The sequence below is a fragment of the Achromobacter sp. 2789STDY5608615 genome (assembly GCF_001298995.1).
Taxonomy (GTDB): domain Bacteria; phylum Pseudomonadota; class Gammaproteobacteria; order Burkholderiales; family Burkholderiaceae_B; genus Achromobacter; species Achromobacter insuavis.
In genome coordinates this window covers 46320-102753 of sequence record NZ_CYTY01000005.1, presented here as the reverse complement: position 1 = coordinate 102753, position 56434 = coordinate 46320, and the positions used below count along the sequence as shown (strand labels likewise).

At 69.1% G+C, this 56434-nt stretch carries 48 protein-coding genes; 16 read left to right on the top strand and 32 right to left on the bottom strand.

Features of this window, described 5'->3' with window-relative positions:
• Positions 1–70: 70 nt before the first annotated feature.
• From AOZ49_RS05995 to glyQ, 5 genes are read right to left on the bottom strand one after another with little or no spacing between them, the layout of a single operon-like run.
• The gene (locus AOZ49_RS05995; RefSeq protein ID WP_156333493.1) at positions 71–1054 is read right to left on the bottom strand and encodes a M48 family metallopeptidase; all 984 of its coding nucleotides are present in this window, start codon (positions 1052–1054) and stop codon (positions 71–73) included.
• The gene (locus AOZ49_RS05990; RefSeq protein WP_054474610.1) at positions 1041–1769 is read right to left on the bottom strand and encodes a lysophospholipid acyltransferase family protein; all 729 of its coding nucleotides are present in this window, start codon (positions 1767–1769) and stop codon (positions 1041–1043) included. The genes AOZ49_RS05995 and AOZ49_RS05990 overlap by 14 nt, the downstream gene beginning before the upstream one ends.
• Entirely contained in the window at positions 1769–2308 is a 540-nt protein-coding gene (gmhB, locus tag AOZ49_RS05985) for a D-glycero-beta-D-manno-heptose 1,7-bisphosphate 7-phosphatase (protein ID WP_054474609.1), read from the bottom strand. The genes AOZ49_RS05990 and gmhB overlap by 1 nt, the downstream gene beginning before the upstream one ends.
• Positions 2305–4443 carry a glycine--tRNA ligase subunit beta gene (glyS, locus tag AOZ49_RS05980; protein ID WP_054474608.1) on the bottom strand — a complete coding sequence of 713 codons (2139 nt, stop codon included), beginning with the start codon at positions 4441–4443 and terminating at the stop codon, positions 2305–2307. Before glyS ends, gmhB begins: the two co-directional genes overlap by 4 nt.
• A complete protein-coding gene (glyQ, locus tag AOZ49_RS05975; protein WP_006388861.1) occupies positions 4444–5355 on the bottom strand; it encodes a glycine--tRNA ligase subunit alpha in 912 nt (303 codons plus the stop codon).
• A gap of 257 nt (positions 5356–5612) precedes the next feature.
• On the opposite strand from glyQ, the gene AOZ49_RS05970 reads away from it, so the two are divergent.
• Both AOZ49_RS05970 and AOZ49_RS05965 read left to right on the top strand, forming a co-directional pair.
• Complete coding sequence (locus tag AOZ49_RS05970) at positions 5613–6380, top strand: crotonase/enoyl-CoA hydratase family protein (RefSeq protein ID WP_006393032.1); 768 nt, start codon at positions 5613–5615, stop codon at positions 6378–6380.
• A gap of 240 nt (positions 6381–6620) precedes the next feature.
• Positions 6621–8144, top strand: coding sequence for a fumarate hydratase (locus AOZ49_RS05965; RefSeq protein WP_054433568.1), 1524 nt, complete (start codon positions 6621–6623; stop codon positions 8142–8144).
• A gap of 115 nt (positions 8145–8259) precedes the next feature.
• On the opposite strand, the gene AOZ49_RS33940 is transcribed toward AOZ49_RS05965, so the two are convergent.
• The 6 genes from AOZ49_RS33940 to AOZ49_RS05935 all read right to left on the bottom strand — a co-directional run bounded on the left by AOZ49_RS33940 (position 8260) and on the right by AOZ49_RS05935 (position 15830).
• Positions 8260–9711, bottom strand: coding sequence for a methyl-accepting chemotaxis protein (locus tag AOZ49_RS33940; protein ID WP_054474607.1), 1452 nt, complete (start codon positions 9709–9711; stop codon positions 8260–8262).
• A 265-nt stretch (positions 9712–9976) separates the two neighbouring features.
• Positions 9977–11206 carry an autotransporter outer membrane beta-barrel domain-containing protein gene (locus tag AOZ49_RS05955; protein WP_197286704.1) on the bottom strand — a complete coding sequence of 410 codons (1230 nt, stop codon included), beginning with the start codon at positions 11204–11206 and terminating at the stop codon, positions 9977–9979.
• Positions 11199–12629, bottom strand: coding sequence for a hypothetical protein (locus AOZ49_RS32905; protein ID WP_197286703.1), 1431 nt, complete (start codon positions 12627–12629; stop codon positions 11199–11201). The genes AOZ49_RS05955 and AOZ49_RS32905 overlap by 8 nt, the downstream gene beginning before the upstream one ends.
• Positions 12630–12821: 192 nt before the next feature.
• Complete coding sequence (locus AOZ49_RS05945) at positions 12822–14051, bottom strand: CaiB/BaiF CoA transferase family protein (RefSeq protein WP_054474604.1); 1230 nt, start codon at positions 14049–14051, stop codon at positions 12822–12824.
• Entirely contained in the window at positions 14048–14908 is an 861-nt protein-coding gene (locus AOZ49_RS05940; protein ID WP_054433571.1) for a MaoC/PaaZ C-terminal domain-containing protein, read from the bottom strand. The genes AOZ49_RS05945 and AOZ49_RS05940 overlap by 4 nt, the downstream gene beginning before the upstream one ends.
• 7 nt (positions 14909–14915) lie before the next feature.
• Positions 14916–15830 (bottom strand): SDR family NAD(P)-dependent oxidoreductase, encoded by a 915-nt coding sequence (locus tag AOZ49_RS05935; protein ID WP_054433572.1) that lies wholly within the window; start codon positions 15828–15830, stop codon positions 14916–14918.
• A gap of 149 nt (positions 15831–15979) precedes the next feature.
• Here AOZ49_RS05935 and AOZ49_RS05930 point away from each other — a divergent pair, with 149 nt between their 5' ends.
• Together AOZ49_RS05930 and AOZ49_RS05925 are read left to right on the top strand one after the other, a co-directional pair.
• The gene (locus AOZ49_RS05930) at positions 15980–16879 is read left to right on the top strand and encodes a LysR family transcriptional regulator (protein WP_054433573.1); all 900 of its coding nucleotides are present in this window, start codon (positions 15980–15982) and stop codon (positions 16877–16879) included.
• Between the two features lie 302 nt (positions 16880–17181).
• Complete coding sequence (locus AOZ49_RS05925; protein ID WP_054474603.1) at positions 17182–18165, top strand: Bug family tripartite tricarboxylate transporter substrate binding protein; 984 nt, start codon at positions 17182–17184, stop codon at positions 18163–18165.
• A gap of 356 nt (positions 18166–18521) precedes the next feature.
• On the opposite strand, the gene AOZ49_RS05920 is transcribed toward AOZ49_RS05925, so the two are convergent.
• The 5 genes from AOZ49_RS05920 to AOZ49_RS05900 are packed head-to-tail and all read right to left on the bottom strand — an operon-like array spanning position 18522 to position 23627.
• Entirely contained in the window at positions 18522–19475 is a 954-nt protein-coding gene (locus AOZ49_RS05920; RefSeq protein ID WP_054474602.1) for an NAD(P)H-dependent flavin oxidoreductase, read from the bottom strand.
• A gap of 19 nt (positions 19476–19494) precedes the next feature.
• Positions 19495–20472, bottom strand: a complete 978-nt coding sequence (locus AOZ49_RS05915) for a Bug family tripartite tricarboxylate transporter substrate binding protein (protein ID WP_054474685.1) — start codon at positions 20470–20472, stop codon at positions 19495–19497.
• Between the two features lie 55 nt (positions 20473–20527).
• Positions 20528–22042 carry a class I adenylate-forming enzyme family protein gene (locus AOZ49_RS05910; protein WP_054474601.1) on the bottom strand — a complete coding sequence of 505 codons (1515 nt, stop codon included), beginning with the start codon at positions 22040–22042 and terminating at the stop codon, positions 20528–20530.
• A gap of 17 nt (positions 22043–22059) precedes the next feature.
• Complete coding sequence (locus tag AOZ49_RS05905; protein WP_054434632.1) at positions 22060–23232, bottom strand: thiolase; 1173 nt, start codon at positions 23230–23232, stop codon at positions 22060–22062.
• Positions 23229–23627: a Zn-ribbon domain-containing OB-fold protein gene (locus AOZ49_RS05900; protein WP_054474600.1), complete on the bottom strand. Its 399-nt coding sequence runs from the start codon at positions 23625–23627 to the stop codon at positions 23229–23231. The genes AOZ49_RS05905 and AOZ49_RS05900 overlap by 4 nt, the downstream gene beginning before the upstream one ends.
• 195 nt (positions 23628–23822) lie before the next feature.
• On the opposite strand from AOZ49_RS05900, the gene AOZ49_RS05895 reads away from it, so the two are divergent.
• The 3 genes from AOZ49_RS05895 to paaG are packed head-to-tail and all read left to right on the top strand — an operon-like array spanning position 23823 to position 26954.
• The gene (locus AOZ49_RS05895) at positions 23823–25013 is read left to right on the top strand and encodes an acyl-CoA dehydrogenase family protein (RefSeq protein WP_054474599.1); all 1191 of its coding nucleotides are present in this window, start codon (positions 23823–23825) and stop codon (positions 25011–25013) included.
• Between the two features lie 31 nt (positions 25014–25044).
• Positions 25045–26157: an acyl-CoA dehydrogenase family protein gene (locus AOZ49_RS05890; protein WP_054474598.1), complete on the top strand. Its 1113-nt coding sequence runs from the start codon at positions 25045–25047 to the stop codon at positions 26155–26157.
• Positions 26154–26954: a 2-(1,2-epoxy-1,2-dihydrophenyl)acetyl-CoA isomerase PaaG gene (gene paaG / locus AOZ49_RS05885; RefSeq protein WP_054474597.1), complete on the top strand. Its 801-nt coding sequence runs from the start codon at positions 26154–26156 to the stop codon at positions 26952–26954. The genes AOZ49_RS05890 and paaG overlap by 4 nt, the downstream gene beginning before the upstream one ends.
• Positions 26955–27035: 81 nt before the next feature.
• On the opposite strand, the gene AOZ49_RS05880 is transcribed toward paaG, so the two are convergent.
• Complete coding sequence (locus tag AOZ49_RS05880; protein ID WP_054474596.1) at positions 27036–27929, bottom strand: LysR substrate-binding domain-containing protein; 894 nt, start codon at positions 27927–27929, stop codon at positions 27036–27038.
• Between the two features lie 136 nt (positions 27930–28065).
• On the opposite strand from AOZ49_RS05880, the gene AOZ49_RS05875 reads away from it, so the two are divergent.
• The 4 genes from AOZ49_RS05875 to AOZ49_RS05860 are packed head-to-tail and all read left to right on the top strand — an operon-like array spanning position 28066 to position 31864.
• Complete coding sequence (locus tag AOZ49_RS05875; RefSeq protein WP_054474595.1) at positions 28066–28896, top strand: HTD2 family dehydratase; 831 nt, start codon at positions 28066–28068, stop codon at positions 28894–28896.
• On the top strand, positions 28893–30086 hold the full coding sequence (locus tag AOZ49_RS05870) for a CaiB/BaiF CoA transferase family protein (protein ID WP_054474594.1): 1194 nt from the start codon (positions 28893–28895) through the stop codon (positions 30084–30086). The genes AOZ49_RS05875 and AOZ49_RS05870 overlap by 4 nt, the downstream gene beginning before the upstream one ends.
• Positions 30083–30916, top strand: a complete 834-nt coding sequence (locus AOZ49_RS05865; RefSeq protein WP_054434619.1) for an HpcH/HpaI aldolase/citrate lyase family protein — start codon at positions 30083–30085, stop codon at positions 30914–30916. Before AOZ49_RS05870 ends, AOZ49_RS05865 begins: the two co-directional genes overlap by 4 nt.
• Before the next feature lie 51 nt (positions 30917–30967).
• Entirely contained in the window at positions 30968–31864 is an 897-nt protein-coding gene (locus AOZ49_RS05860; RefSeq protein ID WP_054474593.1) for a sugar kinase, read from the top strand.
• 64 nt (positions 31865–31928) lie between these two features.
• On the opposite strand, the gene AOZ49_RS05855 is transcribed toward AOZ49_RS05860, so the two are convergent.
• From AOZ49_RS05855 to hda, 4 genes are read right to left on the bottom strand one after another with little or no spacing between them, the layout of a single operon-like run.
• Positions 31929–32411 (bottom strand): 2-amino-4-hydroxy-6-hydroxymethyldihydropteridine diphosphokinase, encoded by a 483-nt coding sequence (locus tag AOZ49_RS05855; RefSeq protein WP_054474592.1) that lies wholly within the window; start codon positions 32409–32411, stop codon positions 31929–31931.
• A 4-nt stretch (positions 32412–32415) separates the two neighbouring features.
• Positions 32416–33795, bottom strand: a complete 1380-nt coding sequence (pcnB, locus tag AOZ49_RS05850) for a polynucleotide adenylyltransferase PcnB (protein WP_054434613.1) — start codon at positions 33793–33795, stop codon at positions 32416–32418.
• Positions 33796–34494, bottom strand: a complete 699-nt coding sequence (locus AOZ49_RS05845; RefSeq protein ID WP_054434610.1) for an HAD family hydrolase — start codon at positions 34492–34494, stop codon at positions 33796–33798.
• Positions 34491–35192: a DnaA regulatory inactivator Hda gene (gene hda, locus AOZ49_RS05840; protein ID WP_054434608.1), complete on the bottom strand. Its 702-nt coding sequence runs from the start codon at positions 35190–35192 to the stop codon at positions 34491–34493. The genes AOZ49_RS05845 and hda overlap by 4 nt, the downstream gene beginning before the upstream one ends.
• A gap of 310 nt (positions 35193–35502) precedes the next feature.
• Between hda and purM the strand changes: the two genes are divergently transcribed.
• Positions 35503–36552 carry a phosphoribosylformylglycinamidine cyclo-ligase gene (gene purM, locus AOZ49_RS05835; protein WP_006393058.1) on the top strand — a complete coding sequence of 350 codons (1050 nt, stop codon included), beginning with the start codon at positions 35503–35505 and terminating at the stop codon, positions 36550–36552.
• 63 nt (positions 36553–36615) lie between these two features.
• On the opposite strand, the gene AOZ49_RS05830 is transcribed toward purM, so the two are convergent.
• From AOZ49_RS05830 to mutL, 3 genes are all read right to left on the bottom strand, one after another.
• Positions 36616–37110, bottom strand: coding sequence for a hypothetical protein (locus AOZ49_RS05830; RefSeq protein WP_054474591.1), 495 nt, complete (start codon positions 37108–37110; stop codon positions 36616–36618).
• Positions 37111–37193: 83 nt separating this feature from the next.
• Complete coding sequence (miaA, locus tag AOZ49_RS05825; RefSeq protein ID WP_054474590.1) at positions 37194–38150, bottom strand: tRNA (adenosine(37)-N6)-dimethylallyltransferase MiaA; 957 nt, start codon at positions 38148–38150, stop codon at positions 37194–37196.
• Positions 38151–38153: 3 nt separating this feature from the next.
• On the bottom strand, positions 38154–40100 hold the full coding sequence (mutL, locus tag AOZ49_RS05820) for a DNA mismatch repair endonuclease MutL (RefSeq protein ID WP_054474589.1): 1947 nt from the start codon (positions 40098–40100) through the stop codon (positions 38154–38156).
• Positions 40101–40198: 98 nt separating this feature from the next.
• On the opposite strand from mutL, the gene AOZ49_RS05815 reads away from it, so the two are divergent.
• Entirely contained in the window at positions 40199–40837 is a 639-nt protein-coding gene (locus AOZ49_RS05815) for a VTT domain-containing protein (RefSeq protein WP_085943738.1), read from the top strand.
• Positions 40838–40878: 41 nt separating this feature from the next.
• Here AOZ49_RS05815 and AOZ49_RS05810 read toward each other — a convergent pair whose 3' ends face one another.
• The 3 genes from AOZ49_RS05810 to tsaE all read right to left on the bottom strand — a co-directional run bounded on the left by AOZ49_RS05810 (position 40879) and on the right by tsaE (position 45507).
• A complete protein-coding gene (locus AOZ49_RS05810) occupies positions 40879–43317 on the bottom strand; it encodes a TonB-dependent receptor domain-containing protein (RefSeq protein WP_231690257.1) in 2439 nt (812 codons plus the stop codon).
• A 343-nt stretch (positions 43318–43660) separates the two neighbouring features.
• Positions 43661–45040 (bottom strand): N-acetylmuramoyl-L-alanine amidase, encoded by a 1380-nt coding sequence (locus AOZ49_RS05805; protein ID WP_054434597.1) that lies wholly within the window; start codon positions 45038–45040, stop codon positions 43661–43663.
• Complete coding sequence (gene tsaE, locus AOZ49_RS31645; protein WP_054461055.1) at positions 44968–45507, bottom strand: tRNA (adenosine(37)-N6)-threonylcarbamoyltransferase complex ATPase subunit type 1 TsaE; 540 nt, start codon at positions 45505–45507, stop codon at positions 44968–44970. The genes AOZ49_RS05805 and tsaE overlap by 73 nt, the downstream gene beginning before the upstream one ends.
• Positions 45508–45678: 171 nt before the next feature.
• Between tsaE and fumC the strand changes: the two genes are divergently transcribed.
• Positions 45679–47070 carry a class II fumarate hydratase gene (gene fumC / locus AOZ49_RS05800; protein ID WP_054474587.1) on the top strand — a complete coding sequence of 464 codons (1392 nt, stop codon included), beginning with the start codon at positions 45679–45681 and terminating at the stop codon, positions 47068–47070.
• A 553-nt stretch (positions 47071–47623) separates the two neighbouring features.
• On the opposite strand, the gene AOZ49_RS05795 is transcribed toward fumC, so the two are convergent.
• Positions 47624–48523 carry an AEC family transporter gene (locus AOZ49_RS05795; RefSeq protein ID WP_156355600.1) on the bottom strand — a complete coding sequence of 300 codons (900 nt, stop codon included), beginning with the start codon at positions 48521–48523 and terminating at the stop codon, positions 47624–47626.
• Positions 48524–48768: 245 nt separating this feature from the next.
• On the opposite strand from AOZ49_RS05795, the gene AOZ49_RS05790 reads away from it, so the two are divergent.
• Positions 48769–49752 carry a tripartite tricarboxylate transporter substrate binding protein BugE gene (locus AOZ49_RS05790; protein WP_054434589.1) on the top strand — a complete coding sequence of 328 codons (984 nt, stop codon included), beginning with the start codon at positions 48769–48771 and terminating at the stop codon, positions 49750–49752.
• A gap of 112 nt (positions 49753–49864) precedes the next feature.
• Here AOZ49_RS05790 and AOZ49_RS05785 read toward each other — a convergent pair whose 3' ends face one another.
• The gene (locus AOZ49_RS05785) at positions 49865–50755 is read right to left on the bottom strand and encodes a LysR family transcriptional regulator (protein ID WP_054434587.1); all 891 of its coding nucleotides are present in this window, start codon (positions 50753–50755) and stop codon (positions 49865–49867) included.
• 127 nt (positions 50756–50882) lie between these two features.
• Here AOZ49_RS05785 and ggt point away from each other — a divergent pair, with 127 nt between their 5' ends.
• Positions 50883–52640, top strand: coding sequence for a gamma-glutamyltransferase (gene ggt, locus AOZ49_RS05780; protein WP_054474585.1), 1758 nt, complete (start codon positions 50883–50885; stop codon positions 52638–52640).
• A gap of 94 nt (positions 52641–52734) precedes the next feature.
• On the opposite strand, the gene AOZ49_RS05775 is transcribed toward ggt, so the two are convergent.
• The 3 genes from AOZ49_RS05775 to AOZ49_RS05765 form a co-directional block, all read right to left on the bottom strand.
• Positions 52735–54138, bottom strand: a complete 1404-nt coding sequence (locus AOZ49_RS05775) for an APC family permease (RefSeq protein ID WP_006393071.1) — start codon at positions 54136–54138, stop codon at positions 52735–52737.
• Positions 54139–54430: 292 nt separating this feature from the next.
• Entirely contained in the window at positions 54431–55552 is a 1122-nt protein-coding gene (locus tag AOZ49_RS05770) for a CaiB/BaiF CoA transferase family protein (RefSeq protein ID WP_054434581.1), read from the bottom strand.
• 13 nt (positions 55553–55565) lie between these two features.
• Positions 55566–56434 (bottom strand): Bug family tripartite tricarboxylate transporter substrate binding protein (locus tag AOZ49_RS05765; protein ID WP_054474584.1); only part of this gene is annotated, 869 nt, incomplete at its 5' end.

The window sequence follows — 56434 nt, the reverse complement described above, 5'->3', positions numbered from 1 at the left end:
GGTACTCATGCGAGGCTTCTTTTCGTGTGAACAGGCCCTGGGCTGGTTGCGGGGGCGTCGCGCACCGACCCTAGAATTGGGGCAGCGAGGCCGGGTCGTGGCGCCGCAGCACGTTCTTCGCTTCCTCGAAATCGGGCAGGATCTGGCCGACTTCGCGCCAGAAGTCCTGGCTGTGGTTCATTTCGCGCAGGTGCGCCAGTTCGTGCGCGATGACGTAGTCGATGATGGCGGGCGCGAAATGGATCAGGCGCCAGTTCAGCATGATGTTGCCGTCGCTGGTGCACGAGCCCCAGCGCGTGGCCGCCGACGACAGACGCCAGCGGCGGATCTTCAGGCCGCTGATCTGCAGGAAGTGCGCCAGCCGGGCGCCGAACCAGGCGCCGGCGCGCTGCTGCAGCCAGGCCTGGGCGGCGTCGCGGATGCGGCCCTGGTCGGCATCGGCCGGCAGGGCCAGCCACAGCGTGTCGCCATCGGCCGGCGCTTCGGCATCGCCCGACAGGCGGGTCTGGCGGCTGTCGCCGCCCACGCCCAGCACGATGCGCTTGCCCAGGTAGGGCAGTTCGCCGCCGGCCTGCCAGCGCGTGTGCGCCATGGCCAGCTGCTGCTTGCGGGTGTGCCATTCGCGCAGCTTGGCGACGATCCAGCGGGATTTCTCGCGCACCGCGTCGTCGATCTGCGCCAGCGTGACCCAGTTGGGCGCCGTGACGCGCAGGCCGTCGTCGGTGATGACGAAGCCGATGCTGCGGCGGCGCGAGCGCAGCAGCACGAAGCCGATGGGTTGCGGGTCGGTGTCCACCTCGCGCCAGCGCGCGCCGGGCGGCAGCGGATCGGGGCAGGGGGTGGGCACGCGCGCGGCGGCGTTGGGCGACAGCGTCAGCAGCGGTTCGCCGGCCGGCTTGGGCGCGGAGGAGGCAGGGGGAGGGAACAGCGGCGCGGGCGGCGTGGCCGCCGGCGCCTTGCGTGGCGCGGGAGACGCGCTCAAGGGCGACGCGTCGGCAGACGCGTCGGAGTCTTGCACGTCGAACAGGAGTTCGAGCTGGTCAGTGCTGGGCATACCTTTCTGGATTGAGACGCCGCATTTCCCCTTCGATCCAGTCCTGGACTTTCTGGTTCAGTTCCTCGGGGGAGATTCCCTTCGATTCTATCGCGGGACCGATGGACAGCGTAACCATGCCCGGATATTTGACGAAGGCGTTGCGGCGCCAGCATTCGCCGGCATTGTGCGCCACCGGGATGACCACCGCGCCGGTGCGCGAGGCCAGCAGCGCGCCGCCCATCTTGAAGCGCGCGGTCTTGCCCGGCGGCACGCGCGTGCCTTCCGGGAACAGCAGCGGCCAGCGGCCTTCGTCCAGCCGGACCTGTCCCTGCTTGACCACCTGGTCGAAGGCGTCGCGGCCCTTGGCGCGGTCGATGGCGATCATGCGCAGCAGCGCCAGGCCCCAGCCGAAGAACGGCACCATGTGCAGTTCCTTCTTGTAGACGAAGCACACCTCGCGCGGCATGTAGGCCGGGAAGAACAGGGTCTCCCAGGCCGACTGGTGCTTGGACAGCAGCACCGCCGGGCCGTCGGGCAGGTTTTCCCAGCCCTTGACCTGCCAGCGGATGCCGCAGAACACCTTGGCGCCCCAGATGGCCAGGCGCGGCCAGCCCACCGTGAGCTTGTAGCGCAGGTGCAGCGGCAGCGGCGCCCACAGCACGCAGGCGAACGCGTACGGGATGACCGTGATGGCCAGGAACAGGAAATACAGGAACGAGCGCAGCCGGGCCATCAGTTGTCCTGCAGCAGGGCGTCGGCCACGGCCGACAGGTCGTCGCAGACCCGGGTGTTGTCGGGCAGGCCGCCCTTGGCCAGCGTCTTCTTGCCGTTGCCGGTCAGCACCAGCCAGGGCGAGCAGCCGGCGGCGGCGGAGGCCTGCAGGTCGCGCAGCGAGTCGCCCACGGCCGGCACGCCGGCCAGGTCGACGTCATAGCGGTGACCGATCTGCTCGAACATGCCGGGACGCGGCTTGCGGCAGGTGCAGTCGTCGTCCGGGCCGTGCGGGCACATGAAGACGGCGTCGACGCTGCCGCCGGCCGCGGCCAGCTCGCGCCGCATCTTGGTGTGGATGGCGGTCAGCGTGTCCATGTCGAACAGGCCGCGGGCCAGGCCCGACTGGTTGGTGGCGACCACCACCGTCCAGTCCGCCTGGGTCAGGCGGGCGATGGCCTGCAGGCTGCCGGGCAGGGCGATCCATTCGTCGGGACTTTTGACGAAGGCGTCGCTGTCCTGGTTGATGACGCCGTCGCGGTCGAGGATGATGAGCTTCACTGTGCCAGCCTGGAAATGTCAGCGACCTGGTTCATCAGGGTGTGCAGCTGGCCCAGCAGCGCCAGCCGGTTGGTGCGCACCGCCGGGTCTTCGGCCATGACCATGATGTCGGCGAAGAAGGCGTCCACCGGCTCGCGCGCCTGCGCCAGGGTGCGCAGGTTGGCGGCGAAGTCGCCGGCTGCCAGTTGCGCCTCGGCCTGCGGGCGCAGCGCGGCGATGGCGGCGGCCAGCGCCTTTTCGGCGGGCTCGACCAGGGCGGCGTCATTGACCGCGCCGATCTCGCCCTCGGCCTTCTTGAGCAGGTTGCCGATGCGCTTGTTGGCGGCCGCCAGGCTGGCGGCCTCGGGCATCTGCGCGAAGGCGGCGGCGGCGCGCACGCGCTCGGCCACCTGGTGCAGCGGCGGCGCCAGGGCGATGACGGCCTCGACCGCATTGCGGTCGTGGTCGTTGATCAGCTGGTTGCGGTAGCGCTCATAGATGAAGGCGCGCACCTCGGCCAGCGTGTCGGCGGGGATCTTGCCGGCCGGGAAGGTGGCGGCGGTGGCGGCCAGCAGGCCGTCCAGCGACAGCGGACCGTCCTGGTTGAGCTTGAGCCAGCCGCCGGCGGCCAGCTGCTCGAAGGCGCTGATCAGGCCCAGCGCGGCGCGGCGCAGGCCGAACGGGTCGCGTTCGCCGGTGGGCGCCAGGCCGATGGCCCAGATGCCGACCAGGGTCTCGGCGCGTTCGGCGATGAACAGCGTGGCGGCGGTCAGGCCGTCCTGCGAGACCGGCGTGTCGTAACGGTTGCGGTACTGGGTGCGCAGCGCCTGCACGACGCTGTCCGGCTCGCCGTCGCCGGCGGCGTAGTAGGCGCCCATGATGCCTTGCAGCTCGGGGAACTCGCCCACCATGTTCGAGCCCAGGTCGGCCTTGGCCAGCAGCGCGGCGCGGTCGGCGGCGGCGACGTCGCCGCCCAGCTTGCCGGCCACATCGCGGGCGATGGCGCGCACGCGCTCGACGCGTTCGAGCTGGGTGCCCAGCTTGTTGTGGTAGACGATCGAGCCCAGTTGCTCGACGCGCGCGGCCAGCGGCGTCTTGCGGTCGGTCTCGAAGAAGAACTGGGCGTCGGCCAGGCGCGGGCGCACCACGCGCTGGTTGCCTTCGACGATGTTCACCGGGTTGTCCGTGTGCATGTTGCTCACGATCAGGAAGCGGTGCGTCAGGCGGCCGCTGGCCGGGTCGAACAGCGGGAAGTACTTCTGGTTCAGGCGCATGGTCAGGATCAGGCATTCCTGCGGCACTTGCAGGAACTGTTCCTCGAACTCGCCCACGTAGACGGTGGGGTGTTCGACCAGGGCGGTGACTTCATCGAGCAGGGCGGCCACTTCGGGGTCGTCGCCCGGCGTGGCCGACAGGCGGCCGGCGTGGTCCAGCAGTTGGCGCTGGATCTCGTCGCGGCGGCCTTCGAACGAGGCCACCACGCGGCCCTTGTCGGCCAGGGTGGCGGCGTAGGCGTCGGCATCGGCGATGGCGATGGCGCCGTCGCTCATGTAGCGGTGGCCCAGCGTCTCGCGGCCGGCGGTCAGGCCGAGGGCGCTGACCGGAACGACGTCGGCGCCGAACAGCGCGATCAGGCCGTGCGCCGGGCGCACGAACTTGACGGTGGTTTCGCCGTCGGCCAGCTGGTAGCGCATGACCTTGGGGATCGGCAGGCCGTCGATGGCCGCGTCGATGCCTTCCTGCAGGCCGGCGGCCAGCGCGGCGCCGGGCGCGGTGCCGCGCGCGACCAGGTAATCCTGCTTGCCGTCGGACTCACGTTCCAGGGTGGCCAGGTCGATGTTTTCCAGGCCCTTGGCGGCCAGTTTCTTCTGCAGCGCCGGCGTGGCCTTGCCGTCTTCGGTCAGGCCGATCTTCACCGGCATCAGCTTTTCGGCGTAGGCCTGGTCGGGCGCCTGGGCCAGCACGGCCGACAGGCGCACCGCCAGGCGGCGCGGCGTGGCGTAGGGCTCGACGGTGCAGCCGTCGGCCAGCAGGCCGTGGCGCGCCAGCGTGGCGCGCACGCCCTCGGCGAAAGCCTGGCCCAGCTTCTGCAGGGCCTTGGGCGGGAGTTCTTCGGTCAGCAGCTCGACCAGCAGCGGGCGGATGTTCGTCGTCATTTATGCAGCCTCCCCGGCGGCCTTGTCGCGGCCCAGCATGGGAAAGCCCAGTCGTTCGCGGGAATCGTAGTAGGCCTGCGCGACGGCGCGCGACAGGTTGCGGATGCGGCCGATATAGGCGGCGCGCTCGGTGACGCTGATCGCGCCGCGCGCGTCCAGCATGTTGAAGGTGTGGGCGGCCTTGAGCGTGGCTTCATAGGCCGGCAGGGCCAGCGGCACGTCCATCAGGCGCTTGGCCTCGGCTTCGTAGTCGTTGAAGTGCGCGAACAGCATCTCGGCCGACGAATATTCGAAGTTGTAGGTCGACTGTTCCACTTCGTTCTGGTGGAACACGTCGCGGTACAGCACGCGGCGGCCGTTGGCGCCTTCGGTCCAGACCAGGTCGTACACGCTCTGCACGTCCTGCAGGTACATGGCCAGGCGTTCCAGGCCGTAGGTGATCTCGCCCGTGGTCGGGGTGCAATCCAGGCCGCCGACCTGCTGGAAGTAGGTGAACTGGGTCACTTCCATGCCGTTGAGCCAGACTTCCCAGCCCAGGCCCCAGGCGCCCAGCGTCGGGTTTTCCCAGTCGTCCTCGACGAAGCGGATGTCGTGCTGCGTCGGGTCGATGCCCAGCGCCTTGAGCGAACCGATGTACAGGTCCAGGATTTCCGGGGGCGCGGGTTTCAGCACCACCTGGTACTGGTAATAGTGCTGCAGGCGGTTGGGGTTCTCGCCGTAGCGGCCGTCCTTGGGGCGGCGCGAGGGCTGCACGTAGGCCGCGCGCCAGGGCTCCGGGCCGATCGCCCGCAGGAAGGTGGCGGTGTGCGAGGTGCCGGCGCCGACTTCCATGTCGTAGGGCTGCAGCAGGGCGCAACCCTGCTTGTCCCAGTATTCCTGGAGCGTAAGGATGATTTGCTGAAAGGTGAGCATAGGATTCTTGGAATTCGGTCGCCGGGCGACGTCTGCCGTGGGCGTGGGAAACCGGGCATTTTAACTGCCCCGGGGCGGCCTCGGGGCCGGACCCCGGGATTGCGGTTACATCCTGGCGGTTACATATCGGGCGGGGCGTGCTCCAGGCGGACACGGCCCGGGCGCCGCCCTGCGGCGGCCGGGCATTGGTCGTATCATTCCAGGTTGACCAGTCTTATATAAAACCAACATCCCCAAACCCCGGAAGGAGCATCCGCATGTCTGACCTGATCAAGGTGGAAGTCGCCGACGGCATCCAGATCATCACCATCAACCGCCCCGAGGCCAAGAACGCCATCAACCTGGAAACCGCCCAGGCCATGGCCGCCGCCCTGGATCAGCTGGACAGCCGCGACGACGTGCGCATCGGCATCCTGACGGGCGCGGGCGGCACGTTCTCGTCGGGCATGGACCTGAAGGCCTTCGCCAAGTCGGGCCAGCGCCCCTACGTCGAAGGCCGCGGCTTCGCCGGCCTGAACGAAGCGCCGCCGAAAAAGCCGCTGATCGCCGCCGTCGAAGGCTACGCCCTGGCCGGGGGCTGCGAAATGGCGCTGGCGTCCGACCTGATCGTGGCCGCCAGCAACGCCAAGTTCGGCCTGCCCGAGGTCAAGCGCGGCCTGGTGGCCGGCGCCGGCGGCATGCTGCGCCTGCCGCGCCGCCTGCCGTACCACATCGCCATGGAAGTGATCCTGACCGGCGACATGCTGGGCGCCGAGCGCGCCTACGGCTTCGGCCTGGTGAACCGCCTGACCGAGCCGGGCGGCGCCCTGGCCGGCGCGCTGGAACTGGCCCGCGCCATCGTCGAGAACGGCCCGCTGTCGGTGCAGACCGCCAAGAGCATCGTGGCGCAGTCCGGCGACTGGACCCAGGAAGAGATGTTCGGCCGCCAGCGTCCGCTGATCGCCCATATCTTCTCGTCGGCCGACGCCAAGGAAGGCGCCACCGCTTTCGCGGAGAAGCGCAAGCCGGTCTGGCAAGGAAAATAAATGGGTGCCCCCACGCCGCGCTCGCTGCGCGAGCTAGCTGCCCCCAAGGGGGCTCTTTTGCCTTGGGGCGGCCCGGCGGGGGAACCTCCCCCCACGCCGCGCTCGCAGTGCGAGCTAGCTGCCCCCAAGGGGGCTCTTTTGCCTTGGGGCGGCCCGGCGGCAAAAGTAACCCTTTCACCAGCGCGGCTGGCCGGTAGGTCGGCCGCGTTTTCACGTTCCCTTCGTTAATCGCATATCGCCATGTCCGTCCTCATCAAAGAAGAAGACTTCATCCAGTCGATAGCCGATGGCATCCAGTTCATCAGCTATTACCACCCCGTCGACTACATCCGCCACCTGGCCCGCGCCTACGAGCGCGAGGAAAGCCCGGCCGCGCGCGACGCGATGGCCCAGATCCTGACCAACTCGCGCATGTGCGCCGAGGGCAAGCGCCCGCTGTGCCAGGACACCGGCATCGTCAACGTGTTCCTGAAGGTCGGCATGGGCGTGCGTTTCGACACCAAGCGCACCCTGCAGGAACTGTGCGACGAAGGCGTGCGCCGCGGCTACCTGAACCCGGACAATCCCCTGCGCGCCTCGGTGCTGGACGATCCGCTGTTCGCCCGCAAGAACACCCGCGACAACACGCCCTGTATCCTGCACGTCGAGCTTGTCCCGGGTGACAAGGTCGACGTGCAGCTGGCTTCGAAGGGCGGCGGTTCGGAAAACAAGTCGAAGTTCGCCATGCTCAACCCCAGCGACTCGCTGGTGGACTGGGTGCTCAAGACGGTGCCGACCATGGGCGCCGGCTGGTGCCCGCCGGGCATGCTGGGCATCGGCGTCGGCGGCACCGCTGAAAAGGCCATGCTGATGGCCAAGCAGTCGCTGATGGAAGACATCGACATGTACGAACTGCTGGCCCGCGGCCCGCAGAACAAGCTCGAAGAACTGCGCATCGAGCTGTACGAGAAGGTCAACGCGCTGGGCATCGGCGCCCAGGGCCTGGGCGGCCTGACGACCGTGCTGGACGTCAAGATCAGCACCTTCCCGACGCACGCGGCCTCCAAGCCCGTCGCCATGATCCCGAACTGTGCGGCCACCCGCCACGCCCACTTCGAGCTGGACGGCTCGGGCCCGGCGCGCCTGGACCCGCCGTCGCTGTCGGAATGGCCGGAAGTGCACTGGGCGCCGGACTACAACAAGTCCAAGCAGGTCGACCTGAACACGCTGACGAAGGAAGAAGTCGCCAGCTGGAAGCCGGGCCAGACCCTGCTGCTGTCGGGCAAGATGCTGACCGGCCGCGACGCCGCGCACAAGCGCATCCAGGACATGCTGGCCAAGGGCGAGCCGCTGCCGGTGGACTTCACCAACCGCGTCATCTACTACGTCGGCCCGGTCGATCCGGTGCGCGACGAAGTGGTGGGCCCGGCCGGTCCGACCACCGCCACCCGCATGGACAAGTTCACCGACATGATGCTGGAGCAGACCGGCCTGATCGCCATGATCGGCAAGTCCGAGCGCGGCCCCGTCGCCATCGAGTCGATCAAGCAGCACGGCTCGGCCTACCTGATGGCCGTGGGCGGCGCGGCCTACCTGGTGTCCAAGGCGATCCGCGGCGCCAAGGTGCTGGGTTTCGCCGACCTGGGCATGGAAGCCATCTACGAGTTCGACGTGAAGGACATGCCGGTGACCGTGGCGGTTGACGCCCAGGGCACTTCGGTCCACACCACCGGCCCGAAGGAATGGCAGGCCCGGATCGGCAAGATCCCGGTCGCCACGGCGTAAGCCGGCGGCAGGAACGCGAAACGGGCGCCGGAGACGGCGCCCGTTTTTTTTATCCCTGCCGGCGCGTGTCGGGGCCCGCCGTCTGCGCGGGCTTCGTTGGCCGGCTCGATCCAGGTCAGTAGCGCACGTACTCCAGCGCCGGTTGCGAGGGCGCCGGGGAGCCGGCCGCGGCGGCCCGCGCCGACGCGGTCGGCCGCGCCGTCACGGGCCGGTCATGCACGTCGTAGGCGCGCTGCAATTCGTGCGCCGCCTCGGCCGTCATCTGGGTGATGTCCTCGGTCACGTCGCCCAGCTTGGCCGATTGCGCCAGCGACACCTCGACCACTTCGCCCATGATCTCGGCGACCCGCCGCGACGAGGTCACGATGTTCTCCATGGTGGCGCCGGCGGATTGGACCTGTTCGGCGCCGCTGCCGATCTGCTGGACCGAGGTGGTGATCAGGTCCTTGATCTCCTTGGCCGCGGACGCGCTGTTCTGGGCCAGGCTGCGCACTTCCGCCGCCACCACCGCGAAACCCCTGCCATGGGGGCCGGCCCGCGCCGCCTCGACCGCGGCGTTCAGCGCCAGGATGTTGGTCTGGAACGCGATGCCATCCATGACTCCGATGATTTCCGAGATGCGCCGCGAGCTGTCGGTGATGGTGCCCATGGTGGCGACCACGCCGGCCACGGTCTTGCCGCCTTCCTCGGCGACCTGGCAGGCGTCGCGCGCCAGCGTGTTGGCCTGGCTGGCGCGTTCGGCGTTTTCGGTCAGGCCCTGGACCGCCACCCGCAGCGTCTGCGCGGCGGTGAAGCGCTTGGTGATGTCGGTGGCGAACTTCACCACCTTGAACGGCCGCCCCTCGGCGTCGAAGATCGGGTTGTAGCTGGCCTCGATCCAGACGCGGCGGCCGTTCTTGCCGATGCGCAGGTACTGGCCGGTGTCGTATTCGCCGCCGCGCAGCTTGCGCCAGAATTCCTTGTAGGCGGGGCTGCGGACCTCTTCGGGCAACACCAGCATGCTGTGGTGCCGGCCGCGCAATTCGTCTTCGCGATAGCCCATGGCGTCCAGGAACAGGTCGTTGGCGCGGATGATGGCGCCGTCCAGTTCGAACTCGATGATGCCCTGCACCTTGGAGATGGCTTCGAGCTGGCCTTCGGTGTCCGCCTGGCGTCGCTGCTGCTCGGTGACGTCGGTGGCGTACTTGACCACCTTGAAGGGCCGGCCGGCGGCATCGAGGATCGGGTTGTAGCTGGCCTGCAGCCAGACGTCGCCGCCATCCTTGTGGATGCGGCGATAGCGCCCGGCGTCGTATTCGCCGCGCTTGAGCTTGTCCCAGAAGGCCATGTATTCAGGCGAATCGCGGCGGTCGGGCGCGACGAAGATGCGGTGATGCTGCCCCAGCAATTCTTCAAGCGTGTAGCCCATGGCGTCGAGGAAATTCTGGTTGGCCATGAGCACATGCCCGTCCAGGTCGAATTCGATGACCGCCTGCGCCTTGTGGATCGCCGCGATCTGGCCGTAAAGATCGGCGCTTCGCGTGTCGCGCTTGCGACGGAACAGACGCTTGAGGGAAAACCAATGCATGTTGAACTCGAACGAAAATGTTCCGCCGCGTCATTGCGGCCGAGGTCTCGGAAGACCTCGGATCGCCGGCGTTCGCGACGCTGCGGGCGAACGGCGCGCAGTCAGGCCCAGGGCAGCGGCGCAAGCGGATAGTCAGGGGATTGGCGCCTGGGCACGCCGCCGTCGGCCTGCGGAATCCTTTATCAGTGGGTGACCGGCATCATAAGGTTCAGGGAGCGCAAAACCGCGGGTTGGGGCCGGTTAGGCCGTCTGATAAAGGGAGCGGTCAGAAGGTCCAGCGCCAACTCAGCGTGGCGCTGTGGTCGCGGCTGCCCGCCCCGAGTTGTCCCGCGTAGTTCAGCGCGACCGTCGCATTGCGGCCGGCCTGCGCCTGCAGCCCGGCTTCGAGCAGCGCGGCGTTGCGGGCGATGGGCGCGCCGGTGACGGTAAAGGCCGAGCCGGTATCGAACGCCAGCGTCGAGGTCGGCCGCAGATCGCCGAAGGCGCGGCGCCAGCCAGCGCCGGCCGTGACGCTGCCTTGGAGCGGGCCCATCTGCAGCGACTGGGCGGCGCGCAGGCCCAGCGTGGCCGTCGTGGTGCGGGTGGCCTGGCGCGTGCCCGAGAGCGCGGCGCTGCCTCCGCTTTCCTGGAATGCCCGGCTGCGCAGGCCGGCCCACGCCAGGCCCGCGTAGGGTTCGAGCGTCAGGCCGCTGCCGGGGGCCAGGGTGTAGCCCAGTTCGGTGAAGACCTGGGTGGTGTTGGCGCGATAGCCGGTTCGCAACGTCTGGTCCAGGCCGCCGACGGCGACGCGCCGCCGCGTGTCGATGTCGTGCCAGGTATGGGACGCGCCCAGCATCAGGTTGAGCGTGCCGGGACCGGCCTCGAAGGCCTTGCCGCCGTAGGCGAGCGCGCTGTAGCTGTCGATGCCGCCGCGGTCTGCCGTGCCTTTGGTGCGCAACTGGCTGTCGGTGTACCCGAGCGCGCCGCCCAGGCGCCAGCCGGCGCCGAGGGCATGGTCCGCGCCGACGAAGAGACCGGTGGTGCGCAGGCGGACGGCGGTCGTGTCATCGGTCGCGTCCTGGCGCTGCCAGTTGCCGATCAGTTGCGCCCAGACCGGCCGGGCGCGGGAGACGGGCAGCGTGGACGCGGCCGGCGCGGCGTCGCTCAGGCCGGCCGCCGCGATCGGTTCGCCGGGACGCAGGCCCGCGGACAGATTGGCGCGCAGATGCGCCAGGGGCACGTTGCGGATCGTGGCGTCCAGGCCGGGCAGCGCATGGCGGACGCTGGCGTGCAGTTCCCCGGCGAGCGCCGAAAAAAAGGCCTGCGGCGCGCCTTCGGGCAGGTTCAGCGCGTGGCGGTAGAGGTCATGCCCGTCGGGCAGGCCGTCGATCGCATTGGCGGCGGCGATGGCGTTGCGCCCGCCGAGCAGATCGGCGAAACGAATCGATCCCGACGGGGCGCCGCCGCCCGCTTCCGGCGGCACCGGATCGGGAGAAGGCGGAGCCGGGTCAATCACCGGCGGCACCGGATCGGGAGGAGGCGGAGCCGGATCGGGAGGGCGCGGCGCGGGCGCTTCCTTGCGCGCCAACGTCAGCAGGGCGTCCTGATCGTCGTCTGAATAGCTGAGTGTGGGGGGTGAGGTACGCCAGGTTGGACGCCACGTCGCCAAAGCGCGTGCCGTTGAACGTGCCGTCGGCGTGCAGGATGGTGTAGGTGGTGTGCTCGGCGTACAGGTCCGATGCCATGGCGTTGACCTTCACGGCCGCGCCGTTGAGCCTGGCGGCATTCACGACATCCAGGCGGTCCGCCGCGGAGGGCGTGACCCGGACGGTGTAGACGCCATCGGTGCCGAAGTCGAGATTGCCGTCGCTCCAGATCTTCGCCGTGGTGGGGGCGTCGTCGTCGCTGCCCAGCGCCAGTTGATTGCGCTGGCCCATGAAGCGGACATCGCCAATGATGTCGGAGCCGGACCACATGATCAGCGTGTTGTCGTTGCCTTCGAACACGATGGCGGCGCCGCCGCTGCTGTTCAAGCGGCGCTTGTTGGTGACCGTGGTGTTGGAGCCGGCGCGCAGCGCGACGCCGACCTTGCCCTCGGTGGCCGCGGCGGGGACCTCCACGGCGCCCGGGCGGCCGCCTAGCACGACGTTGTTGTTGATGACGGTGCCCGAGCCGATCGATATGCCGCTGCCCCCGTCTCCGCTGGCCGATCTCGGGGTGCCGTAGTAACGGCGCGAGCCGCCTTGTCCGCCGGAGATCCGCGCATTGACGATGATGTCGCCATGCCCGAGCACCACGCCATCGCCGCCGCCGCCGGGCTGGTACGGAGAGGGGCCCCCCGCGCCGCCCGTGACGTTGCCGTTCAGGGTCAAGGTGCCGGACTGCACGGCGATGCCCGCGGCGCCGCCGCCGCCGCCGGCCGTGTGCAGGGCGCCGCCGGCGTAGACCAGCCCGTCGGCGCCCAACGCGCCCGCGCCGCCCTGGACGTCGACCCCCGCGGCCACGGTCAGGCGGGTATTTTCTCCTCCGAGGATGGCGACGCCGCCGCCGCCGCCGGAATGATCGGGGCCATCGGGGGTGCACGGCGCGGCGCAACTGCCATTGCGGCCGTGCGCGTCGACCGTGATGGTTGTTTCATCGGCGCCGAGGGTTGCGGGGGCGAGACCGCCGGTGCCCGGGCTGTTGGTGGCATTGCCGCCCGCGCCGACCGCGCCGCCCGCGACGACGGCCTCCAATCCACCGCCTTCGCCGCCGCGGATGAGCGGACTCAGGGCGCTGTTCTTGATGGCCCGCCCGCCCTGGCCGCCGCCACGCTTGCCCGCGTCGGCGAGCGCCGCGTCCGGCAAGGCCGCGCCGGCGCTCAGGGCCAGCATGAGCAGCGCCGCATACGTGAGGCGATTGGGGGGAACAGACTGCTTTCGGAAAGACAGGAATTGCATGGACGTGCCCTACATTTACCGGACGGATGAATGACGTGCCGGTAAGTGTAGGAATGCGAAAACGGCGTTTGATGACCAACCCGGCTTAAATAAAAACCAAGCTGGTCAGTGCATGCGGAGATCTTTTTGATTGTGTGAATGTAGGCGCGCAAGGGCAGAGGAAGCGAGCGGGGATGGCAAGAAATCAGACTGCTATCCCGCGCGGCCAGCCGCGAATGCGGCAATCGCCTGCGGCGACTTCCCCAGGACGTCGCGCAGTACTTCCTCGGTGTGCTGGCCCAGCAGCGGCGGGGCGCGCCGATACACCACCGGCGAGGCCGAGAAGCGCAGCGGGCTGGCGGTCACGGGCGCGACGCCGCCGCCAGGGTGGGGCAGGTCGCGGCGCAGTTGCCGCGCCTGCGCCTGCGGATGGGCGAAGGCCTGGGCGATGTCGTTGATCGGCCCGCAGGGCACGCCCACCGCTTCCAGCCGGGCGATCCAGTCATCGCGCCTGCCCTCGCGCATGATGTCCGCGAGCAAGGGCACCAGCGTGCCGCGGTTGGCCACGCGCAGCCGGTTGGTGGCAAAGCGCGGATCATCGCCCAGTTCGGGCGCGCCGATCGCCGCGCAATAGGCGCGGTACTGCGATTCATTGCCGGTGGCCACGATCAGGTGGCCGTCGCTGGCGGCGAACACCTGGTAGGGCACCACGTTCTGGTGGGCGTTGCCGGCGCGCGTCGGCGCCACGCCGGAGTTGAAGTAGTTGGAGTTCTGGTTGGCCAGCAGCGCCACGTGGCTGTCGAGCAGCGCGATGTCCAGGTGCTGGCCCAGGCCGCTGCGGTGGCGCTCCTGCAGCGCCGCCAGGATCGCCACCGTCGCATACATGCCGGTGACGATGTCGGTGACCGCCACGCCGGCCTTCTGCGGGCCGCCGCCGGGCAGGTCGTCGCGTTCGCCGGTGATGCTCATCAGGCCGCCCATGCCCTGGATCATGAAGTCGTAGCCGGGGCGCTGCGCGAACGGGCCGTCCTGGCCGAAGCCGGTGACCGAGCAGTAGATCAGGCGCGGGTTGATGGCCTTCAGGCTGGCGTAGTCCAGGCCATACTTGGCCAGTCCGCCGACCTTGAAGTTCTCGACCAGGATATCGCTGACCGCCGCCAGTTCGCGGATCAGCGCGGCGCCGTGCGGCGTGGCCATGTCGGCCTCGACCGAACGCTTGTTGCGGTTGGCGCTGAGGTAGTAGGCCGACTCGTTGGTGTCGATGCCCTGGCCGTCCTTGAGGAAGGGCGGGCCCCAGGCGCGGGTGTCGTCGCCGACGCCGGGCCGTTCGATCTTGATGACGTCGGCGCCCAGGTCGGCCAGGTTCTGCGTGCACCAGGGGCCGGCCAGGATGCGCGACAGGTCCAGCACTCGGATGCCGTCCAATGCGGGCGGGCGCGTCATGATTGCACCTCGGCGGCGCCATGGCTCATCACGACGATATTGCGTTCGACAGCGCGGGCGATGAAGCGGATCTGCCCGTCGGGCATGCGCCACATATCGCATTGCAGCGTCTCGCCCGGATACACTGGCGCCGAAAAGCGCGCGTCCAGCCGGGTCAGGCGGGCGGCGTCATAGTCGCACCAGGTCTTGACCACGGCATGCGCGGCCACGCCGTACGAGCACAGCCCATGCAGGATCGGCCTGGGATAGCCGGCCTGGTGCGCCACCTCGGGGTCGGCGTGCAGCGGATTGCGGTCGGCGTTCAAGCGGTACAGCAACGCCGCCTGCGGCGGGATGCGCAGTTCGCAGCGGCGCTCCGGCTCGCCCTGCGGCGCGGCGGGCAGCGGCTCGGGGCTGGCGTCGCCCTGGCCGAAGCCGCCGTCGCCGCGGCAGAAGGTGCTTTGCCGCAAGGTCGCCAGGTGGGTGCCGGCGGTGTCGTGCAGCGTGCGTTCGGTGACCACGATAGCGCCCTTGTCCGCGCCCTTGTCGATCACGTGGGTGATGCGGCTTTTGCCGATGACGGTGCCGGACGTGGGCAGCGGCGCGTGCACCGTCAGCCGCTGTTCGCCGTGCACCAGCCGGACCCAGTCGATGCCGGCGCGCGGATCGCTCATCCAGAATCCCGGGTAGCCCAGCACCACGCTCATTGTGGGGAAGGCGCGCAGGTCCTTTTCGTACACGTAGCGTAGCTGGCGGGTGTCCTCGGGGTCCTGCCCCAGGCCGATGCCCAGCGCGTACAGCATGGTGTCCTTGTCGTCGTAGTGCTGGCGCACGTCGTCGAAGCGCCAGTGCTTCACGGTTGCGTAGTCGAGCGGCATGGCGGTCTCAGATGGGGTCCCAGTCGATCACGTCGGGCGAACGCTCCAACGCGTAGAAGTGCTTGCGCATGGCGGGCACGGCGATCTCGCCGATCAGTTCGGGCGTCCAGCCCTCGCTGTAGTGCACGCTGCGCAGCGGCCGCGGCTGGCTCATCAGCATGATCTCGTTGGCGCGCACCGCGAACACCTGCGCGGTGATGGCGCTGGCCGCATCGCTGGCCAGGTACACGGCCATGGGCGCGACCTTGTCGGCTTCCATCTTCTTCAGCTTCTCGACGCGCGCCTTTTCCTCGTCGGTCTCGGCCGGAATCGAGCTGGTCATGCGGCTCCAGGCGAACGGCGCGATGCAGTTCGAGCGCACGTTGTAGCGCGCCATGTCGAGCGCGATCGACTTGGACAGCGCCACGATGCCGAGCTTGGCGGCGGCATAGTTGGCCTGGCCGAAGTTGCCGATCAGGCCCGAGGTGGAGGTCATGTGCACGAAGGCGCCGGATTCCTGTTCGCGGAAATACGGCGCGGCGGCGCGGCTCATGAAGAACGAGCCGTTCAGGTGGACGTCGATGACCTGACGCCATTCCTCTTCGCTCATCTTGTGGAACACGCGGTCGCGCAGGTTGCCGGCGTTGTTGACCACCGCATCGATGCGGCCGAAGGCGTCGACGGCGGCCTGGATGACGCGGCTGGCGCTGTCGTAGGCGGCCACGCTGTCGGTGTTGGCGACGGCCTGTCCGCCGGCCGCGGCGATCTCGCGCGCCACGGCGTGCGCCGGGCCATCGCCGCCGCCTTCGCCGGTCAGCGAGACGCCGATGTCGTTGACCACCACCTTGGCGCCCGCCCGCGCCATGGCCAGCGCGATGCCGCGGCCGATGCCGCCTCCCGCGCCCGTGACGACGACGACCTTGCCGGAAACAATACCGCTCATGGGGACTCACTCCTGATGCCGCGGCGCGTGCCGCGTTGGGAAACAGTTCCGCGTCAAACCGTATGGTTTACGGGGTTGCCCCATGGTATGTTCGTGACGGCATTCGAAGAATTCAAAATTAGAAATGCCCCCCTTCTGTGTGGTGGAACATGAGACATGATCTGACTGACCTGCGGCTCTTCCTGAACGTGGGAGAGACGCTCAATCTGACCCGTGCGGCCGAACGCACCTTCCTGTCCTTGCCCGCGGCCAGCGCGCGCGTCAAGCACATGGAAGAGGCCTTCAAGGCGCGGCTGCTGGTGCGCATGGCCACGGGCGTGGCGCTGACGCCGGCGGGCGAGGTGCTGCTCAAGCACGCCAACGCGGTGTTCCGCCAGCTCGAATGCCTGAACGCCGACCTGCAGCCTTACGCCAGCGGCCTGAAGGGACGGCTGCGCCTGCTGGCCAATACCACCGCCACCAATTCGTTCCTGGCGGACGCGCTGTCGACCTTCCTGGCCGAGAACCCCGACGTGGATGTCGAGCTGGAAGAGAAGATCTCGGGCGACATCGTCATCGCGATCCGCGCGGGCGCCGGCGACCTGGGGCTGGTGGCCGGCAATATCGATGTCGAGGGCCTGGACGTGACGCCGCTGTTCCGCGATGAGCTCACCGTGGTCACGGCGCTGGATCATCCGCTGGCGGCCTCGAAATCGGCGCATTTCGCCGACCTGATCGATGCCTATCAGTTCGTCGGCATCCATCCCGACAGCGCCATCCAGACCTTCCTGGAGGACATCGCCAGCGGCCTGGGCAAGCGCATCTGCCAGCGCGTGCACGTGGGCAGTTTCGAGGCCGTGTGCCGCATGGTCGAGGCCGGCGCCGGCATCGCCGTGGTGCCGCGCGCCTGCGCGGCGCGCTACAGCCGGCCCGATGCGCTGCACGTGCTGAAGCTGGACGACCCGTGGGCCCTGCGCGACCGCCTGCTGTGCCGCCAGCGCGGCCGCGACCTGCCGAGCTTCGCCGAGTGCTTCATCGAGCACGTGCAGCGGGCCGCGCGAGGGCAGTAGCCGCGGCGGGCAGGACGCGCGGTGGTCCGGCCCCGGTTGGCGCAACGTGCGCGCGGCCGTCGTCACGGCGCCACATCGGACCGGCGATAGTGTCCGATCAGCGAACGTGGCGTCGCGGCGAAAGAGGGGCTTTTGAAAATGTGTAGCGGCAAAAGCGGCCGCGCGGCAAATAATAAAAAAAGCCCCGGCCGCGCCTGATGCGCGGGCAGCAGAAAAAATGGGGCCGGCAGGCGGCAAGGCACCGCGTCGTTCCGGTGTGGCTTGCGGCCGCGCCATCGACAAGAACGACTCAGGAGACTGCCTTGTTAGATCCCCAACGCCGCCGCGTCATCGCGGGGCTGGGCGCTGCGTGCGCCACGACTTTGCTGCCCACTTTCGCCCGCGCCGCCACCTGGCCCGGCCATGCCGTGACCTTCATCGTGCCGTTTCCGGCCGGCGGTCCGGTGGACACCACCGCGCGTTTCACGGCGCAGCCGCTGGGCCACCTGTGGTCCGTGCCGACCGTTGTGGACAACCGCTCGGGCGCGGGCGGCATCGTCGGCGCGCAGTTCGCCGCCAAGGCCGAGCCGGACGGCTACAACTTCTTTTTCGCCTCCATCCACCACGCGGTGCTGCCGAGCCTGCGCGGCGACCTGACCTACGACATCAATCGCGACTTCGTGCCGGTGGGCATGGCGGCGGTGTTCCCGATCGTGCTGGTGGTGAATCCGTCGCTGCCGGTGAATTCGGTGAGCGAACTGATCGCCTATGCGAAGGCCAATCCGGGCAAGCTGTCGTTCAGTTCCTCGGGGACGGGCGGCGGCACGCACCTGGCGGGCGAGTTGTTCAATGCGATGGCGGGGGTGAAGATCCAGCACATCCCTTACCGCGGCAGCGCGCCGGCGATGCAGGATCTGCTGGGCGGGCAGGTGCAGGTGATGTTCGCCGATGGACCGTCGGCGGTGCCGCATCTGAAGATGGGGAAGGTGCGGGCGTTGGGGGTGGGGAATCCGACGCGGTCGAGCATGTTGCCGGGGGTGCCTACGATTGCGGAGTCCGGGGTGCCGGGGTATGAGGCGTATTCGTGGAGCGGGGTGTTGGCGCCGAAGGGGACGCCTGGGGAGATCGTGGCGCGGGTGAATGCGGACATGGTGAAGGTGTTGTCGGATCCGGCGACGGCGCAGGCGATGGTGGCGGCGGGGGCGGAGCCTAAGCCGGGGAGTGCGGAGGCGTTTGGGGCGTTCTTGCGAAGCGAGGTGGGTAAGTGGAGGGATGTGATCCAGAAGGCGGGGATCAAGTTGGAATAAGTGGTGCTGGGGACGCGCATGGCGGGGCAGGCGGGGGATGGCGGGGCTACGATTGCGGTCCGGAGCGTTCGCTCCGGACTTCCCCGTTGTCATCCTCGTCCTCGCCTGCGGCGACTCCTTCGGATTCCCTCGGGCGCATCTACACGCCCCGCCATCCCCCGCCTGCCCCGCCATGCGCTCGCGCCGTGACTCAATGGCGGGTGTTGGGGAAGGTGGCGCTTGGCATGTTTGTCACCGTTGGCGCGGTGTGGAGGGGTTTGCGGGGCCCGCCACCAGATGGCCGCGCGGGCGGCCGTCTGGCGGCTTACGCGGTGTCTTGCGGTTCCGGTTGACGCTGCGCGCTGGGGGGACTGGAGTCAGCGCAGCAGCGCGGCTTTGGCTTCCTGGTATTCCGTTTCCAGCTGGGTCACGAGTTCGGCCACCGACAGGATTTCCTGGGTGGCGCCGACGCCTTGGCCGGCGCTCCAGATGTCTTTCCAGGCTTTGGGCCGGGTGCTCTTGTCGAGGTTGGGAGGCGGGGCGTCGTAGTCGGGGAGCCGGGTGGGGTCCAGGCCGGCGGCGCGGATGCTTTCGGTGAGGTAGTTGGCGGGGACGCCGGAGAAGTGGGGCGTGTAGGTGACGTCGGCGGCCTGGGCGCGCAGGATCATTTCGCGGTAGGCGTCGTTGGCGAGGGATTCGCGGGTGGCGATGAAGCGGGTGCCCATGTAGGCGAAGTCGCAGCCCAGGGCCTGGGCGGCGAGGATGTCCTTGCCGTGGCTGATGCAGCCGGACAGGGCCAGCGGGCCGTCGTGGAAGGCGCGGATCTCGTTGACGAGGGCGATGGGGTTGAGCTGGCCGGCGTGGCCGCCGGCGCCGGCGGCGACCAGGATCAGGCCGTCGACGCCGGCGTCCAGGGCGCGGCGGGCGTGGCGCACGGTGGTGACGTCGTGATAGACCTGGCCGCCGTAGGCGTGGACGGCGCGGACCACGGCCTCGGGCGGGTGCAGCGAGGTGATGAGCAGCGGCACGCGGCGCTCGGCGCAGATGGCCAGGTCGCCCTGCCAGCGGGCGTTGCTGGGGTGGACGATGAGGTTGACGCCATAGGGCGCGATCCGCGCCTGCGGATCGGCTTGGCGCGCGCGGGACAGCCTGTCCTCGATGCGCGTGATCCACTCGTGCAGCTGTTCCTGCGGCCGGGCGTTGAGCGACGGGAAGGTGCCGATGATGCCGGCGCCGCATTGCGCCGCCACCAGGTCCGGGCCGGAGACCAGGAACATGGGGGCGCCGATGATGGGCAGTCGGGTCTGCGTGCGCAATGCGGATGGCTTCATAGGCGGGTTCCCGTCGGGGTCAGTTGGCCTGGATGTTGGCGCTCTGGATCACATCGGCCCACAAGGCGTATTCGCGGTCGATGCGTTGCTGCAGGGCGGCGGCGTCGCCGGTGTTGATGGTGTAGCCGCCGTCGGTCATGGCGCGGCGGAAAGCGGGGTCCTTCGACACCTCGGACAGCGCCCGGGTCAGGCGCGCCTGCACGGCGTCGGGCAGCTTGCGCGGGCCGACCAGCGCGTACCAGCCGACTACCTCGTAGTCCTTCATGCCGGCCTCGATCATGGTGGGCACGTCCGGCAGCTCGGGGTTGCGGGTGCGCGAGGTGACCGCCAGCGCGCGCGCCTTGCCGCTCTTGATGAACGGGATGGCGGTGCTGGTGATGTCGAACATGAAGGTGATCTTGCCGCTGACCACGTCCATCATCGCCGGCGAGTTGCCGCGATACGGCACGTGCAGCATCGGCACGCCGGCCTGCTTCTTCAGCAGTTCGGCCGACAGGTGGTTGGAGGCGCCGATGCCGGCCGAGCCGAAGGACACGGCGTCGGGGTGGGCGCGGGCGTAGTCGACCAGCTCGCCCACATTCTTCGCGGGGGCCTGCGGGCCGATCAGCAGCACGTTGGCGTAGTCGACCACCTGGCCGATCAGCGAGAAGTCCTTGCGCGGATCGAACAGGGTGCTGCGCTGGACCAATGGCGACATGGTCAGCGTGGGGCTGGCGGCAAAGCCCAGCAGGTAGCCGTCGGGCGGGGCCTTGGCGGTGGCGTCGGAGGCGATCATGCCGCTGGTGCCGGCGCGGTTCTCGACCACGACCGCCTGGCCCAGCTTGTCGCCCAGGTACTTGGCGAAGACGCGCGCGGTGGTGTCCACCGGGCCGCCGGGGGCGTAGCCCACCAGCAGGCGGATGGGGCGGTCGGGGTAGGCGCTGTCGGCGGCGGCGCTGGCGCCGGCCGTCATGGCCGCCACGGCGGCGGCCGCGGCGAGCAGGGTCTTGATGTTCACGCTCATGTCTCCTTGTGGAATGAGCCGGTCGCGGAGCGGAACAGCGGGGCCGCGCCTACGCCAGCCTTTCTTTCAGCGGTTGCTTGAGGATCTTGCCGCTGACGGTGGTGGGAATCGTGTCGATGCAGTGGATCTGCGCGGGCCGCTTGTACGGCGCCAGCTGGGCGCGCAGGTGCAGCATCAGCAGGTGGGTGTCCAGTCGCGCGCCGGCCAGGGGCTCGACGAAGGCGATAACTTCCTCGTTGTGGTCCTCGGTGGGACGGCCGACCACCGCCGACAGGCGCACGCCGGGGAAGGCGTTGATGGCCGCCTCCACCTCGATCGGGTAGACGTTGAAGCCGGAGCGGATGATCAGATCCTTGGAGCGGCCGGCGATGTACAGCGCGCCGCGGTCGTCCAGGTAGCCGATGTCGCCGGTGGCGAGCCAGCCTCCGGGCAGCAGCGCCTGCGCCGTCTGCGCCGCGTCGCGGTAGTAGCCCAGCATCACGCCGGGGCCGCGGATCAGGATGTCGCCGCGCTTGCCCGGGCGCGGCGCGTCGGCGTCGCCGATGCGCAGTTCGACGCCGTCCACCGCGTAGCCGGCGCTGCAATCGGCCGGCGGGGTGTCGATGTCGGTGATGAACATGGACCCGGCGTATTCGGTGATGCCGTAGCCGTGGTGCATCGGCACGCCGAAGTAGCGCTCGGCGTCGCGCTTGAGCGTGGGGTCGAGCGCCGCGCCGCCGGTGTAGACATAGCGCAGCGCGGGCGCACGCAATTCGCCGCGCGGCGGCGCGGCCGCCAGCATGCGGTTGAACATGGTCGGCACGCCCTGCAGGATGCTGACGCCCGGATGGGCCAGCGCCTTGAAGGCGTCCTCGGGATCGAAGCGGCTGCGCAGCACCAGGCTGGCGCCGGCGTGCAGCGTGGCCATCAGCACGGTGGCGATGCCGAAGATATGCGACAGCGGCAGGGCGGCGTAGCCGATGTCGCGCGGCGTCAGGCGGCGCGACGCGGCCGAGACGCCGGCGAAGTGCAGCAGGCCGCGGTGCGGCACCATGACGCCCTTGGGCGCGCCGGTGGTGCCGGACGTGTAGATCACAGTGGCGACTTCGGCGGCGATGTCGCCACGCTCGGGTGGCATCGGCGTGTCCGCGCGCCGCGCCCGCAGGCCCGGGCCCCAGGCGTCGGCATCGGCCGCTTGCGCGCCGGCCGCGTCGGCATGGGCGGCGGCGGCGGACGAGACGCCGCTGGTGTACAGCGTCACCTGCGGCTGGGCATGGGCGCCGATGGCGGCGATCTCACGCGCCGACAGCCGCGCGTTCACACCCACCGGCCAGGCGCCGAGAAGACTGCAGCCGAACAGCGCGGCGATCATGGCGGCGCAATTCTCGCCGACCATCATCACGCGATGGCCTGGCTCGACCCCCGCGGCCGCCAGCCAGCGCGCCGCGTCCTGGGCGCGTTGCCACAGTTGCGCATAGGTCAGGATGCCGCCGCCTTCCTCGTACAGGCAGATGGCGTCGGGCTGCTCGCCGGCCTGGCGGGCCAGCACTTGGTGGATGCGGGTGAGCGGTTCTGCGTGCGACATGGTTGCTGCGGTTGGAGTCAAAGCGTGGCGGCGGTGCCGAGGATGGCGGTGGCCTGGCTGGACAGCGTGCCGCCGTTGCCGTGCACCAGCGCCAGGTCGGCGCCGGCCACCTGGCGCGCGCCGGCCTCGCCGCGCAACTGCCGCACGGCCTCGATCATGATGAAGACGCCATACATGCCCGGGTGCACGCAGCACAGGCCGCCGCCATTGGTGTTGACCGGCAGCCGCCCGCCGGGCGCGATGGCGCCGTCGGCGATGAAGTCCTTGCTCTCGCCCTTGGCGCAGAAGCCCAGGTCTTCCAGGAACAGCAGGGTGTTGATGGTGAAGGCGTCGTACAGCTCGACCACGTCGATGTCCTGGGCCGAGACGCCCGCCATGGCGTAGGCGCGGCGGCCCGATTCGCTGGCGGCGGTAACGGTCAGGTCTTCCATTGACGAGATCTGCCGGTTCCACACGGCGGTGGCGTTGCCCAGCACGTAGACCGGCGGGCGCGGCAGGTCGCGGGCGCGCTCGGCGCGCACCAGCACATAGGCCCCGGCGCCGTCGGTGACCAGGCAGCAATCGCGCACGCTCAAGGGGTCGGACACCATGCGCGCCGCCAGGATCTGTTCCAGGGTGGCCGGTTCGCGCAGCTGCGCCTCGGGGTTGAGCTGGGCCCACTGGTTGGCGGCCAGCGCGACCTGCGCCAGGTGTTCGCGGCGGGTGCCGTACTGGTGCATGTGGCGCGCCGCGGCCAGCGCATACGACGACAGCGGGCTCAACGGGTCGTACGGCGTCTCGTAGGGCTGCGGATCGAACTGCTTGCGCACGCGGCCGATCTCGGCGCGGCTCAGCGTCGACGTGCGCTGGGTGCTGCCATAGCAGACCAGCACCGCGTTGCACTGGCCCGAGGCCAGCGCGTGCAGCGCCGGCAGCAGGTGCGCCACGAAGCTGGAGCCGCCCAGCATGGTGCTGTCGATGAAGCTGGGGCGGATGCCCAGGTGTTCGATGACCGGCATCGCCCACATCGGCGCGGCCACGCTGGCGGTGCAGAGCCCGTCGATGTCGCGCATGGTCAGGCCGGCGTCGGCCACGGCGCGCTGCGCCGCCTGCACCAGGATTTCCATTTCGGTGTAGCCGTTGGCTTGGCCCAGGCCGGCATGGCCGACCCCCGCCACCGCGACGGCGCCGCGCAGATCGTTCAGCGTCATTGCGCCTCCTTGTTCGGCACGAAGACCAGCAGTCCGCGGCCTTCGGTCACGGCCACCTGGGCCTGCACCGCCATGCCGATGCGCACGGCGTCGGGCGCCACGCCCTCGACCCGGCTCATCAGGCGCACGCCTTCGGCCAGGTCAACCAGCGCCACGTTGTAGTCGCCGCCCGCCTCGGGCTTGCGCCGCACCACGGTGGTGGAATAGACGGTGCCGCGGCCATCGGGCGTCTTCCACGACAGCGCTGCGGCGCCGCAATGCGGGCAGAGCATGCGCGGATAGAACACCGCGCGGTCGCAGGCGTCGCAGTGCTGGATCTGGAAGCGCCCCTGGTCGAGCGCCTGGCGGTATTGCGCCTCGACGCCTTCGGCGGCGCGTGGGTCGGTTGCGGTCATTGCATACGGTTCCGGAGGGATGAGCCGCCAGTGTCGGGGCTGGCGCCGGCCGGTGCCATTCTTCATTGCTGAAGCAGGCCTTTTGCCGGCCCGTAGTGCCCGTGCCCTACACCGAGGCAAAAGCCGGTCTTCCGCAACCGCAGATTGTCCGGCGCGCGGTCGCCATGGCTAGATAGCCATCCAAGGAGGTAGGCCATGAATCTGACCTGGACGCCGGAAGAGATCCGGTTCCGCGAAATGGTGCGCGCGTTCGCCGCCGACCGGCTGCCGCGGGACATCCGCGACAGGGTGCGCCGGCACCAGCGCCTGGAGCGCGACGACTACGTGCGCTGGCACAACATCCTGGCCGACCAGGGCTGGGGCGCGCCGAACTGGCCGGTCGAGCATGGCGGCACCGGCTGGAACGCACTGGAGCGATTGATCTTCGAAGTCGAATGCTTCAAGGCCGGCGCGCCGCGCCTGCTGCCGTTCGGCCTGTCCATGATCGGCCCGGTGCTGATGAAGTATGGCAGCGCCGAACAGCAGGCGCGCTTCCTGCCGCGCATGCCGCGGGTGCAGGACTGGTGGTGCCAGGGCTATTCCGAGCCCGGCTCGGGCTCGGGCCTGGCCTCGCTCAAGACCCGCGCGGTGCGCGACGGCGACGAATACGTGGTCAACGGCCAGAAGACCTGGACCACGCTGGCGCAGTACGCCGACTGGATGTTCTGCCTGGCGCGCACCGACCCCGAGGCGCGCGCCCAGCGCGGCATTTCGATGCTGCTGCTGGACATGCGCGCGCCGGGCGTGACGGTGCGCCCGATCCGCACGCTGGACGGCGGCCACGACGTCAACGAAGTGTGGCTGGAGAACGTGCGCGTGCCGGCCGCCAACCTCGTCGGCGAGGAGAACCAGGGCTGGACCTACGCCAAGTACCTGCTGGGCCACGAACGCACCGGCATCGCCGGCCTGGGCCATTGCCATCGCGAACTCGGCATCCTCAAGGACATGGCCGCCCAGGCCACCGCGCGCGGCCGGCCGCTGCTGGCCGACAGCCGCATGCGCGACCGCATCTCGCGCATCGAGGTCGACATCATGGCGCTGGAAATGCTGCTGCTGCGCGTCGCGGCCAGCAACGGCGGCACGCCCGGCCCGGAAGCCTCGGTGCTGAAGATCCGCGGCTCCGAGATCCAGCAGGACCTGGCCATGCTGCAGATGGAAGTCGCCGGCCCCGACGCCTGGCCGTACGACCCCGAGTGGATGCTGGCCGAGGCCGCGTATCACGGCCCCGGCCCCGAGATGGCGGCGGCCTCGGGCGCCGGCTATGCCGACATGCGCAAGACCTCGATCTACGGCGGCACCACCGAAGTGCAGAAGGGCATCATCGCCCGCCTGGTGCTGGGCCTGTAGGCCCGGCCCGCATCCGCAAGGAACACGACGCATGGATTTCCTCTATACCGAAGAACAGCGCATGCTGGCCGACAGCCTGCGCCGCCTGGTGGACCAGGCATGGACCCGGCCGCAGCGCCGCGCCCGCGAGGCCGCGGGCCGGCTCGATCCGGCGGCCTGGGGCGCGCTGGCCGAACTGGGCGTGCTGGGCCTGAACATCCCGCAGGAAGCAGGCGGTTTCGGCGAGGTGCCGGCCAGCCTGTTGCCGGTGCACCTGGAGCTGGGGCGCGGGCTGGTGGCCGAGCCGGTGATCCCCAGCGCGGTGATGGGCGCGGCCCTGATCGGCGCCTGCGGCGCGGCGGCGCGTGACCGCTGGCTGCCTGGCATCGCCTCGGGTGAACGCGTGGTCAGCGTGGCCTACCAGGAGCCCGGACGCCGCTACCAGGCCGATCCCCAGGCCTGCCGCGCGACCCGCGCTGGCAGCGGCTGGCGGCTGGACGGCGCCAAGCACCTGGTGTGGCATGGCGCCGCCGCCCATGCCTGGCTGGTGAGCGCGCGGGCCGACGACGGCGCCACGCTGCTGCTGGCGGTGCCGGCGGATGTCACTGGGGTACGGGTCACCGATACGCCGACGCTGGACGGCGCGCGCTGCGCCCGGCTGGATTTCGACGCGGTATCGCTGGGCGCCGACGCGCTGCTGGCGCAGGGCGCGGCGGCCGACGCGGCCCTGGCGCAGGCGCTGCAATGGGGCACGGCGGCGCTGTGCGCCCAGGCGGCGGGCGCGATGGAGCGGCTGCTGGAGATCACCGTCGACTATCTCAAGACGCGCAAACAGTTCGGCCAGCCGCTGGCGTCGTTCCAGGCCCTGCAACATCGCCTGGCCGAGATGCTGGTGGCCAGGGAACTGGCGCTGTCGATGGCCTACGTGGCGGTGGCCGCGTTGACCGAACCCGACGCGGCGCAGCGCCGCCGCATGCTGGCCTCGGCCAAGCTCGAAACGGCGCGCGCCGGCCGGCTGGTGGCGCAGATGGCGGTGCAATTGCACGGCGGCATGGGCATGACGGACGAGCTGGAGGTCGGCGACTACTTCAAGCGCCTGACGGTCGCGGACCTGCTGCTGGGCGACAGCGCCGAGCAACTGGCGGTGCTGGAGGAACTGGCATGAGCCATGACCGCTACACCGAGATCACGTTCACGCTGGAGCAGGGCGTCGGCGTCATCACGCTCAACCGCCCCGAGCGCCTGAACAGCTTCACCGCCGTCATGCACGCCGAGCTGGCGCGGGCGCTGGACACGCTGGAGGCGCACGCCGGCTTGCGCGGCGTGATCCTGACCGGCGCCGGCCGCGGCTTCTGCGCCGGCCAGGACCTGGGCGAGCGCAAGCCGGCCGAGGACGGTTCGCGGCGTGACCTGAGCGAGAACCTGGAAAAACTGTACAAGCCGCTCATCATGCGGCTGCGCGCGCTGCCGGCGCCGGTGGTGTGCGTCATGAACGGCGTTGCGGCCGGCGCTGGCGCCAGCCTGGTGCTGGCCTGCGACGTGGTGTTCGCGGTGGAGTCGGCGCGTTTCATCCAGGCCTTCAGCAAGATCGGCCTGTTGCCGGACGCGGGCGGCACCTGGTTCCTGCCGCGCCTGGTGGGTTCGGCGCGGGCCATGGGCGCGGCTCTGTTCGGCGAGGCCGTCAGCGCGCGGCAGGCCGAGGCCTGGGGCCTGATCTGGCGCGTGGTGCCGGACGCGGACCTGGCCGCGACGCTGGCCGAGGTCCGCGCCACCCTGGCGGCCGGGCCGACCCGCGCCTACGCCGCCACCAAGCAGGCGCTGCATGCGTCCAGCGGCAACACGCTGGCGCAGCAGTTCGACCTGGAATGCGCCTTGCAGCGCGAGCTGGGCTACACCGACGATTACCTGGAAGGCATGCGCGCCTTCGCGCAGAAGCGCGCGCCGGCGTTCGGCGGGCGCTAGGGCTGGCGCGTGGCGTCTTGTCGCGTGGACCGGCCCAGGCATACCGCATGGGCGCGGGGCGTGGCGGGAGCCGTCTGCGCGTCAGACGGCCGCCGGCTGCCGGATCTGCTCGATCAGTTCACGCGCGCAGCCGGGCAGGGCGTCGATGTCGCGCACCAGCAGCTTGCGCTCGCGCACCACCCAGGGCTCGTCCAGCTCCACCACCCGCAGCTTCATTTCCGCGCCGTAGCGGCGCGCGGCCGAGTCGGGGATCACGCCCACGCCGACGCCCGCCTGCACCATCCGGCAGATGGAATCGAAGCTGTACAGCTGGATGCGTTGCGGCAGGCGCTGGCCGATGCGCTCGAGCTGGTCGCGCAGGAACGCCACCAGGGTCGAGCCCTCGTGCATGGTGATGAACGGATAGCGCACGGCGTCGGCCAGCTTGACCTTGTCCTGGTCCTGCAGCGGATGGCCGTTGGGCACCACCAGCACCAGGCGGTCGGTGCTGAAGTGGATGGCCTGCAATTCGGGGGCGTCGACCGGGCCGGCGACGATGCCCAGGTCGGTGGTGCCGTCCAGCACGCCGCGCACGATGTCGCGGGTCAGCCGTTCCTGCAGGTCGACCGTGACGCCGGGATGGCCCGCCAGGAACTGCGCCAGGATGTCCGGCATGAATTCGGTGACGGCCGTGGTGTTGGCGAAGATGCGGATGTGGCCGGCATCGCCGTCGGCCTGTTCCTGGAAGTCGTGCTTCAGGTGGTCGACCTGGCGCATGATGACCCGCGCGTGCTGCAACAGCCGCTGGCCGGCCGGGGTGATTTCCACGCCGCGGCTGTCGCGGTACAACAGACGGGTGTTGAGCTGGTTCTCCAGCGCCTTGATCCGCACGCTGACGGCGGCCAGCGACAGGTGCGCCCGCTTGGCGGCCTGCGTCAGGCTGGGGGATTCGGCGATGTGGATAAACAGGCGGAGGTCGGCGAGGTCGAAGTGCATGGCGCCTATATTACGGCGGCCGGCCCGGGGCGCACGATTCAGGCACCCCAAACCCGGCCTTGAGGAAAAATGAATTCACAGCGCGCGCGGCATGCGGGATGCTAGCCGCCAGGACATCTACCAGAGGAATATCGGCATGACATCGACAGACCCGGCCGGCTGGATCGGCAGCGGCGAGCGCCAGGCGGACGCGCTGGATCCCGGACACGCGGCGCGCATCGCCGCCACGCTGGGCGGCCCGGCGCCGGCCGTGGGCGCCCCCCTGCCGCCGCTGTGGCAGTGGGCGTTCTTCATCAGCACGGTCGCGGCCGATGGCTTGGGGACGGATGGGCACCCGGCCCGCGGCGGCTTCCTGCCGCCCGCGCAGGACCGCAACCGCATGTGGGCCGGCGGCCGGGTCGAGTTCCGCCGCCCGCTGCGCGTGGGCGTGCCGGCCGAACGGGTCTCGGTGGTGGCCGACGTCAAGGAAAAGGCCGGCCGCACCGGCGCGCTGCTGTTCGTGACGGTGCGCCACGAATATCGCCAGGACGGCGAAGTGGCCATCCTGGAAGAGCAGGACATCGTCTACCGCCAGCCCACGCCGCCCAAGCTCACCGGCACCGAGCCGGCGCCGCAGGCGCAGTGGCGCGACGCCATTGAGCCGTCGTCGGTGCTGCTGTTCCGCTATTCGGCCGTGACCTTCAACGGCCACCGCATCCATTACGACCATCCCTACGTCACCGGCACCGAAGGCTATCCGGGCCTGGTGGTGCACGGCCCGCTGATCGCCACCGAGATGGTTGCCGCGTTCCTGCGCGCCCATCCCGGCGCCCGCCCCACGCACCTGTCCTACCGCGGCCTGCGGCCGCTGATTTCGCCCACGCCCTTCCAGGTCGCCGGCCGCGTCGAGGAACCGGGCCTGGCCCGGCTCTGGGCCGAGCAGGACGGCACGCTGGCCCACCAGGCCGAACTGAGGTTCACCGCATGAGCACGCCAGCCCCCCGCCCGCTGGACGGCATCACCGTCATCAGCCTCGAACACGCCATCGCCGCCCCGTTCTGCACCCGCCAGCTGGCGGACATGGGCGCGCGCGTCATCAAGATCGAACGCCCTGGCGCGGGCGATTTCGCCCGCGGCTACGACGAGCGCGTGCGCGGCCTGTCGTCGCACTTCGTCTGGACCAACCGTTCCAAGGAAAGCCTGACGCTGGACCTCAAGCGCGACGAGGCCGGCGACATCATGGATCGCCTGCTGCAACAGGCCGACGTGCTGGTGCAGAACCTGGCGCCCGGCGCCGCCGCGCGCCTGGGGCTGTCGTTCGAGGCGCTGCACGCCCGCTTCCCGCGCCTGATCGTCTGCGACATCTCCGGCTACGGCGAAGGCGGCCCCTACCAGGACAAGAAGGCCTACGACCTGCTGATCCAGAGCGAAAGCGGCTTCCTGTCGGTCACCGGCACCGCCGACGACCCGGTCAAGGCCGGCTGCTCCATCGCCGACATCTCGGCCGGCATGTACGCCTATTCCGCCATCCTCAACGCGCTGCTGCTGCGCCAGAAGACCGGCCTGGGCAGCCGCCTGGACGTCTCCATGCTCGAGAGCATGGTCGAGTGGATGGGCTTCCCGATGTACTACGCGTTCGAGGGCGCCACGCCGCCGGTGCGCGCCGGCGCGGCCCACGCCTCGATCTATCCGTACGGCCCGTTCCCCACCGGCGACGGCAACACCATCATGCTGGGCCTGCAGAATGAACGCGAATGGCGCGTCTTCTGCGCCCAGGTGCTGCGCCAGGCCGAGCTGGCCGAGGACCCGCGCTTCGCCACCAACTCGCTGCGCACCGCCAACCGCGAGGCCCTGCGCGCGCTGATCGTCACGGCCTTCGCCGACCTCAGCGTGCAGCAGGTCACCGACCGGCTGGAAGACGCGCAGATCGCCAACGCCCGGGTCAACGACATGGCCGGGGTCTGGGCCCACCCGCAGTTGCGGGCGCGCGACCGCTGGAGCCAGGTCGACAGCCCGGCCGGCGCGCTGCCGGCGCTGCTGCCGCCGGCCAGCAGCAACGCCTTCGCGCCGCGCATGGCGGCGGTGCCCGCCGTGGGCCAGAACACGGATGCGGTGCTAGCATCACTGGGATACGCGCCCGAACAGGTGGCGCGCTTCCATGCTTCGGAGGTGGTGTGATGCATTCCGTCGTTCGTACCGCGCTGTTCGTGCCGGCCTCCCGCGCCGAACGCATCCCCAAGGCCCTGGCCAGCGGCGCCGATGCCGTCATCGTCGACCTGGAAGACGCGGTCGAGCACCTGGCCAAGGCCTCGGCCCGCGAAGCGCTCTGCGACTTCCTGGGCACGCAGCCGCAGGCGCGGGTCTGGGTGCGCATCAACGACGCCTCCACCTCGTGGCACGACGACGACCTGAAAGCCTGCCGCGGCAAGCCCGCGGTGGCCGGCATCCTGCTGCCCAAGGCCGAAAGCCTGGCGCAGGTGCGCCACGTGGCGCAGACCGGGCTGCCGGTCATCCCCATCCTGGAAACCGCGCGCGGCATCCTCAACGCCGCCGAGGTCGCCGGCACGCCCGGCGTGGCGCGGCTGGCGTTCGGCAGCCTCGACTACGGCCTGGACCTGGGCCTGGCGCCGGACACCGCCGGCGCCGAAGCCGTGCTCGACCATGCCCGCGTGCAGGTGCTGCTGCAGACCCGCGCCGCCGGGCTGGCGCCGGCGCTGGATGGCGTGTTCCCGGGGGTCGAAGACCACGCGGGGCTGTCCGCCGCCGCCGCGCGCGCCCAGCAGATGGGGTTCGGCGGCATGCTGTGCATCCATCCCGCGCAGGTGCCGGTGATCCACGCCGCCTTCGCGCCCGATCCGGCCGAGCTGGCCTGGGCCCGCCGCGTGGTCGCGGCCCACCGCGACAAGGCCGCCGGCACCTTCATGCTGGACGGCAAGATGGTCGACGCGCCTGTCATCACCCGCGCCCGCCGGGTGCTGGCGCAGGCCGGGGAAAACGCCGCCGGCTGAGCCGCCCGCCGCCCGGCCTACAATCCGGCAAACCCTGACGCGGATGGACTCATGAGCGAAGCGCTCTTTATCGGGCATACCTATATCGACGTCACCGTGCTGGCCGACGAATGGCCCACCGGCGACGAGAAAAGCGTGGCGCGCGACTACGCCGTGTCGTTCGGCGGCAATGCCGTCACCGCGGCGTTCGCCTGCGGCAAGCTGGGCACCAGGCCCGACCTGATCTGCTCGCTGGCGCCGGACTGGCTCGGCCACATGTACACCGACATGGCGGCCGCGCACGGCGTCACGCTGCACGGGCGCCCGGTGCGGCGCTCGTCGCTGTCGTTCATCATGCCCAACCATGGCAAGCGCGCCATCGTGCGGGCGCGCGACGCCGACTACCTGAACGATTTCCCACGCCTGGACGTCAGCGGCTACCGCGCGCTGCACCTGGACGGCCACCAGCCCGACGCCGCGCTGCACTACGCGCGCGCCTGCCGCCAGGCCGGCATCCTGACCTCGCTGGACGGCGGCGGCGTGCGCGAGAACACCGACGAACTGCTGCGCCACATCGACGTGGCGGTCTGCGCCGAACGCATGTGCGAGCAGCTCGACCTGTCGCCGCACGGCTTGCTGGACCTGCTCAAGCAGCGCGGCTGCCGCATCGGCGCGGTGACGCTGGGCGAGCGCGGCATGCTCTGGTACGACGAAACCGGCGCGGTCGACACGCTGCCGTCGCTGGACGTGCCGGCCGCGCGCATCATCGACACCTCCGGCGCGGGAGACGTGTTCCACGGCGCCTATGTCTGGTCGTACGTGAACCGGCCCGAGCTGGCCTGGAAGGAACACTTCACCTTTGCCCGCGCCGCCTCGGCGCACAAGATCCAGCACCTGGGCAACGAGGCCGGCCTGCCCGGCGTGGACGACGTCGAACGCGCCATGCTGGCGTTCGCGCCCAAGGCCTGACGCGGCCGGGGCCAATCCGTGGGGTAATCAGGAGGCAAGCGGGAACCGCGCCGCCTGGCGCGGTTCAGTCCAGCCGTTCGATCGGCTGGTCGGTGATGTCGCCGAGCCAGGCGTCGAGGCCGCGTCCGGCCAGCGTCAGCGCCGGCGCCAGGTCGCGCAGCGGACGCAGCACGAAGGCGCGCAGCTGCATGCGGGGATGCGGCAGGACCAGGCGCTCGTGCGCCATGGCGGCGTCGCCATGCAGCAGCAGGTCCAGGTCGAGCGTGCGCGGCGCGTTGCGGTAGGGCCGCTCGCGGCCATGGCGCAGTTCCAGCGCCTGCAGCAGGTCCAGCAGATCCAGCGGCGCCAGCGTGGTGTCCAGGGCCGCGACCGCGTTGACGAAGTCCGGGCCGGTGGCGTCCACCGGCGCCGTGCGATAGAAGGGCGAGGCCGTCACCGCCGCGATGCCGTCGGCGGCGGCCAGTTCGGCCAGCACGGCCCGCAACGTGGCCGCGCTGTCGCCCAGGTTGGCGCCCAGCCCGATGTAGGCGCGCACGGGGGCGGCCATGGCCTTATTCGGCGTTGCCGCCATTGCCGGCGGCGGGGCCGCGCGAGGACGGGCGGCGGCGCGGGCGGCGCTTGCGCGCGGCCGGCGCCGGGCCTTCGCTGGCGTCGCGCGGCAGGCGCGAGATTTCCTCGATCATGTCGGCGCGGGTGGCGTCGTCGGCGTTGGCCAGGTCCATCCACCACTGCGCCAGCACGCTGTCGAACTCGCCGGCGGCGGCGCGCAGCTGCAGGAAGTCGCAGGCGGCGCGGAAGCGCGGCTGTTCGATCATGCGGAAGATGGTCTTGCCCATGCGGCGCTCGAAGCGCGGCTGCATGAACCAGATCTCGCGCATGTCCGACGAGAAGCGGCGCTGGATCGCGAGCTTCTCGGTCTGCTCGTCGAGCACCGAGTCGGCGGCCTGCGACAGCGCCGGGATGGTGTGCTCGCCCTGGGCGCGCAGCTGCTTCCAGCGCACGTCCACCTGCTGCCACAGCAGCGCGGCGAACAGGAAGCTGGGGCTGATGGTCTTGCCGGCGCGCACGCGGGCGTCGGTGCGCTCCAGCGCCAGTTCCACGAAGTGCTCGCCGCCCGGCTGCTCCAGCACCACGTCCAGCAGCGGCAGCAGGCCGTTGTGCAGGCCGTCGGCGCGCAGCTGGCGCAGGCAGTCCATGGCGTGGCCGCAGGTCAGCAGCTTGAGCATCTCGTCGAACAGGCGCGAGGCCGGCACGTTCTCGATCAGGTCGGCCATGGTGCGGATCGGCTGGCGCGTGGCCGGGTCGATCGTGCCGTTGAGCTTGGCGGCGAAGCGCACCGCGCGCAGCATGCGCACGGGGTCTTCGCGGTAGCGCTTGGCGGGATCGCCGATGATGCGGATCTGGCGCTTCTTCAGATCGGCCACGCCGTTGTGGAAGTCGATCACTTCCTCGTTGTGCGGGTCGTAGTACAGCGCGTTCATGGTGAAGTCGCGGCGCGCCGCGTCTTCCTCGTGGGTGCCGAACACGTTGTCGCGCAGGATGCGGCCGTGGGCGTCGGTTTCCTGGTCTTCCGAGGCGGGCGCGCGGAAGGTGGAGGTCTCGATGATCTCCTGGCCGAACACCACGTGCACCAGCTGGAAGCGGCGGCCGATGATGCGGGCGCGGCGGAACAGCGGGCGGATCTGTTCGGGCGTGGCGTTGGTGGCGACGTCGAAATCCTTGGGCTCCAGCCCGACGATCAGGTCGCGCACCGCGCCGCCGACGATGTAGGCGTCATAGCCGTGCTGGCGCAGCACCTCGCACACCTTGATGGCATGGCGCGAGACGTTGCGGCGGTCGATGCCGTGCTTGTCGCGTCCGATGCGCAAGGGCCCCCGGGCTGCCGGCGCGAACAGTCGGCCGACGAATTTTTTTATGGTTTCGGTGATCATTTAGGACTTGGCATCTATGACGTGGTCGAACAGGTCGATCACTTGCCAGCCGCGTTCCTGGGCGATGGCGCGCAGGGTGGGGCTGGGGTTGGCGGCGATCGGACGGGTCACCTTTTCGAGCAGTGGAACATCATTGACCGAATCGCTATAGAAAAACGATTCGGAGAAATCCGCAAGTCCTAATCCCATGGCGCCCAGCCAGTCGTTCACGCGCACCACCTTGCCTTCCTTGAAGCTCGGGGTGCCGAGGATGCGGCCGGTGTAGCGGCCGCGCTGGACTTCGGCGTCGGTGGCCACCAGGTGGGGGATGCCGAAGGCGCGGGCGATGGGGGCGGTGACGAAGCTGTTGGTGGCGGTGACCACGGCGCACAGGTCGCCGGCTTCCAGGTGCGATTCGACCAGCTCGCGCGCGGCGGGGGTGATCGACGGGCGGATGACCTCGGCCATGAAGTCCTCGTGCCAGGCGGCCAGCTCGAACGGCGCGTGCGCCGCCAGCAGGCCCAGCATGAACTCGGCGGCCTGTTCGGCGGTGAGTTCGCCGCGGTTGTAGCGGTCCATCAGGTCGTCGTTGCGGCGGCGGGCCTCGTCCGGATCGCCGGCGCGGCCGGTGCGCGCCAGATAGTCGGCCCATTGGTAGTCGCTGTCGAGCGGCAGCAGGGTGTGATCCAGGTCGAACAGGGCGAGACGTCGGGAGGTCATGTGCGTTGTGAATCAGGGTCTGCGAGCATGGCGCGCAGCAGGGGCAGGGTGATGGGACGGCCGGTGGCCAGGGAATAGCGGTCCAGCGCGTCCAGCAACGCCGCCAGCTTGCGGATGTCACGCTCGTGGTGCGTCAACATCCAGTTGATGATTTCGGGCGCCAGGTGCAGGCCGCGTTCGGCCGCCTGGGCCGCCAGCGCCGCCAGCTTGTCGGCGTCGGACAGCGGGTCGAGGCGGAACACCAGGTCCCAGCCCAGCCGGGTGCGCAGGTCTTCGCGCAGCGGCATCGACAGCGTCGAGCGGTCGCCGGCCACGGCCAGCGCGAAGGCGCGGCCGGTGGCGGCCGATTCGCGCCAGCGGTTGTACAGGGCGAACAAGCCCGCCTGGCGGTGCTCGTCCATGAGGTGCACGTCGTCCACCGCCACGAACTTGGGCATGGGCGACTTGGAGTCGGCCTCGGCCAGCACGCGCAGGATGTTGGCGCTGTTGGCCGCTTCGATGTAGACGGCGTCGGGGCGCGCGGTCAGCGCGCGCAGCAGGTGGCTGCGGCCGCAACCGGCCGAGCCCCAGATATACAGCGCGCGGCCGGGAGCGAGCGTGCGCACGGCCGCCAGCGCCTCTCCGTTGGGACCGGCGATGTAGTTGTTCAGCGAGGGCGCTGGCGCGGGAAGAACGTCGAGCAGCAGCTGGCGGTTCATGAGAGGTTTATCGATCAGGCGGGTATAGCTAGGGCGAGCCCATGGCCGGCGGCGGCGTTGCCCGCCAGAAACTGGCAAAATCGCTATCGGCCAACCCTACACTTTAAACCACCCGGGGCGCCGGTGTCGCGTCCAAGCCCTTTGCCTGGCTTGGGTTTGCGCCAAAATGGCGCCGCGCCGGCCCGGGGCCGTCCCGCCCGCCGCGGACGGCTTTCGCCGGCCGCCGGCCTGGACCGGGCCGCAACATCGTAAAATGCAGGGCGTTCCACCCCAATTCCCAGCAATTGTTACATATCCCACGGCATTTCTCATGACGAATCAACCCAAAGCTCCCCTGACCTACCGTGACGCCGGTGTCGACATCGACGCGGGCGATGCCCTGGTCGACCGTATCAAACCGCTTGCGGCGCGCACCATGCGCCCCGGGGTGCTGGCCGGTATCGGCGGCTTTGGCGGCCTGTTCGAAGTGCCCAAGAACTACAAGGAGCCGGTGCTGGTCTCCGGCACCGACGGCGTCGGCACCAAGCTGCGCCTGGCGTTCGACTGGAACCGCCACGACACCGTCGGCATCGACCTGGTGGCGATGAGCGTCAACGACATCCTGGTGCAGGGCGCCGAGCCGCTGTTCTTCCTGGATTACTTCGGTTGCGGCAAGCTTTCGGTGGACACGGCGGCGTCGGTGGTGGGCGGCATCGCCAAGGGCTGCGAACTGTCGGGCTGCGCCCTGATCGGCGGCGAAACCGCCGAAATGCCGGGCATGTACCCCGATGGCGAATACGACCTGGCCGGGTTCGCCGTGGGCGCGGTCGAGAAGTCGGCCATCATCGACGGCAAGTCGATCAAGGTCGGCGACGTGGTGCTGGGCCTGGCGTCCAGCGGCGCGCACTCGAACGGCTACTCGCTGCTGCGCAAGATCCTGGAACGCGCCGGCGCCAAGCCCGACGACGACTTCCACGGCCAGCCGCTGGTCGACGTGGTCATGGCCCCGACCCGCATCTACGTCAAGCAGGTGCTGGCCGCGCTGGCCAAGCACGGCACCGCCATCAAGGGCCTGGCCCACATCACCGGCGGCGGCCTGCTCGACAACGTGCCGCGCATCCTCCAGGACGGCCTGTCGGCCCGCCTGCAGCGCGACAGCTGGGAAATGCCCAAGCTGTTCCAGTGGCTGCAGCAGCAAGGCGGCGTCGAGGACACCGAGATGTACCGCGTCTTCAACTGCGGCATCGGCATGGTGCTGGTGGTGGACCCGGCCCAGGCCGACGCCATCGCCGCCACGCTGCGCGAGCAGGGTGAAACGGTCAGCAAGCTGGGCGAGATCGTCGCCCAGACCGAAGGCATGCCGCAGACCGTGGTGGTCTGAGCCGGCTGGCCGCGCAATGAAAAAACCCGCCCTGGTGGCGGGTTTTTTCATTTCACGACGGGGCTAGAAGAACTTGACCCGCCCCTCGTCCTCGCGGAATTCTTCCCCCGTATCCAGATCCGTGCGCCACAGGGTGTCGTGAACGGACAGAAAGCCGCGCATATCCCGGTTGACGGCGCGCGCGTCTCGCCAGGCCGCCTGGAACCAGGCGATGTAGGTCTCCGTCATCTTGTCGCGCAGTTCATCGCCGAAATCATCGTCCTCGTTGTCCATGGCCTCCGCCAAGGCGGCGTCGACCTCTGGCGGAATCAACGGGGACGGCAAGGCCAGCCGCAGGCCCCGGCCGCAGTAGCCGGAACGCGTGTTCAATGGAATCGCGACGGGCGCGAACGACTCCCAGTCGTATTCGATGTGAATGGCGTCCACGGTGTCCGCGGAAACGCCCTGGTCGAGCGTGAACGGACGCGCCTGCAGCAACCGCTGGATTTCGCTGATCAGGGCCTTGTTCTGCTTGCGCAGCATGGCGGCAAAGGACCGGTTCGCTTCGTCGATGTCCATCAGTTCGATCTCCAGTGATCAGGGGCCGCGGGGGGGGCCGGTTGCATCGAAAGGTCAGGTCCGGGGGCGGGCGTCCCCGTGCGTCAGGACGCGTCGGCCAGCGCCGTGGCCACCGCGTCGATGGTCTGCGCCACCGCGTCGGCCGCCAGGCAGTCGACGATCACGCGCTCGGGCTGGGCCCGCAGCCAGGTGATCTGGCGCTTGGCCAGCTGGCGGGTGGCGGCGATGCCTTGCTCGCGGGCTTCGTCCAGGCTGATCTCGCCATCGAGATGGGCCCACATCTGGCGGTAGCCGACGCAGCGCACCGAGGGCAGGCCCGGGTGCAGGTCGGCGCGGGCATGCAGGCCGCGCACCTCGTCCAGCAGGCCGTTGGCCAGCATCGCGTCGAAGCGCTGTTCGATGCGCGCGTGCAGCGCGGCGCGCTCCGAGGGTTCCAGGCTGATGGTCAGGTAGCGGTTGCCGTCGCCGCCGGCGCTGGCGCGTTGGCGGCCGAGCAGCGCCGACATGGGCTGGCCCGACAACTGGCAGATCTCCAGCGCCCGCTGGATCCGCTGGCTGTCGTTGGGCGCCAGGCGCGCGGCGGTGACAGGGTCGAGCCGCGCCAGTTCGGCGTGCAGCGCCGGCCAGCCGTCGCGGGCGGCGCGCGCTTCGAGTTCGGCGCGCAGCGCCGGGTCGGCCTGCGGCAGGTCGTCCAGCCCGTCGCGCAGCGCCTTGTAGTACATCATGGTGCCGCCGGCCAGCAGCGGGATGCGGCCGCGCGCCGTGATCTCGCCGATCAGGCGCAGGGCGTCGGCGCGGAATTCGGCCGCCGAATACGACTGCGCCGGGTCGAGGATGTCCAGCAGGTGCTGCGGCACCAGGGCCTGCTCGGCCGGCGACGGCTTGGCGGTGCCGATGTCCATGCCCCGGTAGATGGTGGCCGAATCGACGTTGACGATCTCCAGCGGCCAGCGTTCGGCCAGCGCCAGGGTGGACGCGCTCTTGCCGGCCGCGGTGGGGCCGGCCAGGCAGATGACGAGGGGGGCGGCGGGCACGGGCAAGACCTATTGCCCGCGCAGGAACAGCTTGTCCAGATCGGACACCGACCATTGCACCCAGGTGGGCCGGCCGTGGTTGCACTGGTCGGCGCGCTCGGTGGCTTCCATCTGCCGCAGCAGGCCGTTCATCTCTTCGATCGTGAGCTTGCGGTTGGCGCGCACCGAGCCGTGGCAGGCCATGGTCGACAGCAGTTCGTTGCGCTGTTCGGTCAAGAGGCGCGACACGCCCACGCCGGCCAGGTCGCGCAGCACGGCGCGGGCCAGGGTCTCGATGTCGCCGCGCGCCAGGATGGCGGGCACCGAGCGCACCGCGATCGAGGTGGGGCCGGATGGCCGCATCTGGAAGCCGAGGTCTTCGAGCTGTTCCTCGAATTCCTCGACCACCGCGACGTCCTTTTCCTGGGCGTGGAACACCACCGGCACCAGCAGGTCCTGGCGCGGCAGGCTGCGCGCGTCCAGCGCCTGCTTGAGCTGTTCGTAGACCACCCGTTCGTGGGCGGCGTGCATGTCCACCAGCACCATGCCGCGGCGGTTCTGCGCCAGGATGTAGATGCCGTGCAGCTGGCCGAGCGCCATGCCGAGCGGATGCTCCTCGTCGGCCGGCAGCGTCGGCGCGGGCGCGGCCTGCGGCGCCAGCGCCGCCACGTCGCGCAGCGGCTCGACGCGCGCGGCGGTGTCTTCGGTCAGCGGGCGATACAGCGACTGCCAGTCGGCGGCGGGAATCCCGGCCGGCTCGGCGTGCAGGCGGAACGGCACTTGCGTATGCGGGCGCTGCGGCGTCGGCGAGGGCCGCAGGCCGTAGGCGGGCGCGGCGCCCGGGCTGGCGCCGGTGTAGCCGGGGCGGGGCGTGTCGGCCGGCGCGGAGGCGGGCAAGCCGCCGGGCGCCGTGGGCGCGGACGGCGCCACGGTCTCGAATCCCCCATCGTCATCGCGCGCGGCCGTGGTCGGCGCCACCGCCGACGAGCCGCCGGTCTGCGCCAGCGTCTGGCTGACCGCGTGGTTGACGAAGCGGTGCACGGCGCCGCTGTCGCGGAAGCGCACCTCGTGCTTGGCCGGATGCACGTTGACGTCGACCGCGGCCGGGTCGATGTCCAGGAACAGCACGTAGGCCGGCTGGCGGTCGCCATGCAGCACGTCGGCATAGGCGGCGCGCAGCGCGCGGCTGACGGTGCGGTCGCGCACGTAGCGGCCGTTGACGTACAGGTATTGGCGGTCGGCGCGGGCGCGGGCCGCGGTGGGGCGGGTGATCATGCCGGCCAGGCTGACCGTGCCGACGCTGTGCGACAGCAGCAGGCCGTGCTCGGCGAATTCCGCGCCCAGCACGTCGCGGATGCGCTGCGGCGGCTCGGCCGGCAGCCATTGGCGCTGCGCGCGGTCGTGGTGGAACAGGCGGAAGGCGATCTGCGGATGGGCCAGGGCGATGCGCTCCATGGCGTCGACGCAGTGGCCGAACTCGGTGGCTTCGGAACGCAGGAACTTGCGGCGCGCCGGCACCGCGTCGAACAGCTGGCGCACGTCCACGGTGGTGCCCGGCGGGCCCGAGGCGGGGGTGACCTGCATGCTGCCGGCCTGGATCTGCCAGGCATGCTCGCCGTCGCGCGTGCGCGAGATGATGGACACCTGCGCCACCGAGGCGATCGAGGCCAGCGCCTCGCCGCGGAAGCCCATGGACGCGACCGATTCCAGCTCGTGCAGGTTGCGGATCTTGCTGGTGGCGTGGCGCGCCAGCGCCAGCGGCAGTTCTTCCGGTGGAATGCCGCCGCCGTCGTCGGTCACGGCGATGCGGCGGATGCCGCCGCCCTCCAGGCGCACTTCGATCGCGCGCCCGCCGGCGTCGATGGCGTTCTCGAGGATTTCCTTGAGCACCGAGGCGGGTCTCTCGATCACTTCGCCCGCGGCGATCTGGCTGATCAGCAGGTCGGGCAGCGCAAGAATGGAGCGGCGTTCTGTCATGGGGTGTTCCGGTGTAGCTATAGGGATGATTTTAGCCTCTGGATAGGGTGGGCTATAGTCGTTGCCTGATTCCGCCTTCCGCTTTCAGGGACGTATTGATGCTTGAATTTTTCCAAATGGTGCTCCACATCGACCAGACCCTCGGGGTCTGGGTCCAGCAGTATGGCGTGTGGGTCTATCTGGTGCTGTTCCTGATCGTTTTCGCGGAAACCGGGCTGGTGGTGCTGCCGTTCCTGCCGGGCGATTCGCTGCTGTTCATCGCCGGCGCCTTCGGCGCCACGGGCAGCCTCGATCCGGTGCTGCTGGGCGCGCTGCTGATCGTGGCCGCCATCACCGGCAACAGCGTGAACTACGCCATCGGCCGCTACATCGGGCCGCGCGTGTTCTCGATGAATCTGCGCTTCCTGGACCGCGGCGCGCTGATGCGCACGCACGCGTTCTACGAGAAGCACGGCGGCAAGACCATCGTCATGTCGCGTTTCATTCCGGTGGTGCGCACTTTCGCGCCGTTCGTGGCGGGCGTGGCCGACATGCCGCTGTCGCGCTTCCAGCTGTTCAACATCCTGGGCGCGCTGCTGTGGGTGGTGAGCCTGGTGGCGGCGGGCTATTTCTTCGGCAACATTCCGCTGGTGAAGGAACACCTGAACACCATCGTCCTGATCGGCCTGGCCGCGGCCGTGGTGCCAGTGGTCGGCGCGGCGCTGTTCAAGCTGCTGCGCGCGCGCCGGGGCGGCTAGGGGGCCGAGGGGCGCCCAGCCGCCGCGGGGAAAGGCCGAAACTAGAAGACCGCGGTGACGCTCACCTGGTAGGTCCGGCCAGACGCGGTGCCCAGCGCGATATCGCGCTGATCCTGCTCCGAGGTCATGGTCATTTTCTTGTTGCTGGCGTAGTCCCAATATCTGCGATTGGTGAGGTTGTAGATGCCCATCGCCACGGTCAGGTGCTTCTTCACGTTGTAGTAGGCCGCCAGGTCGAAAATGCTGTAGCCCGGGATGTACTTGTAGTCCTTCTCGTATTTCTCGGCATATTTTTCAAACGTGAAGCTGCCATTGTTCGAGAAGTTCTGCCGCACCGGGTCGGTGGCCTGCTTGCCCTTGACAAAGGTGGCGGTGAGGCTCGCGCCATAACGGTTCTGAGGGTCATCCCAGGCCAGTGATGCAATGGCCTTGACGGGCAGCACGCTGTCCAGATCCACCCAGTCATCGCCGGAATAGGACGATTTCGATTTGCCCTGGTTGTAGCCTACGGCAAAGGTGCTGCTCAATCCGCTGGCAGCCCCAAGCAGCGCGCCATAATTGATCCGGGTCACCAGTTCGGCGCCATAGATGTACGCCTTGTCACGGTTCTCCGCGATGGTGAGGCTGGAGATCGAGGCGGGAAGCTTGGCGAGCAGGCTGTCAACGCCGGGTTTCGGCGCGCCCGTCGTGTAATCCCTCAATGCGTACTTGCGGTTATAGATGAAATTGTCATAGGTGTTGTAGAAGACGTTGCCGCGCACGGAGATGCCCGTGGCAGCCTGACCGACAACCCCGAATTCAAACTGATTGCTGGTCTCGGATTTCAAGTCTGAATTGCCGACCATGGCCGGCGAGGCGCGCCCAATCTTGGGATGCAGCCAGATTCCCGCGATCTGGCTGCTGGTGGGATAGGAGACGCCGCGCTTGTATTGCAGATAGGTGCTGAGCTCCGGGTTCAACGCATACATGACGGTCAACGAGGGCAATGGCTTTGCGTCCGTGAACGTCTTGCTGTGTATCTGATTGATTTCCGCCAGCGTCAATCCGCCCAGCGCGTTATTGTCAGAAGGCGCTTCAAAGCCTTGTGGCTTGATCCTGTGCCATGAGTACTTCAACCCCGGCATCACCGAAAACGCGCCGAGGGTGATGGTGTCGCCCAGCCACACATTCGTGTCATAGGTTCGATTGTTACCCTGTGGCTGCAGGGTGGGATAGGTTTCGCCAATTTGTTGAAACGGCCGGGAGAACGCCGTTGACGAGAAATTCACGCCGTAATTCAGTGCGTGATTACCGTAGTCCTTGGTGATTTCGCTCTGCAAGCCAAAGGTGGTGGTTTTCATATCCGAGAGGGTGGATACATTCTCCAATGGATGCACCGTCTCCAGCCCGGTCCAGTACGACCTGGAGGACGTGACAGTGTCCTGGGCAGAAAGGGTGTCATCGCTGACGCGCGTCCGCTGATAGAACACCTTGCTTTCCATCGTGTCTATCAGGGTGTTGTTGGCTGGCGTGAAGACATGGGCCAGGCTTATCGAGTGGCGTTGCGTGGCATTCTTCTGCCTGGATGCGCCAACAATACTTTCCTGTCGAGCGGCGCTGGTCAGTTTCTTATACATCGGCGCGCTTTCCCTGCTGGATTTTTGATAGAAATCCACGGTGCCGATGATCCGGTTGCTGCCGTCGATACTGAGCACGCTGTTGAGCAGCGCGGCATCGGAATGCCAGCGCATCGGGTACGTATCCAGATAGTCGCTGTTGTTCTGTGTCTGCTTGCCATCACGGCGGCTGTAGGCGAACAATGCCCTGGCGCGATCGTTGCCGAACGCGGAGGTCATGCCGTTGTGCCAGGAATGATCGGCGCTGTCGAACTCGCCGGTGTACTCCAGATAGCTGCTTTCGCCGTCCGTGAGATAGGCGTCCGGGGATTTGCTGATGAACGAGACGGAGCCGCCGACCACGTTCTTGACCGTGCTCTGCTTTGCCGAGCCGGAAGTGATGTTCACCTGGCCGTACAGGTACGGGTCGATATAGTCGCGGCCAATGCCAAAGGTATCTTCGCCGGTGGAGACGGCATAACTGCGCCCGGTGGCATCGGGCAGGGGAATGCCGTTGACATCCAGCGCCACGCGGTTGCCATCCAGGCCGCGGATGTTGTAGCCGGTGTAGCCGCCCCGGTCAAAGCCGGACTTGCCGTTGCGCGAACCGCTATTGACGCCCGATGCGCTGATCAAAGGTTGATAGCGCATGATGGTGCCGAAATTATTGCCGCCTGTCTTTTTCAGATCATCGGCGGAAATGGATTGCGTGGTGACGTCTTGCGGCTTGATGGTCGTGGTGACCGTAATGGGTGAAAAAACCTTCACGCCACGCTGATCATCATTTCTGACCTCGCCGGCGGCCGTGTCATGGGGCGTGTTCTGGCCATAAGCGGTTGTGGATAACAAGAGGGCTGTCGCCAGCGATACATTCCTGCATTTCATGTCCCAGGATCCTTGCATGATGAATACAGGATTGCGCTGGAACGTCGAGCGGGGCGGGGGGGCACCAATGCAGGCGGAGCGGCGGCCATGGATCTTTCCAAAAGGATGGCCGCTAATTTACCGAGGCCGCCTCCCGAGGTCTGCGGGCATTCGTCTGAAAGTCCGCCGAGGAGTCCTGTCCCCGCGGGTATATAAGATCGGGTAACCCGGCGCTTGTGAGGGTGGCGCCAGATTCAAGCTGCGGTGCGTTGACAAGGCTGGGCGGCTGATGGTCCCGGGGGACGACGGCCGCAAAAGAAAAGGGCCATGCGCAAGCATGGCCCCTGGTGTTGCCGGCGAAGTCTCAGCTGACGTCGCCCAACCGCGCCAGCGGCGGGTTGGCGGTGAAGTAGCGCTGGATGCCGGTCAGCATGGCCTGCGCCAGCTTTTCCTGGTGCGCGGTGGTCTTGAGCAGCGCCTCTTCCTGCGGGTTGCTGATGAAGGCGGTCTCGACCAGCACCGACGGAATGTCCGGCGCCTTCAGCACGGCGAAGCCGGCCTGCTCGACGCTGTTCTTGTGCAGCCGGTTGATCTTTTTGATCTCGTCCAGGAAGGCGTTGCCGACCTTGAGCGAGTCGTTGATCTGCGCGGTGGTCGACAGGTCCAGCAGCACCTTGGCCACCTGGCGGTCGTGGCTGCCCAGGTTGACGCCGCCGATCAGGTCGGCCGCGTTTTCCTTGTCGGCCATCCAGCGCGCCTGGGCGCTGGTGGCGCCGCGCTGCGACAGCGCGAACACCGACGAGCCGTTGGCCGAGGGCTTGATCCAGGCGTCGGCGTGGATCGACACGAACAGGTCGGCGTGCACCCGGCGCGCCTTCTGCACGCGCACGTGCAGCGGCACGAAGAAGTCGTCGTCGCGCGTCAGGTAGGCGCGCATGTAGGGCTGGCTGTCGATCAGCGCCTTCAGGCGCCGGGCGATGCGCAGCACCACGTCTTTTTCACGCAGGCCGCTGCCGCCGATGGCGCCCGGATCCTCGCCGCCATGGCCGGGGTCCAGCGCGATGGTCAGCATGCGCTGCTTGCCGCGGCCGGCGCTGGCGGGCGGCGACTTCGGCACCGGCAGCGGCGCGGCCGGCTGCTGGCCGCGCACGCGCGGCGGTTCGGGCGGGTCGGCGCGGGCGGCCGGATTGCGCTGGATGTCTTCGAGGATGCGCGCCAGCGGATCGTCGGCGTCGGGACCGCTCTTGTTCAGGATGGCGACCAGCGGGTCCTGCGCGATCTTGGGATACAGGTCCAGCACCAGGCGGTACTGGTAGTCGGCCACCGGCTTGAGCGTGAACACCTGCGGCGCCACGGCCTGCTTCAGGTCGAACACCAGCCGCACCACGTTGGGCCGGTTCTGCGCCACGCGCAGGCTCTGGATGTAGGGATCGTCGGGGCGGACCTTGGACACCAGGTCGTTGAGGGCGGCGCTCAGGGTCAGTCCCTCGATATCAACCACCAGGCGGTGGGGATTCTCCAGGGTGAACTGTTCGGCCTTGAGCTCGCTGTCCAGTTCCAGCGTGACGCGGGTGTATTCGTCGGCCGGCCAGGTACGCACGGCCAGGATGGTGGCGGCCTGCGCCAGGCGCGGCACCACCGGCAGGACGAGCAGGGTGGCGGCGACGCTGATCAGGCGACGTCGGGTGGCGCCTGCCGCGGGGAGGGCGCCGTGTCGGGCGGGGGGACAATCGCGTTCAACCATGTTTGTCCTCGAGCGGTGTGCGCGGTCAGCGTGACATCGCGTCCTTGGCCTGCGTACGCCAGGGAAATCTGCAGGTCGGGAGGGGGCAAGAGGCCCTCGGCCCGTTCCGGCCATTCAATCAAAACGACCGCATCCTCACGCAGCAAATCCCGGAATCCGGCGTCCAACCATTCGCGCGAATCACTAAATCTATAAAAATCAAGGTGATAGAAGTATAAGTTAGAAACTTTATAGGATTCAAGCAGCGCGTAGCTTGGACTCTTGATTCGGCCTGTGATGCCGCATTCCCGCAACAATGCCCTGGAGAAGGCCGTTTTTCCTGCTCCCAGGTCTCCCTGAAGGTGGATACATGCGCCCGCCAGCCCGGTTTCGCGGCCGGAGACAAGGGGGGCGAGCTGGCGCGCCAGCGCTTCCGTGGCGGCTTCGTCGGGCAGGTGCAGGGTCAGGCTGCTGAGGGGGGCGGACATGGCGCGGGTCGGGAGGCGAGTGGTAAAAGGTCAGGATGGGAACACGGATTGAACGCAATTATAGGAATTCGGGTTTCTGCTAATCTTATAAGTGATTGCTATTCTCAAATAAGTCCGGCCTGGCGCCACGCCTCGGGCCGCGACGGACGCCGCCACGGAGCAGTAAGCGCCATGAAGACCCGCATCGAAAAAGACACCTTTGGCCCCATCGAAGTCCCCGAGGATCACCTCTGGGGCGCGCAGACGCAGCGTTCGCTGCATTTTTTCGCGATCTCCACCGAAAAGATGCCCGAGCCGCTGGTCATCGCGATGGCGCGCCTGAAGCGCGCGGCCGCCAAGGTCAACGCCGACCTGGGTGAACTCGATCCCAAGATCGCCGACGGCATCATCCGCGCCGCCGATGAAGTCATCGCCGGCAAGTGGCCCAACGAATTCCCGCTGTCCGTGTGGCAGACCGGCTCGGGCACGCAGAGCAACATGAACATGAACGAGGTGCTGGCCAACCGCGCCTCGGAGCTGCTGGGCGGCGTGCGCGGCGAAGAACGCAAGGTGCACCCCAACGACCACGTCAACCGCGGCCAGTCGTCCAACGACACCTTCCCCACCGCCATGCACGTGGCCGCCGCCGTCCAGGTCGAGCACCACCTGCTGCCGGTCCTGAAGACCCTGCGCGCCACCTTCGCCGCCAAGAGCGCCGAGTTCTACGACATCGTCAAGATCGGCCGCACCCACCTGCAGGACGCGACCCCGCTGACGCTGGGCCAGGAACTGTCCGGCTACGTCGCCCAGCTCGACCTGGCCGAACAGCAGATCCGCGCCACGCTGCCGGGCCTGCACCAGCTGGCCATCGGCGGCACCGCCGTCGGCACCGGCCTGAACGCCCACCCGCAGTTCGGCGCCAAGGTCTCGGCCGAACTGGCCCACGCCACCGAAACCGCCTTCGTCTCCGCGCCCAACAAGTTCCAGGCCCTGGCCTCGCACGAAGCCCTGCTGTTCGCCCACGGCGCCCTCAAGTCGCTCGCCGCCGGCCTCATGAAGATCGCCAACGACGTGCGCTGGCTGTCCAGCGGCCCGCGTTCCGGCCTGGGCGAAATCAGCATCCCCGAAAACGAACCCGGCAGCTCCATCATGCCGGGCAAGGTCAACCCGACCCAGTGCGAAGCCATCACCATGCTGGCCGCCCAGGTCCTGGGCAACGACGTCGCCATCAACATCGGCGGCGCCAGCGGCAACTTCGAACTGAACGTCTACAAGCCCCTGGTGATCCACAACTTCCTGCAGTCGGTGCGCCTTCTGACCGACGGCATGGCCAGCTTCGACCAGCACTGCGCCGCCGGCATCCAGCCCAACCGCGACCGCATCGCCGAACTGGTCGACCGCTCGCTGATGCTGGTCACCGCCCTGAACCCCCACATCGGCTACGACAAGGCCGCCCAGATCGCCAAGAAGGCGCACAAGGAAGGCCTGTCCCTGAAGGAATCGGCGCTGGCCCTGGGCTACGTCACCGAAGCCCAATTCGCCGAATGGGTCGTCCCCGGCAGCATGACCAACGCCGCCAAGTAATCCCGCCGCAAAAAAAAACGCCGCCCCGAGAGGGGCGGCTTTTTTTTGCGCGCCGCGCTTGATGGCGCTGCCGCACCACGTCACTGACCGACCCGCTCTCCACCCACAGGATGTGGCTCCTCCCCGTCGTTTCAATCTCTCATCACGACGCACTGCGCGCTTTGTCATCGCCGCCATTGCGCGCCGTCCGCGCAAACGCGCAGCGCACGCCGCTCCGACGCCCACAACCACGTATGCCAGGTCCGGCCGCCCGCGCGGCCGGCCCTGGCGGGCAACGCAAATCCCCTCCCTGTCCCCAGGCCCAGCAGCGCAACATTTCTCAAACCCCGTAGCCCCTCGTGGCGGCGTTGGGCCGTGTGAGCAACCTCGATGCGCCCGAGGGAATCCGAAGGAGTCGCCGAAGGCGAGGACGAGGATGACAACGGGGCAGTCCGGAGCGAACGCTCCGGACCGCAATCGTGGGCGCTCACACGGCCCAACGCCGCCGCGAGGGGCGACCTACGAAGAAAGCAACCGCCGCAAAAACCCCCGAGCCGCGCAACCAAAGAAGCCCCTAAGCGCTCCCCACCAACAACACCCAAGCAGGAATCGTCAAAGCAGAAAACAACGTCCCCAGAGAAATGAGCACAGCCACCATCCTCCCATCTCCCCCCATCCGCATCGCCAGCACATAAGCCGCCGACGCCGTCGGCAACGCCGCAAACAGCAGCAACATCCGCGCTTCCAGCGGCGCCAGCCCCAGCAGCCGCGCCACCCCCAGCGCCACCAGCGGCAACGCCACCAGCTTCACCGCCAGCATCCACGCGATCAAGCCGCCATAGCCCTTGCCGCCTTCCCACGACAGGCTGGCCCCCACGCACAGAATCCCCAACGCGATCGCCGCCGCGCCCAGCCGCGCCAGCACCGTGTCCACCGGCCCCGGCAGCTGCAGCCCCGCGAGATTGCACGCCAGCCCCGCCAGCGTCGACACCACCAGCGGATTGCGCGCCAGCTCGCGCAGCAGGCTGCCGCCGTTGTGGCGCGCCAGCCCGTACACCGCGGCCACGTTGGCCATCGGCACCGCGAACCCGATGATCAGCGCCATCACGGTCTGGCCTTGCGCGCCGCCCAGGCTGGCCGATAGGGCCAGTCCGATATACGTGTTGAAGCGGAAGCCGCATTGCGCCGATGACGCCAGTCCGAGCGAAGAGGGCCTGAGCACGAGCCCGGCCAGCCACGACAGCGCCACGCCGGCGACGATCACCGCCGCCGTCGCCTGCAACAGTATTGCGGCATTGCCCGCGCTGATCGGCGTGCGCAGGATGGACTGGAACAGCAGGGCGGGGAACAGCACGAAGTACACCAGGCGCTCGGCGCCGGCGAAGAACTCGCGCGAGAAATTCAATTTGTGGCGCAGCGCCCAACCCAGCGCGACCAGCATGAAATCAGGGAAAACCAGCAGTGCGACCGACATGTCGATGAAGTGTTTTTCGAGCGCGCCGGCCGGGGATCGGCTCGCTATGCGATCGTAAGCATTTGCTGCTATTCTCCGTCATTCTGGCGGGCGCGTGTGCCACAAGCAACTCAAAACAGCACGGCTTTCTGCCCTGCATACTAAGCGATGCGCCCCCACCGTTAACTGCTGACTCGTCTACAGACGGGTACGTCACAAAACGGTCCGTTCACATACGGGCTCGCACACTTGGAGGAAACACACACATGAATAAAGTTCGCTCCCTGGCTATCGCTGTCGCGTTGGCCGCCGGCACGATCGGCGCCTCGGCCGCTCACGCCGCCGACAAGTATCCCAACAAGCCGATCCGCGTCATCGTCCCGTTCGCGCCCGGCGGCTCCACCGACATCATCGCGCGCCTCGTGACGCAGCGCATGAGCCAGGAACTGGGCCAGCCGATGGTCGTGGAAAACAAGGGCGGCGCCGGTGGCGCCATCGGCGCGGCCGAAGCCGCGCGCGCCGCGCCGGACGGCTACACGCTGTCGATCGCCACCGTCTCGACGATGGCCGTCAACCCGGCGTGCCGCCCCAACGACCTGCCCTACGATCCGATCAAGGACTTCCAGGCCGTCACCAACTTCGCCAACACCGCCAACGTGGTCGCGGTGAACCCGAAGTTCCCGGCCAAGGACTTCAAGGGCTTCGTCGAGGAACTCAAGAAGAACCCCGGCAAGTACTCGTACGGCAGCTCGGGCACGTGCGGCGTGCTGCACCTGATGGGCGAGTCGTTCAAGATGGCCACCGGCACCGACATCGTGCACGTGCCCTACAAGGGTTCGGGCCCGGCCGTGGCCGACGCCGTCGGCGGCCAGATCGAAATCATCTTCGACAACCTGCCGTCCTCGATGCCGCAGATCCAGGCGGGCAAGCTGAACGCCATGGCCATCGCCTGGCCCGACAACATCGCCTCGCTCAAGGGCGTGCCCAACTTCAAGGAAGCCGGCTTCCCGGTGCTGAACCAGCCGGTCTGGTACGGCCTGCTGGCGCCCAAGGGCACCCCGATGGATGTCGTCAACAAGCTGCGCGACGCCGCCGTGGTGGCCCTGAAGGACCCCAAGGTCATCAAGGCGCTGGACGACCAGGGCTCGGCCCCGTCGGGCAACACCCCGGAAGAATTCGCCAAGGAAATCAAGGAACAGTACGACTGGGCGAAGGACGTCGTGAAGAAGCAGAACATCAAGCTGGATTGATGGCCTGATGGCGCGGGCCCAGGCCCGCCGCCTGCCACATGAAGGGCGCCCTCGGGCGCCCTTTTTCATGGCCGCCGCATTCTGGCGGCGAGACCTGTGCGAGAAGCGCCCGCTACCCGCCCAGCGCCGCCTGGCTGGCTTCGCAGGCCGCGCGCAGCCGGTCGATCAGGTCGTGGTGCAGCGCCGACAGCGGATCCTGGCTGCGCGCCAGCACGCTGATCGGCACGCGCAAGGCCGGCGACAGCCGCCGCAGGCGCATGTCGGGGCGCAGCATGGCCTGGGCCGTGATGGCGTCGACGATGGCGTCGCCGGCGCCGGCCTGGGCCAGCGCGCAGGCCACGTAATGGGTCTGCACCCGCACGGCGGCGTGGGGATCCAGGCCCTGCGCATCCAGCGCCATCTGCAGCAGCGCGCCGGAGGCGTCGCTGGCGTCCAGCAGGATCAGCGCATCGCCGGCGATGTCGGCCAGCGCCAGCGGGCCGTCGCCGGGGCCCCGGCCCACGTGCACCAGCTCGGTGTGGCCCAGCTCGATGCGCGCCAGGCCCGGCGTGTCGCGGGTGTCGAAGGTCACGGCCAGGTCCAGCTCGCGCGTCAGCATGCCGCGCACCAGTTCGGTACTGTGGTGGGTGTGGATGTCGAAGGTCAGGCCCGGCCGCGCGGCGCGGCTGTCGCGCACCACGCCTGGCAGCAGGCCCAGCCCCAGCGCCGGGGCGCAGCCCAGCCGCAGATGCGCGTGGGGACGGTCGCGCAGGCTGGCGGCCAGCCGGCGCACGCTGTCCAGGTCCTGGTTCAGGCGCGCCACTTCGGGCGTCAGGATGTCGGCCTCGCGCGTGGCCACCAGGCGGCCCTTGACGCGCTCGAACAGCTTGAAGCCCAACTGCGCCTCGGCGCTCGCCAGCAGCTTGCTGGCGGCGGGCTGGGTGATGTGCAGCGCCGCCGCGGCCTGTGTCAGGGAGCCGGTGCGGCGGATCGCTTCGAAGATCTCGATGTGGCGCAGGCGCATGGAGCAAAGGGGGTATCGGCGCAATCCCGCATTCTACGGCGCGGCGGGGGCGCTGCGACAGCGCCGCGGGTCTTGTCTATCATGGACGTCCATGCCGGCCGTCCGGCGTCATCCTGGAGTCCGTCCCATGCGCGTGCGCCGTTCCACCGCCGCCCTCCTGTTCGCCGCCGCCCTGGCCGCGGCGCCCTCGGCCTGGGCGCGTACGCCGACCGCGGCCGAGGACCTGAATCCGGAAGCCGCCAGCGGCAGCCAGGCGCGCACGCTGGCGCGCGCGCCGCATTACATGATGGTGTCGGCCAATCCGCTGGCGACCGCGGCCGGCGACGAGATGCTCAAGCGCGGCGGCAGCGTGGTGGACGCGGCCATCGCCACGCAGCTGGTGCTGAACCTGGTCGAGCCGCAATCGTCCGGCATCGGCGGCGGCGCCTTCATGGTGGTGTACTCGGCCAGGGACCGCGGCATCGTCACCTACGACAGCCGCGAGACCGCGCCCGCGGCGGCGCGCCCCGACCGCTTCCTGGATGCCGACGGCAAGCCGCTGCCGTTCACGCAGGCGGTCAACAACGGCATGGCCGTGGGCGTGCCGGGCCTGCTGCGCGGCCTGGAGATGGCGCACAAGCGCCAGGGCAAGCTGCCGTGGGCCGACCTGTTCCAGCCCGCCATCCGGCTGGCCGAGCAGGGCTTCGCGGTCTCGCCGCGCCTGCACAAGCTGCTGGCGGGCAACAAGGAATTGCCGCGCCAGCCGGCCGCCGCGGCCTATTTCTATGCGCCCGACGGCAGCGCCTGGCCGGTCGGCCAAGTGCTGAGGAATCCCGCCTTCGCGGCCACGCTGCGGGCGGTGGCGCAGGGCGGCGCGGACGCCTTCTACCAGGGCGATATCGCCCGCGACATCGTGGCGGCGGTGCACGCGCACCCCAAGCCCGGCGACCTGACGCTGGCCGATCTGGCCGGCTACCAGCCGCGCCAGCGCGACCCGGTCTGCGGCGCCTATCGCGGCTATCAGCTGTGCGGCATGGGCCCGCCCAGCAGCGGCCCGATCGCGGTGCTGCAGATGCTGGGCGAGCTGGAGCAATATCCGATCGGCGATTTCGCGCCCGGCAGCGTCGAGGCGGTGCACTACTTCGCCGAGGCCGGCCGGCTGGCCTTCGCCGATCGCGACTTCTACGTGGCCGACCCGGATTTCGTCCGCGTGCCGGTGCGCGCGATGCTGGACCCCGCGTACCTGCGCGCCCGCGGGGCGCTGATCCGGCCCGATCGCAGCATGAAGGTGGCGTTGCCCGGCGACCCCGAAGGCAAGCTGCTGTCGCGGGGGTGTGACAACGCCCTGGAGCAGCCTTCCACCAGCCACCTGGTGGCGGCGGACGCCGACGGCAATGCGCTGTCGATGACCACCACCATCGAAAACGAATTCGGCAGCAAGATCTTCGTGCGCGGCTTTCTGCTGAACAACGAGATGACGGATTTCTCGTCGTCGTTCAAGGATCCCGAAGGGCGGCTGGTGGCCAACCGCGTCGAACCCGGCAAGCGCCCGCGCAGCGCGATGGCGCCGATGATCGTGTTGCGCGACGGCAAGCCCTACCTGCTGGTGGGCTCGCCGGGCGGCAGCGCCATCATCAACTACGTCGCCAAGACCATCGTGGCGGTGCTGGACTGGAAGCTGGACATCCAGGCCGCGGCGGCCCTGCCGAACCTGGGCAGCCGCAACAAGGAGACCGAGCTGGAGAAGGGCACCGCGCTGGAAGCGCTGGCGCCGGCGCTCGAGCGCATGGGGCATCCGGTGAAGATCACCGAATTCCCCAGCGGCATCCATGGCATCGTGATCGATGCGGACGGCCTGCAGGGCGGGGTCGACCCGCGCCGCGAAGGGTTGGCGGCGGGCGGCTGAGGCGGCATTCGCAGTATGTCGCCCGGCGCGCCACACGCCGGGCAAGCACGCCGGGCAAGCAGGCCCCGCGCTGGGCGGGGCCTGGCGCAACGGTTCATTCCAGCGCCGACGGATCCAGCCGCATCTTGTCCTCGCGGCTGCGCGCCAGGTAGGTCACGCCCCACATCACCACGCCGAGCAATAGCAGCCAGCCTGCCACCTGGTACTGGATCACGTCGCGGCCGGTCAGCGGCGTCACCAGGAACAGGCAGGCGGCCGCGCCCAGCCACGGCACGATGCGGTTGATGCGGAAATGCTCGTGCTTGACCTGGTCGCGGCGCAGCACCAGCACCGCCACGTTGACGAAGGCGAACACGCCCAGCAGCAGCAGGGCGGTGGTGCCGCCCAGCGCGCGGATGGCTTCGGAATCGGCCAGCGCCACCAGGATGATCAGGCCGAAGGCCAGCGCGGTGGTGAACAGGATGGCGGTCCACGGCGTCTGGTTGCGGCGATGCACGTGCGCCAGGAAGGCCGGCAGCACGCCCTGGCGCGACATGCCGTACAGCAGGCGGCTGGCCATCATCATGTTGATGAGCGCCGAGTTGGCCACGGCGAACATCGAGATCACCGGCATGATGTATTCCACCGGCAGGCCGGGCGCGGCGCGCTTGACCACCAGCACCAGCGGCGTGCTGCTGCTGGCCAGTTCGCCCACCGGCACCAGCGCCACCGCGCAGATCGACACCAGCACGTAGATCACCGCCGTCAGCCCCAGGCCGGTCAGCATCACCTTGGGGAAAATGCGGCTGGGGTTGTGGGTCTCCTCGGCCATGTTGACCGAGTCCTCGAAGCCGACCATGGCGAAGAATGCCAGCGCCGTGGCCGAGGTGACGGCCAGGAACACGCTCTTGTCTTCCGGCGTGTCGAAGGCGATGACGCGCGAGAAATCGGCCTGGCCCTCCGACATGGCGTAGAAGCCCAGCAGGATCACCATCAGCAGGCCCGACAGTTCGATCAGGGTCAGCACCACGTTGGCGCGCACGCTCTCGGACGCGCCGCGCAGGTTCACCAGCATCACCAGCGCCATGAAGCCCAGCGCGCCCGTGGTGATCCAGGCCTTGTCGGCCTCGATGCCGAAGGCCGCGAACAGGTTGGCCGCGAAGGCCTGTGACGCGGTCGCCGCCGAGGTCAGGCCCGAGCACATCACGGTGAAGCAGACGATGAAGGTCAGGAAATGCACGCCGAACGCCTTGTGCACATAGAGCGCGGCGCCCGCCGCTTTCGGATACTTGGTGACCAGTTCCAGGTAGGACAGCGCGGTCAGCAGCGCCACGCCGAAGGCCACCAGGAACGGCAGCCAGGCCGCGCCGCCGACTTCCTTGGCGACCTGTCCGGTCAGGGCGTAGACGCCGGTGCCCAGGATGTCACCGACGATGAACAGCAATAACAGCTTGGGTCCCATCACCCGCTTGAGCGGGGCGCTTTGCTGCGCGGCGTCCGGGGCATCATTCGTGGCCATCGTCTTTCTCCTTGTTCTCTTTCGATTTGGGGGAGTCGCGTCTGGGCAACGCCGGGACCGGCCTGGCGGCAGGTCCGAGGTGACGGGGAAAAGTCTAAAGCGGCGTTGCGCGCCGCGATGCAACAGTGATGCAACGAATTGTCTGCGCATGAAAACCATGCAAGCGCGTGTGGCTGGGCACGATAAATGCGCAGCGCGATCGTCGTGGATCGAATCGCCAGGCGTGCGCGGCGCCGCGAAGAAAAACGCCCGCTTCGAGGCGGGCGTGGATCGCGGTCGCGCGGCGCGCGCGTCAGGGTTCGGTCGGCGCCAGGTCGGGCGGCAACCGCCGCAGCGTGGCGGGCGTGCGCGACAGCTTGATCGGCGAGCCGACGCCGCGGTAGTCGCCCTGTTCCAGCACCATGCCGCGGTGCTTCGTGTGGGGATGGGCCAGCGCCTGGTCCACGGTCTGCACGGCCGCGGCCGGCACGCCGGCGCGCAGCAGGCGGTCGGCCAGCGCCGCCGCGTCGTGATGCGCGAGCAGGGCGGACAGCTCGTCGCGCAGGGCCTGGCGATGCGCCAGGCGATCGGCGTTGGCGGCGTAGCGCGGGTCGGCGGCCAGCGCCGGCGCCTCCAGCACCTGCGCCAGCTGCGCGAACTGGCGGTTGTTGCCGACCGCCAGGAAGATCGGGCCGCTGGCGGTGGGCAGCGTCTCGTAGGGTGCGATGTTCGGATGCGCGTTGCCGCTGCGGCCCGGCGTCTTGCCGCTGTAGAAATAGTTGGGCGCGTGCGGATGCAGCAGCGACAACGCGCAGTCGTACAGCGTGATGTCGAGGAACTGGCCCAGGCCGCTGCGCACGCGTTCGTTCAGCGCCAGCAGGATCGCCACCGCCGCGTTCAGGCCGGTCACCATGTCCACCACCGGCAGGCCGACGCGGGTGGCGTCGCCGTCGGCCTCGCCGTTCACGCTCATCAGCCCGCACATGGCCTGGGCGCAGGCGTCGTAGCCGGGCAGGCCGCCCAGCGGGCCGTCGGCGCCGAAGCCGCTGACGCGGCAGTGGATCAACGCCGGGAAGCGTTCGCGCAAGGTGTCGTAGCCCAGGCCCCACTTCTCCAGCGTGCCCGGCTTGAAGTTCTCGACCAGCACGTCGGCGTCGGCCAGCAGGTGGCGCAGCAGTTCCTGCCCCGCCGCCTGCGACAGGTCCAGCGTCATGCCGCGCTTGTTGCGGTTGACGCCGACGAAGTACGACGCCGTCTCGCCCAGGAACGGCGGGCCCCAGCCGCGGGTCTCGTCGCCGCCGGGCGGCTCGATCTTGAGCACGTCGGCGCCGTGGTCGGCCAGGATCTGGGTGCAGTACGGACCGCCCAGCACGCGCGACAGGTCGATCACTTTGCAGCCGGCGAGGGCGCCGGCGTCGGGGAGCTTGGGAGCCATGAAGCCTCTGCGGTCAGTCGATGGAAACGTTGGCGCTCTTGATGAGCGTGCGCCACTTGGGCACTTCGGCCGTGATGAAGCTGGACAGTCCCTGCGGCGTCTGGTCCTGGGCGCGCACGATGCCCTGGCTGCGCAGGGTCTGTTCGATCGCGGGGTCCGACAGCGCGGTCTGGAACGTCTGGTTCAGTTTGGCCACGGTCTCGGGCGGGGTGGCCTTGGGCGCGACGATGCCGAAGAACACGCTGACGTCATAGCCCGACAGCCCCTGTTCGGACAGCGTCGGCAGGTCCGGCAGCGCGTCCGAGCGCTGCGCGCTGGCCAGGCCGATGGCGCGCAGCTTGCCCGCCTTGATGTACGGCAGCGCCGTCAGGATGTCGGTGAACGACATCGACACCTGGCCGCCCAGCAGGTCGTTGAGCGCCGGCCCGGTGCCCTTGTACGGGATGTGCATGATGCGGGTGCCGGCCATCTGGTTGAACAGGATGCCGGCCAGGTGCGAGGACGCGCCGTTGCCGGACGAGGCGTAGCTGAGCTTGTCCGGGTTCTTCTTGGCGTAGGCGATCAGTTCCTGCGCGTTGTTGGCCGGCACCGACGGGTTCACCACCAGGATGTTGGGCAGGTGGCCGATGCGGATGATGGGCGCGAAGCTGGTCTCGGGGTTGTAGCCCTGGTTCTTGTACAGGCTGACGTTGATGGCCAGCGGTCCCGAGGTGCCGAACAGGATGGTGTAGCCGTCCGGCTTGGCGGCGGCCACGTATTCGGAGCCGATGTTGCCGCCGGCGCCGGCGCGGTTCTCGACGATGACGGTCTGGCCCAGCGGCTGCTTGAGCTTTTCGGCCAGGCGGCGCGCCAGCGCGTCGGTCGGGCCGCCGGGCGGGAACG

Coding starts and splice junctions, on each gene's coding strand:
- AOZ49_RS05995 (WP_156333493.1), bottom strand. CDS start 1,054: ATGCCCAGCACTGACCAGCTCGAACTCCTGTTCGACGTGCAAGACTCC.
- AOZ49_RS05990 (WP_054474610.1), bottom strand. CDS start 1,769: ATGGCCCGGCTGCGCTCGTTCCTGTATTTCCTGTTCCTGGCCATCACG.
- glyS (WP_054474608.1), bottom strand. CDS start 4,443: ATGACGACGAACATCCGCCCGCTGCTGGTCGAGCTGCTGACCGAAGAA.
- glyQ (WP_006388861.1), bottom strand. CDS start 5,355: ATGCTCACCTTTCAGCAAATCATCCTTACGCTCCAGGAATACTGGGAC.
- AOZ49_RS05970 (WP_006393032.1), top strand. CDS start 5,613: ATGTCTGACCTGATCAAGGTGGAAGTCGCCGACGGCATCCAGATCATC.
- AOZ49_RS05965 (WP_054433568.1), top strand. CDS start 6,621: ATGTCCGTCCTCATCAAAGAAGAAGACTTCATCCAGTCGATAGCCGAT.
- AOZ49_RS33940 (WP_054474607.1), bottom strand. CDS start 9,711: ATGCATTGGTTTTCCCTCAAGCGTCTGTTCCGTCGCAAGCGCGACACG.
- AOZ49_RS32905 (WP_197286703.1), bottom strand. CDS start 12,629: ATGCAATTCCTGTCTTTCCGAAAGCAGTCTGTTCCCCCCAATCGCCTC.
- AOZ49_RS05945 (WP_054474604.1), bottom strand. CDS start 14,051: ATGACGCGCCCGCCCGCATTGGACGGCATCCGAGTGCTGGACCTGTCG.
- AOZ49_RS05940 (WP_054433571.1), bottom strand. CDS start 14,908: ATGCCGCTCGACTACGCAACCGTGAAGCACTGGCGCTTCGACGACGTG.
- AOZ49_RS05935 (WP_054433572.1), bottom strand. CDS start 15,830: ATGAGCGGTATTGTTTCCGGCAAGGTCGTCGTCGTCACGGGCGCGGGA.
- AOZ49_RS05930 (WP_054433573.1), top strand. CDS start 15,980: ATGAGACATGATCTGACTGACCTGCGGCTCTTCCTGAACGTGGGAGAG.
- AOZ49_RS05920 (WP_054474602.1), bottom strand. CDS start 19,475: ATGAAGCCATCCGCATTGCGCACGCAGACCCGACTGCCCATCATCGGC.
- AOZ49_RS05910 (WP_054474601.1), bottom strand. CDS start 22,042: ATGTCGCACGCAGAACCGCTCACCCGCATCCACCAAGTGCTGGCCCGC.
- AOZ49_RS05905 (WP_054434632.1), bottom strand. CDS start 23,232: ATGACGCTGAACGATCTGCGCGGCGCCGTCGCGGTGGCGGGGGTCGGC.
- AOZ49_RS05900 (WP_054474600.1), bottom strand. CDS start 23,627: ATGACCGCAACCGACCCACGCGCCGCCGAAGGCGTCGAGGCGCAATAC.
- AOZ49_RS05895 (WP_054474599.1), top strand. CDS start 23,823: ATGAATCTGACCTGGACGCCGGAAGAGATCCGGTTCCGCGAAATGGTG.
- AOZ49_RS05890 (WP_054474598.1), top strand. CDS start 25,045: ATGGATTTCCTCTATACCGAAGAACAGCGCATGCTGGCCGACAGCCTG.
- paaG (WP_054474597.1), top strand. CDS start 26,154: ATGAGCCATGACCGCTACACCGAGATCACGTTCACGCTGGAGCAGGGC.
- AOZ49_RS05880 (WP_054474596.1), bottom strand. CDS start 27,929: ATGCACTTCGACCTCGCCGACCTCCGCCTGTTTATCCACATCGCCGAA.
- AOZ49_RS05875 (WP_054474595.1), top strand. CDS start 28,066: ATGACATCGACAGACCCGGCCGGCTGGATCGGCAGCGGCGAGCGCCAG.
- AOZ49_RS05870 (WP_054474594.1), top strand. CDS start 28,893: ATGAGCACGCCAGCCCCCCGCCCGCTGGACGGCATCACCGTCATCAGC.
- AOZ49_RS05860 (WP_054474593.1), top strand. CDS start 30,968: ATGAGCGAAGCGCTCTTTATCGGGCATACCTATATCGACGTCACCGTG.
- AOZ49_RS05855 (WP_054474592.1), bottom strand. CDS start 32,411: ATGGCCGCCCCCGTGCGCGCCTACATCGGGCTGGGCGCCAACCTGGGC.
- pcnB (WP_054434613.1), bottom strand. CDS start 33,795: ATGATCACCGAAACCATAAAAAAATTCGTCGGCCGACTGTTCGCGCCG.
- AOZ49_RS05845 (WP_054434610.1), bottom strand. CDS start 34,494: ATGACCTCCCGACGTCTCGCCCTGTTCGACCTGGATCACACCCTGCTG.
- hda (WP_054434608.1), bottom strand. CDS start 35,192: ATGAACCGCCAGCTGCTGCTCGACGTTCTTCCCGCGCCAGCGCCCTCG.
- purM (WP_006393058.1), top strand. CDS start 35,503: ATGACGAATCAACCCAAAGCTCCCCTGACCTACCGTGACGCCGGTGTC.
- AOZ49_RS05830 (WP_054474591.1), bottom strand. CDS start 37,110: ATGGACATCGACGAAGCGAACCGGTCCTTTGCCGCCATGCTGCGCAAG.
- mutL (WP_054474589.1), bottom strand. CDS start 40,100: ATGACAGAACGCCGCTCCATTCTTGCGCTGCCCGACCTGCTGATCAGC.
- AOZ49_RS05815 (WP_085943738.1), top strand. CDS start 40,199: ATGCTTGAATTTTTCCAAATGGTGCTCCACATCGACCAGACCCTCGGG.
- AOZ49_RS05810 (WP_231690257.1), bottom strand. CDS start 43,317: ATGAAATGCAGGAATGTATCGCTGGCGACAGCCCTCTTGTTATCCACA.
- AOZ49_RS05805 (WP_054434597.1), bottom strand. CDS start 45,040: ATGGTTGAACGCGATTGTCCCCCCGCCCGACACGGCGCCCTCCCCGCG.
- tsaE (WP_054461055.1), bottom strand. CDS start 45,507: ATGTCCGCCCCCCTCAGCAGCCTGACCCTGCACCTGCCCGACGAAGCC.
- fumC (WP_054474587.1), top strand. CDS start 45,679: ATGAAGACCCGCATCGAAAAAGACACCTTTGGCCCCATCGAAGTCCCC.
- AOZ49_RS05795 (WP_156355600.1), bottom strand. CDS start 48,523: ATGTCGGTCGCACTGCTGGTTTTCCCTGATTTCATGCTGGTCGCGCTG.
- AOZ49_RS05790 (WP_054434589.1), top strand. CDS start 48,769: ATGAATAAAGTTCGCTCCCTGGCTATCGCTGTCGCGTTGGCCGCCGGC.
- AOZ49_RS05785 (WP_054434587.1), bottom strand. CDS start 50,755: ATGCGCCTGCGCCACATCGAGATCTTCGAAGCGATCCGCCGCACCGGC.
- ggt (WP_054474585.1), top strand. CDS start 50,883: ATGCGCGTGCGCCGTTCCACCGCCGCCCTCCTGTTCGCCGCCGCCCTG.
- AOZ49_RS05775 (WP_006393071.1), bottom strand. CDS start 54,138: ATGGCCACGAATGATGCCCCGGACGCCGCGCAGCAAAGCGCCCCGCTC.
- AOZ49_RS05770 (WP_054434581.1), bottom strand. CDS start 55,552: ATGGCTCCCAAGCTCCCCGACGCCGGCGCCCTCGCCGGCTGCAAAGTG.